Source organism: Candidatus Vagococcus giribetii, assembly GCF_017316185.1.
Taxonomy (GTDB): domain Bacteria; phylum Bacillota; class Bacilli; order Lactobacillales; family Vagococcaceae; genus Vagococcus; species Vagococcus giribetii.
In genome coordinates this window covers 1-54,267 of record NZ_JAFLVX010000031.1, presented here as the reverse complement: position 1 = coordinate 54,267, position 54,267 = coordinate 1, and the positions used below count along the sequence as shown (strand labels likewise).

General features: G+C 34.1%; 35 protein-coding genes and 1 pseudogene. 32 read left to right on the top strand and 4 right to left on the bottom strand.

Translation table 11 applies throughout. From position 1 onward, the window contains the following. Positions 1-49 precede the first annotated feature (49 nt). Entirely contained in the window at positions 50-706 is a 657-nt protein-coding gene (locus tag DOK76_RS11255) for a helix-turn-helix transcriptional regulator (protein ID WP_206967822.1), read from the bottom strand. Between the two features lie 144 nt (positions 707-850). Between DOK76_RS11255 and DOK76_RS11250 the strand changes: the two genes are divergently transcribed. The 7 genes from DOK76_RS11250 (at position 851) to DOK76_RS11220 (ending at position 22,922) form a co-directional block, all read left to right on the top strand. Beyond that, complete coding sequence (locus tag DOK76_RS11250) at positions 851-2,107, top strand: MFS transporter (RefSeq protein ID WP_206967821.1); 1,257 nt, start codon at positions 851-853, stop codon at positions 2,105-2,107. A gap of 1 nt (position 2,108) precedes the next feature. Beyond that, positions 2,109-3,116: a sugar phosphate isomerase/epimerase family protein gene (locus DOK76_RS11245; RefSeq protein ID WP_206967819.1), complete on the top strand. Its 1,008-nt coding sequence runs from the start codon at positions 2,109-2,111 to the stop codon at positions 3,114-3,116. A gap of 1 nt (position 3,117) precedes the next feature. Next, the gene (locus DOK76_RS11240; protein ID WP_206967817.1) at positions 3,118-3,492 is read left to right on the top strand and encodes a RidA family protein; all 375 of its coding nucleotides are present in this window, start codon (positions 3,118-3,120) and stop codon (positions 3,490-3,492) included. A gap of 91 nt (positions 3,493-3,583) precedes the next feature. Continuing rightward, on the top strand, positions 3,584-5,815 hold the full coding sequence (locus DOK76_RS11235; RefSeq protein ID WP_206967815.1) for a helix-turn-helix transcriptional regulator: 2,232 nt from the start codon (positions 3,584-3,586) through the stop codon (positions 5,813-5,815). A 136-nt stretch (positions 5,816-5,951) separates the two neighbouring features. Continuing rightward, entirely contained in the window at positions 5,952-8,714 is a 2,763-nt protein-coding gene (locus DOK76_RS11230) for a glycoside hydrolase family 3 protein (protein WP_206967813.1), read from the top strand. Positions 8,715-8,781: 67 nt separating this feature from the next. Continuing rightward, positions 8,782-11,139, top strand: a complete 2,358-nt coding sequence (locus DOK76_RS11225; protein WP_206967811.1) for a beta-glucosidase family protein — start codon at positions 8,782-8,784, stop codon at positions 11,137-11,139. Positions 11,140-11,513: 374 nt separating this feature from the next. After that, complete coding sequence (locus DOK76_RS11220) at positions 11,514-22,922, top strand: Cna B-type domain-containing protein (protein ID WP_206967809.1); 11,409 nt, start codon at positions 11,514-11,516, stop codon at positions 22,920-22,922. A 47-nt stretch (positions 22,923-22,969) separates the two neighbouring features. On the opposite strand, the gene DOK76_RS11215 is transcribed toward DOK76_RS11220, so the two are convergent. From DOK76_RS11215 to DOK76_RS11205, 3 genes and pseudogenes are all read right to left on the bottom strand, one after another. Continuing rightward, entirely contained in the window at positions 22,970-23,770 is an 801-nt protein-coding gene (locus DOK76_RS11215) for a hypothetical protein (protein WP_206967807.1), read from the bottom strand. Next, positions 23,757-24,089, bottom strand: coding sequence for a PadR family transcriptional regulator (locus tag DOK76_RS11210; RefSeq protein WP_206967805.1), 333 nt, complete (start codon positions 24,087-24,089; stop codon positions 23,757-23,759). Before DOK76_RS11210 ends, DOK76_RS11215 begins: the two co-directional genes overlap by 14 nt. Before the next feature lie 118 nt (positions 24,090-24,207). Then, positions 24,208-25,407, bottom strand: a pseudogene (locus tag DOK76_RS11205) (MFS transporter); the annotation flags it as partial. 155 nt (positions 25,408-25,562) lie between these two features. Between DOK76_RS11205 and DOK76_RS11200 the strand changes: the two are divergent. The 25 genes from DOK76_RS11200 to DOK76_RS11080 all read left to right on the top strand — a co-directional run bounded on the left by DOK76_RS11200 (position 25,563) and on the right by DOK76_RS11080 (position 54,195). Further along, on the top strand, positions 25,563-26,540 hold the full coding sequence (locus DOK76_RS11200; protein ID WP_206967803.1) for a helix-turn-helix domain-containing protein: 978 nt from the start codon (positions 25,563-25,565) through the stop codon (positions 26,538-26,540). A gap of 124 nt (positions 26,541-26,664) precedes the next feature. Further along, on the top strand, positions 26,665-28,155 hold the full coding sequence (locus DOK76_RS11195; RefSeq protein WP_206967801.1) for a DEAD/DEAH box helicase: 1,491 nt from the start codon (positions 26,665-26,667) through the stop codon (positions 28,153-28,155). Positions 28,156-28,237: 82 nt separating this feature from the next. Further along, a complete protein-coding gene (ndk, locus tag DOK76_RS11190; protein WP_206967799.1) occupies positions 28,238-28,639 on the top strand; it encodes a nucleoside-diphosphate kinase in 402 nt (133 codons plus the stop codon). A 153-nt stretch (positions 28,640-28,792) separates the two neighbouring features. Next, positions 28,793-29,482 carry a winged helix-turn-helix domain-containing protein gene (locus DOK76_RS11185; protein ID WP_206967797.1) on the top strand — a complete coding sequence of 230 codons (690 nt, stop codon included), beginning with the start codon at positions 28,793-28,795 and terminating at the stop codon, positions 29,480-29,482. Next, positions 29,463-30,815, top strand: a complete 1,353-nt coding sequence (locus DOK76_RS11180) for a sensor histidine kinase (RefSeq protein WP_206967795.1) — start codon at positions 29,463-29,465, stop codon at positions 30,813-30,815. The genes DOK76_RS11185 and DOK76_RS11180 overlap by 20 nt, the downstream gene beginning before the upstream one ends. 98 nt (positions 30,816-30,913) lie before the next feature. Continuing rightward, positions 30,914-31,528 (top strand): PepSY domain-containing protein, encoded by a 615-nt coding sequence (locus DOK76_RS11175; protein ID WP_242542293.1) that lies wholly within the window; start codon positions 30,914-30,916, stop codon positions 31,526-31,528. Positions 31,529-31,757: 229 nt separating this feature from the next. Beyond that, positions 31,758-32,567 (top strand): TrmB family transcriptional regulator, encoded by an 810-nt coding sequence (locus tag DOK76_RS11170; RefSeq protein WP_206967793.1) that lies wholly within the window; start codon positions 31,758-31,760, stop codon positions 32,565-32,567. Positions 32,568-32,570: 3 nt separating this feature from the next. Continuing rightward, a complete protein-coding gene (locus DOK76_RS11165; protein ID WP_206967791.1) occupies positions 32,571-33,449 on the top strand; it encodes a sulfite exporter TauE/SafE family protein in 879 nt (292 codons plus the stop codon). A gap of 19 nt (positions 33,450-33,468) precedes the next feature. Then, complete coding sequence (locus DOK76_RS11160; RefSeq protein ID WP_206967790.1) at positions 33,469-34,446, top strand: ornithine cyclodeaminase family protein; 978 nt, start codon at positions 33,469-33,471, stop codon at positions 34,444-34,446. Positions 34,447-34,750: 304 nt separating this feature from the next. Beyond that, positions 34,751-36,613: a beta-glucoside-specific PTS transporter subunit IIABC gene (locus tag DOK76_RS11155; protein WP_206967788.1), complete on the top strand. Its 1,863-nt coding sequence runs from the start codon at positions 34,751-34,753 to the stop codon at positions 36,611-36,613. Between the two features lie 106 nt (positions 36,614-36,719). Then, on the top strand, positions 36,720-37,565 hold the full coding sequence (licT, locus tag DOK76_RS11150; protein ID WP_206967785.1) for a BglG family transcription antiterminator LicT: 846 nt from the start codon (positions 36,720-36,722) through the stop codon (positions 37,563-37,565). 199 nt (positions 37,566-37,764) lie between these two features. Further along, a complete protein-coding gene (locus DOK76_RS11145) occupies positions 37,765-38,679 on the top strand; it encodes an ABC transporter permease (protein WP_206967783.1) in 915 nt (304 codons plus the stop codon). 4 nt (positions 38,680-38,683) lie between these two features. Further along, positions 38,684-39,574, top strand: a complete 891-nt coding sequence (locus DOK76_RS11140; RefSeq protein WP_206967781.1) for a carbohydrate ABC transporter permease — start codon at positions 38,684-38,686, stop codon at positions 39,572-39,574. Positions 39,575-39,600: 26 nt separating this feature from the next. Then, the gene (locus DOK76_RS11135; protein WP_206967779.1) at positions 39,601-41,211 is read left to right on the top strand and encodes a type 2 periplasmic-binding domain-containing protein; all 1,611 of its coding nucleotides are present in this window, start codon (positions 39,601-39,603) and stop codon (positions 41,209-41,211) included. Positions 41,212-41,257: 46 nt separating this feature from the next. Further along, entirely contained in the window at positions 41,258-41,851 is a 594-nt protein-coding gene (locus DOK76_RS11130; RefSeq protein WP_206967777.1) for a DUF624 domain-containing protein, read from the top strand. Then, positions 41,841-42,734, top strand: a complete 894-nt coding sequence (locus DOK76_RS11125; RefSeq protein WP_206967776.1) for an acetylxylan esterase — start codon at positions 41,841-41,843, stop codon at positions 42,732-42,734. The genes DOK76_RS11130 and DOK76_RS11125 overlap by 11 nt, the downstream gene beginning before the upstream one ends. A 1-nt stretch (position 42,735) precedes the next feature. Continuing rightward, positions 42,736-43,512 carry an endonuclease/exonuclease/phosphatase family protein gene (locus tag DOK76_RS11120; protein WP_206967774.1) on the top strand — a complete coding sequence of 259 codons (777 nt, stop codon included), beginning with the start codon at positions 42,736-42,738 and terminating at the stop codon, positions 43,510-43,512. A 14-nt stretch (positions 43,513-43,526) separates the two neighbouring features. Further along, positions 43,527-45,680 (top strand): beta-glucosidase BglX, encoded by a 2,154-nt coding sequence (gene bglX, locus DOK76_RS11115; protein ID WP_206967772.1) that lies wholly within the window; start codon positions 43,527-43,529, stop codon positions 45,678-45,680. Between the two features lie 12 nt (positions 45,681-45,692). Further along, the gene (locus DOK76_RS11110) at positions 45,693-49,010 is read left to right on the top strand and encodes a GH36-type glycosyl hydrolase domain-containing protein (protein WP_206967770.1); all 3,318 of its coding nucleotides are present in this window, start codon (positions 45,693-45,695) and stop codon (positions 49,008-49,010) included. Position 49,011: 1 nt separating this feature from the next. Next, a complete protein-coding gene (locus DOK76_RS11105; RefSeq protein ID WP_206967768.1) occupies positions 49,012-49,977 on the top strand; it encodes a LacI family DNA-binding transcriptional regulator in 966 nt (321 codons plus the stop codon). Positions 49,978-50,202: 225 nt separating this feature from the next. Next, positions 50,203-50,769, top strand: a complete 567-nt coding sequence (locus DOK76_RS11100; RefSeq protein ID WP_206967767.1) for a LemA family protein — start codon at positions 50,203-50,205, stop codon at positions 50,767-50,769. 29 nt (positions 50,770-50,798) lie between these two features. Beyond that, positions 50,799-52,322 (top strand): TPM domain-containing protein, encoded by a 1,524-nt coding sequence (locus DOK76_RS11095; protein ID WP_206967765.1) that lies wholly within the window; start codon positions 50,799-50,801, stop codon positions 52,320-52,322. Positions 52,323-52,346: 24 nt separating this feature from the next. After that, a complete protein-coding gene (locus DOK76_RS11090; RefSeq protein ID WP_206967762.1) occupies positions 52,347-52,712 on the top strand; it encodes a DUF2500 family protein in 366 nt (121 codons plus the stop codon). A 124-nt stretch (positions 52,713-52,836) separates the two neighbouring features. Next, positions 52,837-53,715 (top strand): proline iminopeptidase, encoded by an 879-nt coding sequence (pepI, locus tag DOK76_RS11085; RefSeq protein ID WP_206967760.1) that lies wholly within the window; start codon positions 52,837-52,839, stop codon positions 53,713-53,715. A 12-nt stretch (positions 53,716-53,727) separates the two neighbouring features. Then, positions 53,728-54,195 carry a GNAT family N-acetyltransferase gene (locus tag DOK76_RS11080; RefSeq protein ID WP_206967758.1) on the top strand — a complete coding sequence of 156 codons (468 nt, stop codon included), beginning with the start codon at positions 53,728-53,730 and terminating at the stop codon, positions 54,193-54,195. Positions 54,196-54,267: the final 72 nt, after the last annotated feature.

Here is a 54,267-nt window from a genome sequence, read left to right as displayed (position 1 = left end):
AGTTTGTCTTCAATCTGAGATCAGGAAATATTTTATTTCCTGATCTTTTTTATTTGATTTTAGATAAGTAACGATAAACACTTGGTTCTGACATTTCAATGCGATGAGCCACCTCAGCGACCCCACCTTTAAGTAAGAAGACACCTTTTTCATTGAGTTCAGTAATAATAGATACTTTATTATCAATTGAGAGTTCTTTTGAAAAATCATACTTTATCAAGACACTGTCTATTAAAGAAGTTAATAACTCTTCTATACTTTGACCTAAATTTTCATGATCTTCACCTAATTTCGCATCATGATTCTCCTCGTGTTGCTCTTTAGGCAGACCAATCAATTGATTAAGTGTTTCTTGAATATCGATTAAATCAGATACAAGAATATTGATACAAAGCATACCTAATAATTTATTATTATCATCTTTGATAAAATAACTAGAAGAACGACAGGCTTTGCCATCTATTGTAAAAGATTTGTAGGTACCAGAGTTATCCTGAATTAAATATTTTTTTTCTTGAATTTGTTTTAAAGCCATATTTGTTAACGGGCCACCAATTTTTCGATTGCTTAGATTACCTGCTACAGCCACAATAGAACTATCAGGTGAACTCACGTCATGTAGCAATACTTCACTATTTGGTCCTAGAATATTATGAAGAAAGGGTACTAGATTTTCATAATAAGTAAGGATTGATTTATCTGTCATTTCTATCACCTCCTTTATTATTATATCAAAAATATATTTTTTTTAAATAGTGTTGACTTCTAAACTGAGACCGTTTACAATGATAATAAATTATTATTAGAATTCGATAACAATTTATTATCAAGTGATTTAGGGGGCTTCGTCATGAAAAAAGATTTTAAAAAATGGGGAACATTTGGTGTATTAGTATTAGCAGGTGGTACAATTTATAAGCTATCTTCACTAAAAGATGCATTCTATGTACCTATGCAAGAATATTTTGGTTTGACCCATACACAAATTGGTATGGCAATGTCAGTTTATGCAATTGTACAAACATTAGGTTATTTTGTATCAATGTATGTGGCTGACCGTTTTTCAAGAAGAGTGTTAATGCCTTTAGGTTTAATTGGTACTGGAGCTGTAGGTCTTTACTTAGCAACGTTTCCAAGTTATGTGGGGATTTTAGCCTCATGGGCAGCTATGGCATTTTTTGCGGATTTACTTTTCTGGCCGGTGTTAGTCAAGTCGGTACGACTTTTAGGCGATTCTAGTGAACAAGGTCGTTTGTTTGGTTTCTTAGAAGCAGGTCGTGGTGTAGTTGATACGATAGTTGCTTTCACAGCTTTAGGATTGTTTATTAATTTAGGTAGTAATGCGGCAAGTTTTAGAATTGCGATTTTATTCTTTGCAATTGTCACTATTGTTACTGGTATTATTGTGTTCTTTACTGTTGGTGATGATGAAAAAGAAGAAAAAGCAGAAGAATCTAGTCAAGAAAAAAACAAAAAAGCAATGGCTGGTGCGAAACAAGTACTTAAAATGCCAGAACTTTGGATTGCTTCATTTATGATTTTCTGTGTGTACGGTACTTATGCAGGGTTAACTTATTTTATTCCATTCCTAAAAGATATTTATGGTATGCCAGTAGCTCTTGTTGGAGCGTATGGAATTATTAATCAATACGGACTTAAAATGGTCGGAGGTCCAGTTGGTGGGATTGTAACAGATAAAGTGTTTAAATCGCCAACGAAATATTTAAGATTTACGTTCCTTTTATCAGCTATTATGATTGCTATTTTTGCCTTTTTACCTCATACATCAATGAACATTTATTTAGGAATGGCTTGTACCTTATTAATTGGTAGTATTGTGTTTACACAAAGAGCTATTTTCTTTGCGCCAATTGATGAAATCAACATTCCAAAAGAAGTCAGTGGTGCTGCGATTTCTCTAGCTTGTTTAATTGGTTATGCACCTTCGATCTTCTCTTTTGCCTTATACGGAGCAGTGATTGATGCTTTTGGTGGTATGGCTGGTTACCGCGTTGTCTTTTTAATCATGAGTGGGTTTGCCGTAGTTGGATTTATTATCAGTAACTACTTAACACACCGTTTGAACAAACAAAAAGGAGCTAATTAAGATGAAACTTGGATTAGAAACAGAAACATTTCATATGTATTTTCAAAATGGTCGCATGGATGCTTTTGGTTTTATTGATCAAGTCGTGGCTTATGGGTTAGATGGGGCGCAATTTAATATTGTGGAGTATTCAGAAGAAGAGGTTTCAACAGAAAAATGCAAGGAATATCAGATTGATCCTGTATGGGGAAGTTTGTGTTCAAATGACAAAGCTCATTTACAAGCGATTCGAGAAAAATTAGATGAACACGGCTTGTATTGTGAGTTAGACATGAAGGGTGTGGAGACAAAACGCCTAGAAGAAGTGATTGAAGTAGCAGAAATCTTAGGTGCTGATGTAATCCGTACTTATATTAATAAAGGAAATTATGATCCTGAAAAAGTAAAAGCTGGGATTGAGAAAATCAGAATAATTGAACCTTTATTAAAAGAAAAAAATATTCAATTGGCTATTGAAAATCATGAAGAAGAAGTCGCAACAGAAGTTGTAAAATTAATTAAGGAAATTGGCTCTACTCATGTGGGCTGTCTGTGTGATATTGGAAATGGCATGATGGCTTGGGAAGATCCTAAAACTACAGTTGATACGTTAGCGCCGTACGCTAAATCAACTCACTTTAAAGACCATATTGTGATTCGAGATGGGAAGTATTTACGTGTTAGCGGTTGTCCAGTTGGATATGGTAATATAGATACTGACTATTGTTATAAAACGTTAGTTATGAATTCTTCTTTAGAAAGAATCAATATTGAGATGTGTCATCCTTATGTGTCTACGTTTAAACGTCCGCTAGGCACAGGTGGTGTTGAATACTTAGGAGAAGGAGCTTTTCAAATTGAAAATCCTTATATTGATCCTGAGATTGCTGCACCATTACATACTTATAAACCGAGTCCTGAAAATTTGGAATACTTGTTAGAGGTACAAAAAAGAGATGCTGATGCAAGTGTTGCTTATGTTAAAGGACTTAGAGAAAAATACAAAGATTTAGAAAGAGGTAACAAGTAAAATGAAAAAACAAATTAACACAACAAAAGCACCCCAAGCGATTGGACCATACTCACAAGGAGTTGCTACTGAAGGATTAGTATTTGTTTCAGGTCAATTACCAATTAACGGAGAAACAGGAGTTATGCCAGAAGATGTAGCTGAGCAAGCGAAAGAAAGCTTAAATAACATTAAATCAATCTTAGCTGAATCAGGCCTAACAATGGATGATGTTGTTAAAACAACTATCTTTTTAGCCGATATGAATGATTTTGCTATTGCTAATGAGGTTTACGGGAGCTACTTTAGCGAGCCGTTCCCAAGCCGTAGCACAGTAGAAATTTCTAAGCTACCAAAGGATGCAAAAATTGAAATTGAAGCAATCGCTGTTAAATAATAATTAAGGACAAGATACTGAGGATAACACCTTAGTATCTTGTCCTTTTCTTATGAAGAATATGCTATCATAAGAAAAAAGGGGTGGTGTGATGGAGTCGCAAACAGGAGCTGTATTAATGCGTCAACGATTGTCCATGGAAGTTATTTCCATAGTAGATAAAGCGTTGGAAGCTAATTTATCAACAACGATTTTTTTTGTTTTATCTGGAAATTTTGAGGTGTTACACAATGGTCGTGTGATTTATTTGAAAGAAGGAGACATCTACTTAATCAATCGTTATGATTTATTTGGCTTTGTTGGAGATGGAAGTAATCATGTTTTAGTGACCCAAGTGAACTCCACTGCACGCTATCAATTAAGAAATCCTTTATCACCTAGCTACATGAAAGAAGCTTATGATAAAATATCCCATGCCTTAGCAACTATTTTTATTGAGACGCAAACGAAACAACAAGGTTTTGAAGATATAATAGAAGGATATGTCTATCGGTTGAGAGGACTATTTCAACGCTATTTGCCTCATTCTAATCGAAATCGAACAGATAATAAGTTAAAAGAATTGAGTCAAAAATCAAGAGAGATAATCGATTACATTAACTTAAATTATGCTGAAGATATTTCCCTAGATAGCCTATCTGAAACTTTTTTCTTAAGTAAGTATTACCTAGCTCATAGTTTTAAAGAGCAAGTAGGGCTTACTGTAGGAAACTACATAAAAGAAATTCGTTTGATTCATAGTCATGCTTTAGTAGAAAAGACAACTCGGTCTATGATCGATATTGCTAATGAGACAGGTTTTCCAAACGTCAGATCTTTTAGTGAGGGCTTTAAACAAAAATATGGTCTAACACCTTTAGCCTATAGGCAAGAAAGACAATTAATCGAGGTTGACCTAAAAGAAGATGTCCTGATTAAAGAGCTAGCGGCCATTCAAATTTTAAATGATTATGCTGGAATAGACGGTGTGTCTCAATTAAATAAGAAGCATACAAAAGAAATAGAAGTTAATATTTACCCAAATACAGATAATAAACCAATGCCTCAGTCTAATTTGTTTGTTAGAGTTAATGAGGAAAACTTTGTTGAACAACTGGATAAGATTCAAAAGATGTCCCTGACTCGTTATGTATCTGTGACTAACTTATTAGGGCTGATTAAGCTAAAAGTCAATCGAGGTAAATTCTCCTATGATGAAACCTGTTTATTTAATCATCTTCATGCTTTGTTAGATAGAGGGCTGCTTCCATATTTTCAAATTAGTTTTCTTGACTATGACTATTTAGAAGAATTAGGAGGTTCTGGTGACACGTTTTCTGACATCTATCGTTGTCTTGTCAATGATTTACATCGTGAATTTAGGTGCATGTTGGAGTGGCGAGTCGAATTTCGTTGTTTCTATGAATTTGAGAATTCTGGTAAATTATGTCATCCTGTAAAAAACGTCATTTCTCATTTTAGAGGTATCGGATGCACACTTATTCATTTGCCTGTGCAACCAGATTTGGAAGTGGAACAAGTAGGTGAAGATGTTGCGTATATTATAGATGATTTAGCACGAGTAAAGGGCTATTCTTATGAAGCGATTATTGAATTACTAACAGAAACGAAGTATCTAGATATTATTAGTGAGAATAAAAATATTGAGTTACAGAGTGATTTAGTTAAAAGAATGAGTCGATTAGAAGAAGATACCTACTATCAAGGATTTATGGATTTAGTCTATGCTAATCAAATGCTTTGGCCTTTTATGCACCGCTTAAATCAATCATACACCTCGTTTGAGCCACTTTCTTTAAAAGGAAAACCATTGTTTACCTATTTTCCAAAAAGTATGGCAAGTAGTTTGTCACTTCTAAATGAAAACAATATTAGACGTGATATGTGGTACGCGTATCAGTTTAGAAGTAAATTATTTAGTGGCATTATTTTTAATAATGAATTCTGCGTGATAACTAAGCAAGGCGATAATTACCGGCTACTGGCTATCTATCCAGAAAATGAAGTCCTTGAAAACCTTTTTGGTAACACAGTGTCTGACGAGCAAGAAGCGACAATGAGTTTGAAAATCAAACTCCAAGAGTTAAAAGGGACCTATCAAATTGTCGAACAAAAAATAACACCTGATCAAAAAATGAGTCAAAAAGATTACTATAATATAGCCAATAGTGAAAAATTGTCATCAGATTTAATTCGTTATATTGATGAAGTGACACAACCTACTCTTAAAATGAAGGTAGAAAAGATTAGTAACGGCATAGATATTGTTCTTAAATTACCAATTTTTGGTATTTCTTATTGTGAGATTAGTAAAATAGATTGACTGTAAAATATTGCTATTAGAGTTATTTTAATAACTAACTAATAGCAATATTTTTTTATAATAATAACAATTTTTTTCACGAACAAATGGAAACGTTTTACTAAAATGAATGTATAAAGAACAAGGGGGAATTGTGTTGAAAGAGTGGAACAATAAACGTTCAGTTAGGAAAAAGAGAATTGTTGAGCAAGTTAAACAAGATAAAAATGAGATGAAGCAAAGAAAAGAAGCTATCAATCAGCTGCCTGAAGGAGAGCGAAAAGAAGCTAAAGCGCAATTAAAAGCAACTGAAAAAGAAAAGAAACAAGCGCGAAAAAAAGAAATTGCTTCCTTAGATAAAACAGAGAAAAAAATGGCTAAAAAAGAGCAAAAAATCTATAAAAAAATTAAAAGACGTCCTCAAAGAGCCATTGGTTGGTCAATTGCTGCCCTTTTAGTTGGGACAGTGGTTGTGAAATTTGGTCCAACTGTTATGGATATGGCAGATACTATGTCAGGAAAAGGAATTGAGCTAAAAACTGGAACTAAAGAAGGAAAATTAGCTCGAGAAGAAGGAGAAGCTTTATCAGAAAAAATTGCTGATGAAGGAATTGTTCTCTTAAAAAATGAAGGAGACTCTTTGCCATTAAAAGATAAGAAAACAAATGTCTTTGGTGTGTCATCATTTAACTTCCGTTATGGTGGCGGTGGTTCAGGTGGTTCAGATACTTCAAGAGCAATTAATTTATACCAAGGATTAGAAGATGCAGGTATTTCTTATAACAAAGAACTTAAGAGTTTTTATGAAGGGTTACCAGAAGTCAAAGAACAAGATACAGGTGCTTTTGGTTTAATGCAAATTGTTAAATCAATGACATCAAAAGGGGATCATGATGAGCCTGAAGTAGCTTATTTAACAGATGAAGCAATGAAACAAGCAAAAGATTACTCTGACAATGCTTTGATTGTGATTGCCAGCTCAGGAGTTGAAAGTAGTGATATGTCTTCTGAAGATTTAAAAATCACTAAAAATATGGAAGCATTGATTAAAAAAGTAACTAAGGAATTTGAGAATGTTACTGTAGTGGTTAATGCTGGTAATACATTAGAATTAGGTCTTTTAGAAGAATACCCACAAATCAAGTCAATTGTTTGGACAGGGACACCTGGTCCTTATGGGGCTCGTTCATTAGGAAATGTCTTAGCAGGTAAAACAAATCCGTCGGGTCGTTTAGTGGATACCTATGCTTATGATGTTGATTCAGCGCCAGCAACAGAAAACTTTGGTAGCTATGCTTATGATAACTTGGATAAAAACTTTATTAACTATGAAGAGGGGATTTATATCGGTTATCGCTTCTATGAAACTTATTACGAAGGTCAAGAAGAGGCGTATCAAAAAGCCGTTCAATACCCATATGGTTATGGTCTAAGTTACACTGATTTTGATTGGAAAATAGTGAAAAAAGATTTTAATCAAGAAACGATTTCTATGGATGTCGAAGTAACTAATACAGGTAATGTTGAAGGGAAAGATGTGGTTCAACTTTACTACTCAGCTCCTTATTACCCAGGAGAAATTGAGAAAGCAGCGATTGAATTAGGCGCTTACCAAAAAACAAAATCTCTTAAACCAGGTGAAAAAGAAGTTGTTACCTTGACTTATAGTACAAACGATATGTCTTCTTATGACATGAATAAAGAGCAGGCTTTTGTGTTAGATCAAGGAGATTATCAAATTAAGTTAGGTAAAAATGTCCATGATATTGTCGCAACAGAAACGTTTAATCAAAAAGAAAAATTAGTCATTAAACAAGATAGTGCAACAGGAACTGAGATTAAGAACCTATTTGAAAATAGTGACACAGAAGATATGACATATTTATCACGTCAAGATTGGGATAAGACTTATCCAAGCGATAAAGACATCAATCATACCGCGCCAGACTTTGTTTTAGAAGAGTCTAATAAGAAGACGACTGATTCAAAATTAGATATGCCAGAAGTGGGTGTAGATAAAGAAATTAAGTTAGCTGATTTAAAAGGTGTTGCTTATGACGATCCTAAGTGGCAAACGTTTATGTCTCAATTTACTATCGAAGAATTAATGAATTTCTATACACAAGGAGCATATAAAACAAATCCTGTTGACCGTTTAGGTGTTCCTTCAACAGTCCTTTTAGATGGCCCAGCAGGCATTAACTTCTTCTTCAAACCAGTAGAGGCTGCTTCTTATCCAACAGAAGTTGTCTTATCTTCTACTTGGAATGATGAGTTAGCTTACGACATGGGAGCAGCTGTAGGTAAAGAAGCAAAAGCCATGGGAGTAAACGGTTGGTACGCACCAGCGATGAATATTCACCGAACTGCTAAAGGCGGAAGAAACTTCGAGTACTTCTCAGAGGATCCTTTACTATCAGGTAAAATGGCTTCAGCTGTTACAAGAGGAACACAAGATCAAGGTGTCATGGTCTTCATGAAACATTTTGCGATGAATGATCAAGAAACACATGCACGAAGTGGTCTTTATGTCTGGTCAAACGAACAAGCGATGCGTGAAGTTCACTTAAGACCTTTTGAAATTAGTGTAAAAGAAGGTCAAAACATTGCAACTATGTCTAGTTTTAGTTACATCAATGGTCAGTGGGCTGGAGCTAACTCAATTCTTTTAAATGACTTATTGAGAGATGAGTGGGGATTTGAAGGAATGGTTTCAAGTGATGCGGTCTTTGGTTTCATGCATGCCGATAAAGCCGTTGTCTCTGGTAATGACTTAATGCTTGATATTATGTCAAAATCAGCTAATAAAAAACGTTTAGAAAAAGCCTATAAAGTGGATCCATCAGGTATTACAGTAGGTCTACAAACAAGTGTTAAAAATGTGATGTATTCAATTTTACAAACGTATTTATTTGACTAATTAAGAATAGAAACAAGGTTGGCTAAAGCAGTCAACCTTGTTTCTGACTAGAATAAGAGGTGGAAAGATGAAGCATATAAAATTAATTAACCAAATGACCTTAGAGGAAAAAGCGTCTCTTATGTCGGGTGAGAATTTTTGGAACACAAAAGCTATAGAGCGTTTAGGTATTCCATCTATTATGATGACAGATGGTCCTCATGGGGTAAGGAAGCAAGCGGGAAAAGCAGACCATTTAGGACTGAATAAAAGTATTCCTGCAACGTGTTTTCCAACTGCCGCAACAATTGCAAATAGTTGGGATAGAGAGCTTATTTACTCTATGGGAGAAGCTCTAGGTCAAGAATGTGTCAAAGAAAATGTGAGTGTGTTACTTGGACCAGGTATCAATATCAAGCGTAATCCTTTATGTGGACGTAACTTTGAGTATTTTTCAGAAGATCCTTATTTAACGGGTGAACTGGGAGTTGCCATGGTGAAAGGTATGCAGTCTCAAGGTATATCAGCTTGTCCCAAGCACTATGCTGTGAACAGTCAAGAACATATGCGTATGACAATAGATGAAATTGTAGATGAAAGAAGTCTACGAGAAATTTATTTACCAGCTTTTGAAAAGGTTGTTAAAGAAGGCCATACAAAGACATTGATGTCCTCTTATAATCAAGTAAACGGAGAATTTGCCAACGAGCATACTCATTTAATGAATGAGATTTTATTTGATGAATGGGGATATGAGGGAGTAGTGGTTACAGACTGGGGTGGCAATAATGACCGAGTAGCTGGACTTAAAGCTCATAATCAATTAGAAATGCCAGCCACAAATGGTATTACAGATTTGGAAATTGTTAAGGCTGTTAAAGAAGGTTTCTTAGAAGAAAGAGTGTTAGATGAAGCGGTGTCTCAATTGTTAACACTTATTTTTGATACCTCACAAGTTGTAGAGAAACAAATAGAAGTTGATTTAGAAGAGCAACATCAAAAGGCTGTGGCAGTTGCTAGTGAGTCATTGGTATTACTAAAAAATGGCAACAAGCTACTACCAATCAAAGATAAGCAATCTATTGGAATTATAGGTGACTTTGCCAAAGAACCAAGATATCAAGGAGCGGGTAGCTCATTAATTAACCCAACGAAATTACCTAATGCTTTAGAGGTATTGTCTAATTCAGAGTTAGCTATTTCAGGTTATGCCAAAGGATTTTTAAGAAGAGGGAAAACAAAAGAAAAATTAGTGAAGGAAGCAGTCGAATTAAGTCAACAGGTTGAAACAGTTCTATTATTCGTTGGATTAGATGAAAGTGCTGAGGCAGAAGGGATAGACCGAGCTCATCTGTCCTTACCAGAAAATCAACTACATTTGATTGATGCGATTAGTCAAGTTAATCCAAATATTGTTTTGATCATTGCTGGTGGTGGCGTGATTGAGATGCCATTTATTAACCAGGTGCGAAGTGTACTTCACACGTATTTAGCAGGACAAGGTGGAGCTGAGGCTATTTGCAACGTCTTACTAGGTAAAACAAACCCAAGTGGTAAATTGTCAGAAACTTATCCTATCACTTATGAAGATACACCGTCTGCTCCATTCTATCCTGGAAAAGAAGTTACCGCAGAGCATCGAGAAGGTTTATTTATTGGTTATCGTTACTTTGATACCTTTAAGAAAGAAGTTCTCTTTCCTTTTGGTTTTGGCTTATCTTACACAACTTTTGCTTATGAAAACTTAATGATTTCTGGTCAGTCCGTTTCTTTAACTGTGACAAATACAGGAGAGGTTGCTGGAAGTGAAATTGTTCAATTATATGTTGAAAAAGAGGACTCTCAGATTTTTAGAGCAAAACGAGAATTAAAAGGCTTTGAGAAAATTCATCTAGAAGTAGGTGAAAGCAAACGTGTCCAGTTTGATTTATCTGAAAGAGATTTTAGTTTCTATAGTATCCATGAGAAAAAATGGTTAGTTGAAGCTGGTACTTACGGCATTCATATCGGAGCTTCACTTCTTGATACGCGTTTATTTGGAACGATTGAGATTGAAGGCGAAGAAAAACTGTATGAGTACTCAGAAAAACAATTTCCACATTACTATTCTGGTGAATTAGAGAAAATTTCAGATGTTGAGTACACGCGTTTACTTGGCCACAAGCCGCCTGCTCCTCTTTGGGATAGAGATAAGTCTTTAGGAATGAATGATACGATTGCTCAAGCACGTTCGAAACACTGGCTAGGTAAGACAACTTATGGTGTTGTAGCAGGTGTTAAAAATGGCTTTATGTTAATAGACAACCCGATTTGGTCGAATAATATGTATTTTGTTATTAACATGCCATTTAGACAAATTGAACGGTTTACAGGTGGTAAAATTAGTAACAAGATGGTAAAAGGTTATTTAAATGTGTTAAACAAAAATAAAAAGAAAAAAGGTTAATCTAACTTGCTTCGTAACAGTCACTTATAAAGTGTTTGTTGCTAAGCAAGTTTTTTTGTTTTTGTTTAATAAAGTTAAAATGAATTTCTTTTGATCTTAATTCAGTCATTAAATAACTATGTAAGAGACAACCTATTCTTTTAGTTTGTGTTATGTATCACTAAAAAAAGAGCTTTCAATTCGAAATTTGAACTAGTATCAATTAAAGAGTGTTGTGATGGGGTTTAAACAGTAACGAGCGCTATTTATTTAATTATAATTAAAATTAATAACATTATATTGTACCTTTTATGAACAAATGGTATCATTTGTGAGGTTTTTAATAAACAGTAGATTAAAAGTAAATGGAAAATAAAAATAATGGGGGAAAAGAGATGAAAAACAAAAAACCGGTTTTTATGCTAACTGTTATGTTAATGGGGATTTTAACTCAGTTTATGACTTCAGTTAGCACGATTCAAGCCTTTGCAGCAACAGGAGAGAGTATCATTGAAAAGCCAAGTGCTTATCTTCTTGAGAAAGACAAATATGGTAACCCAACTATTTTTACAAGTGTGAAGATGGTTGTAAAGGATAAGGATGGAAATAATGAGGATATCACTGAATCAAGACCTTTAAAAGTCGGTGAAGCCTTTAATATTGAATACGTATTTCGAATTCCAGATCAATTAGGAAAAGAAGTTGAAGCAGGTGATTACTTTGAATTTGATCTACCTGATTCTGAAGACATTCAATTAACAAGTGTTCAAACTGGTCCTTTAGTTGACCCAGATAACGGTGCAATTTATGGTGATTTTATCGCTGAAAAAAATGGACACGTGATTATGACGTTTAATGAAAATGTTAAGACTCATGATGACGTCGATGGTAAACTTGCTTTTACAGTTAAATTTGAAGAAAAAACGATTCATATTCCAGGTGGTTATGAGATTGATTTTCCTTATGTAGTTGATGGTGGAGACACGATTATTTATGTGAAAGGGGAACATGATTCCTATATCCAAAAAGAGTACTTAGGAAATGAAGGGTTTACCTATCGATGGAAAGCATTGATTAATCCTAAGTATCAGAAAATGAGACAACTTGAATTATGGGAAGAAACGAAAGAAATCGGTGGTGGAACTGCCATCGCTGAAAGTATTAATATTGAAAAGATGGTTAAAGCTGATGTGAAATTAAATGGTGATGTTTTTGAGCACGATGAAGAAGTGTCATTAAAAAATAAAACCTTTGACTCAAATGGAAATATTGATTTAGGTTTTGATTCAATCGATGAGCCTTATGTGATTTACTTGAATACCCCTTTTGAATTTGGTATTTCAAATACAGTTAGAAATACCATTCGCTTAAAAGCCACAATTGATGGGCAAGATATTGGTGAAAGTGCTTCTGCTGAAACCAATAGTGGAAGTCATTCAATAATTGATAAAAAAGTAGAACACTATGATCGTGACAATCAAACTATTTCTTGGTTAGTTACTTATAATCCAGGTGGTTTTCATATTAAAGAGGAAGATGCTTATTTCCATGATGAGATTACAAATGGGACCCTAGTGGATAACTCGATGACAGTAGAACCAAGTTTAAAACACCGTGTAGATGTTGCTACTAATAAGCAGTCTTTTGATTTTCAATTTGAAACTGATGTAAAAGAACCTGTTTATATTAGATATGAAACAAAAGTTATTGATACAACACCTATTCCAAATCCTCCAAATGCACCAATCAAAAACTCTGTTAAAAATAAAGTCATTGCTAAAGAGCAAGAAAAAGAAGTGATTCAACCAGTCACACCAGGTGGTGACGGAGAAGATGGAGAAGGTGGCGAAGGTGGTGGAGATGAGACAAGTAGTATCATTAAAAAAGTTAGAGAAGCCGATCAAAATGGTGCTATTTGGACCCTACATATTAACCCAGAAAACAAGAGCTTAGATAGATGGTGGGTCACTGATAGAGTTGACTCTGGTTCGATTAGACAAAGTACATTAAATGTTAAGAATAAATACACAGGAGCAACAGTCCATCCTTCTGAGTATGAACTTGACTGGGACAAAAATGAAAAAGGAGAAGTTGTTGGATTTACGCTTGAGTACAATCACAAAACAAGTGATGATTTTGAAATCACGTATCAAACAAATGTCGACCGAAACACAACTCAACGTAATAAAGCTGTTTATCACTACACAATTAAAGGTAGCGAAAAAGAAGACGAAGCGAGCACTTCTTATGACCCAATACAAGTTGGAGAAATTGGTTTATCTAAATCAGGTAGATACATTCCTGAATCAAAAGAAATTGAATGGACTGTTTTAATTAACAACTCAACTAAGGTACCTGTTGCACCAAATAATTTATTAAGAGATCCCATTTTAGATAATCAAACCTTTGTTGAAGGTTCTGTTAAGTATGACTTTATGGATGGGGCATGGCAAAGTCATTACAAACCAGAGATTACATTTAATGAAGAAGAGAATCAATTAGAAGTCAGAAAACTAAAAGAAGCAAACAATAAACAAAGAATTATTTTTAGAACGCAGTTAAAAGATAAGATGGAAATACTAGAGCAACCTATTTACAATACGGCGTACTATAGTGATGATTACACAGATGAAAAAGAAGCAACAGCCAGTCTAACAATTGATAATGCTAATGACTATGTGTTGAGAAAACAAGGAAAGCAAAATGAGCAAAATGATAAATTAATCGATTGGACGATTGATATTAATCCGTATGGTCACAAACTAGATAATTTAGTTATTTATGATGAAAGCTGGGAAAATCAGAAAGTTATTAAAGAAACAATTGAAATAAAAGATGCCTTTACACAGACTCCTTTACTTGAAGGCGTGGATTATGATTTAGAGTATACAGAACGTTCATTTACCATAAGGATGCGTGATCGAGTAGATCAACATCTAATTTTAACGTATCAAGGATTCCTATTTTTCCCAGACGGAACAGCTTTAGGAAGTGATCAAACTGTTAGTAATAGCGTGAGAATTACAGCGGACCGTGTAATAAAGACAGACAAGCCAATTACTAAAACAGTAAAAGTAAAGGTTTCTGAGAGTTCAGGGATTATTGAGGGTAAAGTGAGAGACTTAAATGTCATTAAAGTTTCAGAAGAAGACAACAGTCGTGTTTTACCAGGTGCTGAATTTACTCTTTATAGAGGAACTGAAAAAGATGAGAGTAAAATAGTTGATAAACAAGTCACATCTCATGAAGGTGAAGCTTTATTTACTAGATTGACTAAAGGCGATTATTTACTAGTTGAAACAAAAGCGCCTGAAGGATATGACATTAGTAGTGAGATGGCTAATGGTCGCGTGATTACAGTGACGACAGAAGAAACAACAACTATTGAAGAGTTAGTTAGTAATCCTAAAGTAGGATCTGAAAATTTTGTTGAATTCCCTGTTGAGAAAAAATGGAAAAATGTTCCAAATTATATGGAAACACCAGAAATCACTGTATGGTTATTAGCTAATGGTGATCGAAAAGAATCAATGGTATTAAATGAAGCTAATCACTACCAAGGAACTTTTAGGCAGTTACCTGAAAAAGAAAATGGCACCACTATTGACTATTCTATTGAGGAAGTAGCCGTTGAAGGTTATGAGTCTCATATCAGTGGTGGAACAATTACCAATACCTTTATAACTAAAACAACTCATCTAACGGGTAAAAAAATCTGGCGAAATGATGAAGCTAGTGATCGACCAGAAAAAGTTGAGATTCAATTACTTCAAGATGGCAATGACTTTGGAGAGTCGATTACAGTAACAAAAGGCGATTCTTGGGAGTATGAGTTTAACGATTTACCTAAAGTGAATGACCAAACAGGAATTGACTATGAGTATAGTGTGAAAGAACTTAATGTTTCGGATAAGTATGAGTCTATTGTTGAGGGAACTGATGTCATTAATACAAAGATTGATGAACCAGTAGACTTTGAAAAAATCAATATTAAGGGTCAGAAGAGATGGGTTGGAGATAATGAATATCTTCGTCCTGAAAGTATCACAATTGAATTAAAACAAAATGGTGCCTACTATGACCATCAAATAATTACAGCTGATGATTCTTGGGCCTATGAGTTTAATGATTTAGATAAACAAGATGAGTTTGGCAATGACTACACATATACAGTAGAAGAAAAAAATGTACCATCAGTTTATGACGTAAGTTATTCCGAGTTTGATATAACGAATACTTATAAAAAAGAAGAGCTAGTTAGTGTTTCGGGAGAGAAGAAATGGATTGGTGACAATAACGAAGTTCGCCCTGATAGTATTCGCGTTAGATTAATCAAAAATAGTGAGGAAACAGAATTAACACAAGAAGTAAAGGGTCCAAATTGGACTTATTCATTTACAGAATTACCAAAGTATCAAGAAAATTCTTCTGAGGAAAATGTGTATACCGTAAAAGAAGAAAATGTCCCAGAAGGCTATGTACCCGAAGTAGATGCAGAAAATAACATTATCAATACATGGACAGAAGAACCTCTTGTCAATATTCCTGTTGTTAAATTGTGGGATGACTCGCAAAATATATTTGATACGCGACCAGAGTACATTTATGTGTTCCTTTATCGTGTTAATTATGAAAATGTTGAAAATCCAATTTTAGTTGATGAAGCAGATATCAGTGGAGATGCTCATGCTGATGAGTGGGAGTACGTTTTTGAAGACCTACCTAAATTTGATGAAAAGGGCAGAGAAAATCATTACTATGTTAAAGAAATCTTAATGTCAGATAGCCTATATGAACAAACATCAAAGGGAACAACAATCACTAATACTTTACCTAAACTTAAAACAGAAATTAAAGGTAAAAAGACGTGGAAAAAAGATACCGAGTATGATCGTCCAGATGAAATCACAGTGGAACTGTATGGAACAGATAAAAATAAAGTACTACAATCCGTTACGACATCGGCAAGAAACGATTGGGAGTATGAATTTGTTGACTTAGATAAGTATGACGATCAAAATAACGAGATTGATTACACTGTTAAAGAAGTAAATGTTCCAGGTTATGAGTCTGAAGTTGATAGCAACAATAACATCACTAATACGAAAAAAGAACCTGATAAAACAACGATTAGTGGAGAGAAGAGATGGGAGAACGACACAGAAGGTGTTCGTCCAGAAAAAATTGAAGTCACTTTATTACAAAACAGTGCAGTAAAAGAAACAATCACAGTGACACCAGATAATAACGGTCATTGGAAGTATGAGTTTACAGACTTACCTGTAACAGATAGTAAAGGCGACGACTATATCTATGAAGTAAAAGAAAAAACAGCTATACCAGGATATGAATCCATTGTTGATGGTTATGATATTACTAATATATATGATTCAAGTTTACTAGTTACTATTAAAGGAAAGAAACATTGGAAAGATCAAACAGAAAGTACAAGACCAGATGCAATTTATGTCATCTTAGAGCAAGCTATTCAAGAAAGTGGTGTTAACGAATCTGATCTTGATTGGAAACAACTAGGCGACAAACAAAAAGTAACTAAAGATGAAAATTGGTCTTATGAATTTACTGATTTACCTGTTCAAGATGAAAATGGGGAATCTTTTGTTTATCGTGTTATTGAAGATCGAGAGTCGATTGATTGGAAGGCTGATTACGAAACAGTATCTGTTGGCTATGATTTATACAATGTTCTCCAAACAGGAACAATTGATTTAGAAGGTGAGAAAACCTGGGTTGAACCTGAAGGAAATGCTCAATTCAGACCAGAATCTATTCGCATTCATTTATATCAAGACAACGTAGAACTAAAAGATAAAGCACAAACAGTTAAGTCAGATAAAGATCAACCCGTGTGGACGTATCGTTTTGAGGAGTTAGAAAAGACGAATCCTGAAACGATGAAAGATTATGTCTACACAGTGAGAGAAGAACCCGTTCCTAATTACGATACAAGTTATGATGGTATGAATATTACAAATACGCTGAATCAAACTGAAACAGTAGCTATTAAAGGTGAAAAAATGTGGGACGATTTAGGTTTTGAGAGCCATCGACCAGATAAAGTAACTATTGAACTGTACAGAAAAACAGCAACAAAACCATTAGAAAAAGTAACTAGTGTTGAAACAAGCGAGTTGAAAAATTGGGAATACGAGTTTTTAAATCAACCTAAATATGACGAAGAAACCCTTGAAGAGTATACTTATTCTGTTAAAGAAGTTCCTGTTCCGGGCTATAACTCAGTTGTTCTAGGTTATGATATTTCAAATGAGTATATTAATGACTCAAAAATAAATGTTAGTGGTAAAAAGATTTGGAAAGATAATGATTTTCCGGGTCGTCCTAAATCTGTAGAAGTTGTTTTATATCAAGGAACAAAAGAATACGATAGAAAAGGGATTTCAGGAGACACAGACGAGTGGCATTATAGCTTTAAGGAGTTGCCTGAATTTGATAACAAAGGGAATGCCTATGTCTATACGGTGAAAGAGATTAATGTACCGAGTGGTTATACATCTAAGGTAGAAGGAACAACGATTACTAATACGTATGAAAATAAAGATACAGTAGATGTTTCGGGTGAAAAAATTTGGATTGATTACAACGATAAGTTTGAAACAAGACCTGAAACAATTACAGTAAAACTACTACAAAACAATAAAGAATATACGGAACAGGAAGTTTCTGAAGGGTCAGACAAACGTTGGCAGTATGCTTTCAATGATTTACCAAAATATGATAGTGATCATAAAGAGTATGACTATACTATTAAAGAAGTCCCTGTGGAAAATTACACCACTAAAATAAAAGGTCATACAATTGAAAATACGTATGTCAATGATAAGAGAATCAAGTTCTCTGGTAAAAAAACATGGCAAGACTACGATGATAAGTTTGATACTCGTCCTGATGAAGTAACGATCTATCTCCTTAGAGGAAATGAAAAAATCGAAGAAACCACAGCAAAAAAAGAAACTGGTTGGACTTATTCATTTACTAATGAAGGTAAAGGATACCCGGTTTATGATGATGAGGGTGAAGTGATTGATTACCGTGTTCTAGAAAAAGATGTTCAAGGATACGAAACAACTATCACAAAGCCAACTGAGAGTATTGAAGATGTGGCAGAAATTACAGGGTATGATATTAATAACACCTATGTAAATACTGAAAAAACACAACTCTCTGGAAGCAAAGAGTGGGATGATTTTGATAATAAATACGACTCACGTCCAGAAAAAATTAAAGTGACCCTTTACAAAGGCTCTGAAAAAACAGATATGACTCAAGAAATGTCTGAAAAAACTGGTTGGACATATGCGTTTAAAGAGTTACCTGTCTACGATAAAGATGGCAACCCGATTGAGTACAGTGTAAAAGAAGAAGTCGTTAAAGACTATGAAGAAGTTCAAGGTGAGCCGAACTTTATCAATAAATGGATTCATAAAGATGATACAACTTTTATTGAAGGTATCAAAGATTGGGAAGATGAACAAAATAAATTAGGTAAGCGTCCAAATGAAGTAACGATTATTCTTTATCAAAATGGGCAACCAATGCTTGATGAAAATGATCAAATCGTGACGCAAGAAGTGAGTGTTACTACTTTCTGGAAATATCGTTTTGATAACTTACCAAAATACGATGAAAACGGAGATGAGTTTGTTTACTCAGTTAAAGAGGAACAAGTCCCAGGTTATGTGACAGAAATTGTTAATAATGATGTGGTAAACACGTATAACAATTCTAAGACGACTTGGGTGTCAGGCAAAAAAGTGTGGAATGACCAAGGTAACAAAGTTAACTCACGACCTGAAAGTATCACTGTTGAACTGTATCAAAATGAAGGTAAAAAACCTTATAAGACTAAAGTTGTTAAACCTGACATTAGAGGAAATTGGAACTACTTGTTTACTAATTTACCAAAATATGATGAACATTTAAATGAATATCAATATACAGTTAAAGAAGTAAACGTCCCTCATTATGACTCAACTGTTAATGGATTTGTTATTGAAAATACCTATAAAAATGATGAAGTAACAGAGATTAGTGGAGATAAAGAGTGGCTTGACCAAAATAACAAATTAAACACTCGCCCTGACTCAATTGATGTTGAATTGTATCAAAACGAGAACGAGAAACCATTCAAGACAGAAACATTTAAAGCTGACGAAAATGGCAACTGGAGTTATGCCTTTACTAATCTACCAAAATATGATGAGAACTTAGATGAGTACCATTATTCAGTTAAAGAAGTTCCTGTAAAAGATTATGATTCCAAAGTGCTTGATAATCATACAATTGTTAACACGTACCAAAACAAAAGTATGGTGAATGTTCAAGGGGATAAGATTTGGGATGATCACCAAGATATTCTTCACTCTAGACCTGAGAGTATTGTAGTAAATCTACATCGTAACAATAAATTGATTCCAATTAAGTATCAAAAAGTAATGTCTGATGAAAATGGTCAATGGCATTATGAGTTTAATGAGTTACCTAAATACGATAAAAACTTAAATGAATATGATTACAAAGTAAAAGAGATGAAGGTTCCTCATTATAATTCTCAAGTAGAGATTGATCCTATTACTGGTCAGATGAATATTACTAATACATATGACAATACGGATTTGACAGAAGTGATTGGTCAAAAAATTTGGAAGAATGATGTTAATGATAAATTAAACACACGCCCAGAAAGTATTAGACTTGATTTGTATCAGATTGACCCAAGCGATGCTAGCAGAGAAGAAATTTTTGTAGCAAGTCAGATAGTAACACCTGATGCTGAAGGCGATTGGCACTATTCATTTGAAGACTTGCCAAAGTTCAATGATGAGTTAATCGCTTATGAATACGTTGTTAAAGAGCAACCTGTTGAGCATTATGAAACGACTGTTGATGGTACAACGGTAACTAATACTTATCAAAATTTAACTCTGATTGATTTAAGTGGCGTTAAATTTTGGGATGATGAAAATAATAAGCTAGAGACTCGTCCAAATGAGCTATTCATAGAGTTGTATCAAACAACAAAAAAAGCTCCTGAAGTTATTGAAGGTCAAAGTCCTTATCGCATCACCAAAGTAGAAGCCAATCATGAAGGTAATTGGTTCTATGAATTTAAGGATTTACCAAAATACGATGATAATCTAGATGATTATGTATACACTATTCGTGAGCAGGAAGTAATTGATTACGATAATAGCATTAACGGCATGAACGTTCATAATAAGTACCGAAATGAAGAGTTAACTCAACTAACAGGTAAGAAGATCTGGGTTGATTTTGATAACAAATTAAACACACGTCCTAAATCTATTGAAGTTGAGTTGTATCAAAACGGTCAATTGATGCATGGAAAAAAACAAATAGTAGAGCCGGATGCTAAAGGTGACTGGTCGTACGAATTTAAAGAGTTACCAAAATACGATGATAAATTAGAGAAGTATCAATACACTGTTAAGGAAAAAGAAGTTGCTCATTATACAAGTGAAGTGATAGATCATAATATTGTAAACACGTATGAAAATACAGAGTTGACTCAGTTAACAGGTAAGAAAATCTGGGTCGATGAAAAGAATAAATTAGACACCCGCCCAGAATCTATTACTGTGGAACTTTATCAAAATGGCAACTTAATGGCAGATAAGACACAAATTGTTAAACCAAATAAATTAGGTCAATGGTCGTATGAATTTAAAGAGTTACCAAAATACGATAGTGAACTCAATTTATATGACTATACGGTCAAAGAGCAAACTGTACCTCATTACACGAGTGAGGTAACGGATCAAGGAATTACAAATACCTATAACAACACAGAAGTCACTCAAGTTATTGGTAAGAAAACTTGGGTAGATCATGATAACAAGCTCAAAACAAGACCAAAAGAAATCAAAGTAGACTTGTATCAAAATGACAAGTTAATGGAAGAAAAAACACAAACGGTTAAGCCAACTAAAGAAGGCGATTGGTCATATGAGTTTACTGATTTACCGAAATATGATAAAGAATTAAATGAATACAGCTACTCAGTAAAAGAACAACCAGTATCAGATTATACTAGTAGTGTAGACGGCTTTGATATTACGAATACGTACCAAAATAAAGAAGTGGTCAAACGTCATGTGAAGAAAAAATGGGTTGATGAAGATAACAAAATCGAATCAAGGCCAGAAAAAATCAAAGTGAATCTTTATCAAAATCAAGGGAAAAAACCTTATAAAACTAAAATAATTAAACCAGATGCTGAAGGTAACTGGGAACATACTTTTGAAACTCTACCTAAATATGATGATAATTATGATGAGTATACTTACACAGTAGAGGAAGAAGCTGTTGCTCATTATAAAGGGAAAGTCGAGATATCTGAAGGTAACGTTGTCATCACCAATACTTATAACAACACAGATGTTGTTACGGTAAATGGAGAAAAACAATGGAATGATTTAGATGATAAATTAGGTAAACGTCCTGAAAAAATCATAGTAGATTTATATCAAAACAAAGCTAAAGAGCCGTTTGCTACTCAGGAAGTAACGCCCGATAAAGAAGGAAACTGGTCTTATGAATTTAAGGATTTACCTAAATATGATAAAGAACTAAATGAATATGACTACACGGTAAAAGAGCATCAAGTAGCTGATTATGATACTTATGTCGAAGGAACAACGATTGTTAACACGTATAAAAACGTTGAAACAACAAAAGTTAAAGGCAAAAAGAAATGGGACGACTTTGGTAATAAACTATCTAGTCGACCTGAATCAATTAAAGTTGATTTGTATCAAAATGGTGGAGACAAACCATTTAGAACGCAAGAAGTAACACCAAATAAATTCGGTAATTGGAAATACACATTTAAAAACCTTCCAAAACATGATAAAGATCTTAATGAATATACCTATACGGTGAAAGAACAACCTGTTTCTCATTATGAAAGTCATGTAGAAGGAACAACTATTACAAATACATATCAAAATACGGATATCACGCAAGTTGAAGGTGTTAAAACGTGGGATGATGAGAATGACAAATTAGGTAAACGTCCTGATTTCATTTTAGTCGAATTGTATCAATTAGCTCCTAATGACAATGTGATTCAAGCAGACCAAAAACCATTTAAGATTCAAAAGGTTGAAGCTGATGAAACAGGCGCTTGGAGTTATGCCTTTGAGGACTTACCGAAATATGATGAGAAATTGAATGAATTTAACTACGTGATACAAGAACATCAAGTGATTGATTATCAGGGAGAAGTAACGGATAATAACATTCATAATACGTACCAAAACACTGAAAAAACCAACATTAAGGGAGAAAAAATCTGGGTTGATGAAGATGATAAGTATCATACACGTCCAAAGTCAATTCAAATTGAGTTATACCAAAATGGTGAATTATTGAAAGATCACACACAGAAAATCAAGGCTGATAAAGAAGGTGACTGGTCTTATGAGTTTACAGATTTACCAAAATACGATGACGAGTTAACAGAATATACGTATACTGTAAATGAAGTGCCTGTTAAAGGTTATACAACTAGTGTACAAGGCACAACTATTACGAATACTTTAGAGAAAGACCCAACAGATCCAGATAAGCCAGAACCAGGAAAACCTGGACCTAATACGCCAGTAAATCCATCTACTACTGGGAAAGGTCAATTTTTACCGAAAACTGGAGAAGAAGTGACAACTCATTTCATGACTTCTCTTATAGGATTAGCAGTTATTACCTTAGTTGGTTTCTTAGGATACCGTAGAAGAGAGCAGTAAAACAAAAGCTAGATTGAAGACACTAACTGTCTCAATCTAGCTTTTTTTTACAATCTAAAGCCGAATAAATCAGCAGGAGTACTAATAGATATAGACTCGCGAGGAATCCCTAAAAATTCACTAATGTCCGTTTTGACTTCTTCTCGTCCTAAACTAGTCTTGAGTTTAAAAAAGTATTCCTGTTTGTTTTGATTGTCATTCACAAAGCTCCAGTTGCCTAAGTACGATAGCTTAGTTATATCTGGTTTTTTAGGTATGTTTCTAATGGCAATATTTAAGGTAAGGAAGATCATTTCTGTCGGTTTACCTAATTTTATTTCCAATTGGTCTTTCTTTTTTGACAAATAGATATTATTAGCCAAGTTAATAAACCATAAGAGAATCAGACCAAGCATTGTAAATGTAAAGGCGTTGCCAGACCAATCCTTAAGAAGCCACTCAATAAAAAACCAAGCCAAGATACCTAAAAGGATGATGCTTAAACCTATTTTTTTCGATTGATTGTCTCGATAGTTGAGATAATCAAGTTGAATATCATCAGAAACCTCATTGGAGTAGTTTGCAAAATTTTCACCTTGTAAGTAAGTATAGCAGACGAAAAAAGGCGCTAAAAATAATTTTTTATAGCTAGTAGTCTGATTTTCAAAAGAAGATCGTAAGTCACTATCTCGTATAAAACTCTCTTTATCAATAAACTCAATGACTAAATCTTTAGAAGAACTACTATCCTGTATGAAGGAATAAACACACCCAGTTTTCTTTGTTAGCAAAAAGTGTTGATTTAACATGTTTTTTAAAAAATGAGCTTCTTTGTCACTTCCAGTTCTAAACAATCTAATGGCTTTCATCAAAATTACCTCCTTCTAAAGCAAGTTGATTGATGAGTTGTATGAAAGCAATTTGCTCCTTTAGTAGTTGGCTTCCTTTTTCAGTAATAATATATTCTTTTTTGGACTCTTGGTCAGAAACTAGCTCGATATAGTCCTTGTTTAAAAAATCGGCAATGGTTCGATACATTGTAGCTGGTCCAATTGTAATGAGTCCCTTTGTTGCGTTGTTAACGTATTTCATGATTTCATACCCATGGGATTTTGTTCTTAAGGAAAGTAAAATTAAAAAAGCGGAGTAATTCATGGGAGAATCTAGTAATGGTGTGGCTGGTTTCATGTCAACTACCTCCTTTTCTTTATATTGTATCCAAATTGGATATATGTCAATTGGATATATACCCGTTTCGGATATAAAAAACCTGAGGCATCAATTTGTGAGTTGAGCCTCAGGTTTTTCAGTGTTTAGTAATAACAGGATCGCTTAATTTACTGGCATATGAGAGAGAAACAAGTAAAAAGAGGATAGAGAAGTCACCAAAGAGAAGCCAACTTAAGGAATCATTAAACACATTAGCAGTTCCTAAAAAGATGAATTGACCAATTGGTGTGCCAGCCATGACTAAAATACTAAAAATACCACTTGTGAGTCCAAGCTTTTCTTGAGGGACTTCACTAATAATATAAGCCGAAATCCGAGGATTAATTTTACCTAGTAAGTAACCTAAAGTGAATAGTGAGAGGATTAAGAGTAGCTTGGATTGAATGACCAACAAAATAATAGGTAAGAGAGTGGTATTAAGCAATATAAGACTGATAATTCGTAGGCTCGACACTTTTTTGAAAAAATCTTTAGTTAGTAAAGAACCAAGGAGTAAGCCTAATGAGGTACTGATTCCAACTAAAGCGATGGTATTAGGTAGATTAGTGAACCATAAGTTCTCACGATTCAATAAGGAAACATTGAGTAACCCATCAGAAGAAGAGCCTAAGAGATTAATCAACACAGCAAAAATGATAATCATTTTTAAGAATGGGTTATTTAGGAAAAGATGCATGGTTTCTTTGAAATCATTCTTAAAGGAATTACCTTCTTTAAGAGGTGGAACAGGAGTGAGAGTTAATTGGTTTAAGAATTTATAATGGCTAAGGATAACAAAGGCTGCTGCTAAAAAAGTTGCGGCGTTGATAATAGCAAATAAGGAAAAATTATAGTTGAGTTGAACAATTAAGAATGCTCCAAATCCTTGGAAAATAAGTTGCATCAATGTAGCACAGGCATTTTGAAATCCCATTGCCTCCATTAAATTCTCTTCAGGGACAACATGCTTGATGTAGGGAAGCTGCAGAGCACTACTATAAAATCCAAAACAATCTGAGATCACGTTAATAAGTAGTAGGGCTAGAAAAAGAGGAAAGCTTGGTTCAAGAAGGATTAATCCTGCTAGTAAGAGAAATAAAGAAAATTGAATGAGTCGTGATAGGATATTCCACTTAAGCTTTTGTTTAGTTCTATCAGCAATGTGTCCAACGAAAGGTTGAAAGAAACTAGGGATAAAAATAGCCACAGAAGCTAATGAAACGGCTAAAGTATTGAATGATAATGTGCTAGCGTAAACGATAAAAACGATGTTATAAAGACTATTACCAATCCCATTTAGTAAAGAAGCATTTGTTAAGGTACGGTAGCCCTTATTTTTTTAATAGATATGCATGTTAATCACCTCGTCAATTTATTTTGTATCTTTAGTATAGTTGAGGTACACTGTCTATAATAAGAAATTCTACTATAGTGGAAAAAAGGTGAGAATAAATGGATGAGGGCCAATTATTTAGAAAATTAAGGAAAGATCGTGGTTTAAGTTTAGAACAAGTGTCTGATGAACTAAACAGTGTCTCTTTTATTAGTAAATTTGAAAAAGGAAACTCCAATATAAGTATGCATCGTTTGGAGAGACTTCTTGAAAATGTGAACGTCTCTTTTGAAGAATTCTTGTATTTAAGACAGCTAAATCAGAACCCAAATTTAAATGAGGAGTTAAAAGTATTACGAGGTTACTTAACGAGTGATTTTTATTTCTTGTTAGCAGATTTAATGCGAGTTGTTAGTGACATTAATAAAAGTGGTTTTAAGAAAGGCATTGAGGAGATGACTGAAATCAGAGAAAAACTGAATCCTAAAGTCAGTTGGCAAAACTATTTAATCATCTACTGTGATGTCTGTCTATTCACCTATGAATCTAACCTAGATGAGAGTAAGAGAAAAACAGTTGAAAGCATTATGGAGAACATTAATTTGATTACAAAACCTATTGTTTCCTATTTATATAAAGTAGAAGACTGGGGACTTTTTGAAGTGTTATTATTTAGACTGTTTTTATTTTCTTTTAAAGAAAGTCAAATTAAGCAATTACTTACAATTGCCTTGTCTCGAACTAAAAAAGAGAGCCAATTACCTGTGATGGCAACTTATAAATTAGATATTGTTTTTTCAAGTTTTTCTCATTTTGTTAATTTTAGAAATAAAGAGTGGGCGAAAGAAACGCTTATTCTAGCAAGAAACTTATTAAAAGACGAAAAAGATTTGATGAATAGTACCTTTTTATTATTTTATGAAGGTTGGTATACGATTATTTTTGAAGAGAAAGAAAAAGGACTTCAGTCATGCCATCAGGCCCTATCTATTTTTCGTATTTTAGATCAGCCTTCACTAGAAAATAAGTTTCAAACAATTCTAAAAAGTGTACTCAAAAATAAAGAAGAACCAAGCCAATACTTGCTGTTTGTGTGATTTTAGTGATAGTTAGGGGTTTAAGGTGTCTTATTTAGGCAAGGCATGTTAAACTATGAAAGCCAAAAATAAACAATTAATGGAGACAAGTTTGCTTTTCTTCATTGAAGTAAGGATGTCGATTATGAGTCAAACTAATTTTGAAGACTTTCATTTAGATAAACATATTATTAAAGCTTTATCCGTATTAAACTACACGTCACCAACTAAGGTACAAAAAGAAGTTATTCCTTTGTTACTTAACAAGAAAGATTGTTTGGTGAAATCTCAAACAGGGAGTGGTAAAACCGCTGCTTTTGGGATTCCGTTATGTCAACGATTAACTTGGGAAGAACGTGCCCCTCAAGCTCTTGTACTAACACCTACAAGAGAGTTAGCTACTCAAATTAAAGAAGAAATTTTTAATATAGGTCGTTACAAGCGAATCAAGGTAGAAGCTGTCTTTGGTAAGAGTTCTTATCAATCACAAGTCAAAACATTAAAACAGCGTACACATATTGTTGTGGCGACACCAGGACGTCTTTTGGACCATATTGAACGAGGGACTATAGATTTAAGTAAGATTAGAACTGTCATTATTGATGAAGCAGATGAAATGCTTGCGATGGGATTCATTGAACAAGTAGAACAAATATTAACTGTCTTACCATCAAGTAGAACAACAGCCCTTTTCTCTGCAACAATGCCAAAAGAGATTATGAAATTGCAACACAAGATGTTGAAAAAACCTCATTATATTGAGATTGAAACGACAGAAGCTTCAAAAAGAAAAATTGCTCAAGAGTATATTCGAGTAAGTGATGACGAAAAATCTGGTGCTTTAAAGGATTTATTTGTAGTGAAAAATCCTGATAGTAGTATTATTTTCTGTAACACTAAACTGATGGTAGATCGTTTAACAGAAACGCTAAAACACTTAGGCGTTCATGTGAATTGCCTTCATGGTGGTATGGAACAAAAGGATAGAAGTCAAACAATCCAAGATTTTAAGCGAGGTTACTTTAGACATTTAGTCGCAACAGATGTGGCTGCTAGAGGAATTGATGTATCGGATATTTCTTTAGTGGTTAACTATGATATTCCAGATAAAGTAGAAACTTATACGCACCGAATCGGAAGAACCGCTCGTTTTGAAAATAGTGGTCAGGCGTTAAGTTTAGTAAATGCTAAAGATAGTCATTTATTTGAAACTATTTATGAAGCTAAAGAAGGACAAATTAAAGAAATAGCAAGACCTGATAGTAAAGAAGTTAAAGGACATTTAGAAGCTTTTTACGATAAACAAAATCAAAAAGCTGAACTTAAAAAAGACAAAGGTTATGAATTTAAAGATGATATTATGAAAATTCATATCAATGCTGGTAAGAAAACAAAAATGCGACCAGGGGATGTAGTGGGAGCATTGTGTAATATTGAAGGCATGACAGCCGATGATATTGGTGTGATTAATTTAATGGATATTTCTACTTTTGTTGAGATTTTAAATGGTAAAGGTGAAATGGTCTTAAAACAATTACAACGTATGCCTATTAAAGGACGCGTTAGACGAGTGAGCCGTTCAAATGAAACAACCTATGATAGAGATATAAAACGAATGAATCATTACAAAGGGTAGACGAAAAGTCTTCCCTTTTTTTATTGAAACTATTAGAGATAACGCTTACAATAAAGGCAGGTAATATTAAGGAGGAAGATACATGGAAGAAACATTAGTTATCATCAAACCAGATGGCGTCAAAAAACAGTTAGTGGGAGAGATTATTACTCGCTTTGAAAAACGAGGCTTTAAAATTAAAAAGCTTAAAATGGAGCAACTACGAGAACAGACCGTTAAAGAACACTATGCTCATTTAAAGGAGCAAGTCTTTTTCATGGATGTTGTTAATTTTATGACATCGGGTCCTGTTGTGGTATTAATTTTAGAAGGTCCAAACGGAGTGGCATCTGTCAGACAGATGGTTGGAGCGACTAACCCCCAAGACGCTTTGCCTGGAACGATTCGAGCAGATTATGCTTTTGTTTCAGGATCAAATATTATTCATGCATCAGATTCCTTAGAGTCAGCTAAAATAGAAATTGAACGCTTCTTTGGAGAATAATAAATTAAAAGGTTGAAAGAGGCTGTGAACTAAGTCTTTTTCAATCTTTTTTAGTTAAAAAATGAAGAAATCTTCATCTTAATTTTCTTTTTATAAGTAGTTCTATAGAGTTCTTTTTAGTAAACTAATAATAAAAGATAAGGGGGAGTTATCATGAGTAAACCTCGAATACTATTAGTAGAAGATGAAGAAAGTTTAGCTAACTTTATTCAATTAGAACTTGAGTTTGAAGGATATGACTGCTTATGGGCAAAGGATGGCGAAGAAGCCTTAAGATTATTTGAAGAACAAGGAGATCATTTACTGTTAATTCTATTAGATTGGATGCTGCCGATTTATGATGGTATTACAGTGGCTAGGAGAATTAGAAAGAAAAGTGATATACCTATTATTATGATGACAGCAAGAAATCAAACAACTGATATTGTGATTGGACTGGATACAGGTCTAGATGATTATATGACCAAGCCTTTTGAAATCGAAGAGCTTTTTGCAAGAATTCGTGTGATTGAAAGACGTCTTGAAAAAGAAAATAAAAACCTTGAGATGATGTCTTATGGTGGAATCAACATAGATGTCAGCAAACACCAAGTTTATATTGGCGAAGAAAAGATATCTCTAACACCAAAGGAATTCGGTATTCTTTATGAGTTGATGAAAGAACCAGAAGTCGTCAAAACACGTGATGAACTACTTAATGAAGTTTGGGATTATAGTTACTTTGGACAAACCAATGTGGTTGATGTGTACATGAGAACCTTGCGAAACAAGTTGGGTGCTGATACTTATGGGAAGTTGATTCAAACGATTCGAGGTATAGGTTATGTTCTTCGAAAAGATTAAATCAGTCAATCAAACTGCCCAGTATCAACTGACTAAAAAATTTATTGGTATTTTTTTAGGTATCTTATTAGTGATGAATGTTTTTTATTTAATAGCTGCATCTGGTTTTGTCTACGAATACGTAGCAAGACGTGGAAACGACGTGTTATACGCTTTAGCAAATGAAAAAGGAAAAGACCTTAATTGGCCTGTTAGAATTGATTCCTTTGTTTCTGAAAAAGAAGAAGATGCGTTGATTATTGAAACGACTCAGGGAGATGTCTATTACTCTGAAGAAAGTAAAGATGTGTTTGAGGCTCTTTATACAGGAAAAACACTTCCTTTTATTGATAACTTGATTTTTAGTCATGAAGGTCTTTATTATGTTACAACAAAAGACTATGGTGATTTTAAAGCTCAACTAGCCATTAATACAGAAACGGCAGCGGAGCTTGTTTCTGGTATGTTTGTCATTAGTATTGTATTAAATCTAGTCGCTATCATTCTAGGAAGCTGGGTTATACATAAGAGTGTCGGCAAATGGAGCCGAAAACTGACTGAAATGGCAAAAGAAATTACAGAAGTTGACGTGTTAGAAGATACAAGTATTACAGTGCCAACAGATCCAATCGAAATAACTAAAGTAGCTCAGGCTTTTAATGAATTGTTAGAGAAACAACAAAACATTATCAAAAGAGAGAGACAGTTTATTACAGATGCCTCTCATGATTTGAAAACACCTGTTGCAGGCATTAGAGGTCATGTAAATCTAATTAAACGAAGAGGAGAAAGTCATCCGGAAATTATTCCTACTTCTCTTGATTTTATTGATAAAGAATCTGCTCGTTTAGAACGACTAACCCATCAACTCCTTGATCTAGATCAAGAAAGAGCAAGTCAGTCTAAGATGCAGCTTGATATATCTAGTTTAATCATTGAAGTAGTGGAGAGTAGTCATGTGTTGGCGACTCATGAATTAGCTATAAATGTTCCAGATAACCTTGAGTACTATGGAAGAAAAAGTGATATGGAGCAGATTATTCAAAATGTATTACAAAACGCCATGAAGTATTCGGATGATAAATCCTTAATTGAGGTAACTCTAGAAGAAACTAATAAGTCACTACTTCTGAAGGTTTCAGACCAAGGAATCGGGATAAATAAGGAAGAGAAACAACATATTTTTGAGCGTTTTTACCGAGTAGATAATTCAAGAACTAGTACAGTTGAAGGATCTGGGATAGGGTTAGCCATTGTTAAAAAAATCGTTGATTCATATGGTGGTAGTATCAAGATTGAAGATAATCATCCTAAAGGAACTATTTTTTCTATTAGTTTGCCCAAAAAAAGATGAAGAAATCTTCATGTAGTCTTTAAGGAAAGTTGATTTTATTAGACCTATCTCTTGCTACAATAAAGGTACAAACAAAGATGAATGGGAGAGAAAAAATCATGAAAAAAACAATGATAATTGGAATTAGTAGTCTAGCATTAGCTTTAATGGCGGGCTGTACGCAAAAAACAATCGAAACACCAAAAACAGAAAGTAGTAGTTCAAGCAGTGTTACAACACAGTCTTCAGTGACAAAAACAACAGATTCAAAAGAAAAACTGAATGATGCCAAGATTGCCTCAGTAGATGAAGTGATTGCTATGTATCAAAAAGAATACCCGGACACAGATATTACCTCTATTGAACTTGAAAATGAGAACAATTCATTTATCTACAAAGTTGAAGGTGTAGATGATCAAAATGAGTACAAGGTAAAAATTGATGGTAATAAAAAAGAAGTGACAAAAAGTAAACAGGAAAAATTAGATCGAGATGAAAAAGATGGTAAAAAAAGAGAAGCTGAAAAACTTAATTTAGAAGGTGTTATCTCGGTTGATAAAGCGACTGAAATTGCTGAAAAAGAAGCTGGAGCTGGACAAGCAGTTGAGTGGGATCTTGACCGCGAGTTAAATGTGACTTATTGGAAAGTCAAAGTGAAAGACGGTCACAAGAAAGTTCAAGTTAAACTAGATTCAAAAACAGGAGACGTTTTACAAACAGAGCAAGATGATTAATTAGTAAGGATCAACATACATGAAAATCTCGTTTAGAAACTAAAATTATTAGTTTTCTAAACGAGATTTTTTATGTGCGTTAAATCACTATTTAGAGTTTTTTTATGAGTATGTATTATTTAAAAAGGTGTTTTAATTGTAAAAAATATCACAATGTATTGCTAAAAGTTATATAAACCGTTATAGTAGTTACTGTAGTAGCTACTAATTAATTAAGGGACTGAAGTGAATGGAAACGATTGTACAAATAATGAAGAAATATGATTTTTCTGAAATGGAAACACTGGTGTATACGACCCTTTTAGAAAAAGGTGTTATGACAGGATATGAAGTAAGTAAACAATCTGGTGTCGCGCGCTCTAAAGTGTATAACGTGTTAGAAAAACTAATCAAAAAACATTTGGTTGTCGTTAATAAATCAGAACCTAAACTTTATTATGCCGTCTCTGCTGAAGAATTTTTAGAGAGATTGGAAAAAAGTGTTAAACAAGACTTAAACGTCTTAGAAAATCAATTAGGGAATATAAAAGTTCAAGAAGAAGAAGAGCTTTTATGGAAACTAGAGAGTTATGCCAATGTAATGGATAAAACAGAGCATCTCATTAGACATGCGAAAACAAGTTTGTTGATTCAAATTTGGGAAAATGATCTATCAAAAGAACTAGTTGATTTATTGCAACAGATGGAGAAAAAAGTTGAACACTTTGTTTTAATTTTATTTAGCAATGAGCATCACTATGATATGCCATTAGCAAATTATTACATTCATGGATTTGAAGAAGAGAAATTAAAAGATTTTGGTTCTAGATGGATTAATGTAGTCGCTGATGAAAATGAAGTTGTCTTTGGAACAATGGATGAAAAAAATCAGTTGATAGATGTTACTTGGACTCAAAATCGTGCAATGGTTAACTTGTCGAAAGAGTATATTAAACATGATGCTTATACATTAAAAATTATTCAAGAAAATCCTGACACGCTACAAAAAGTGTATGGAAAGGAATTTGAGAAGATACGCTTAATTTATAAGGAGGACTAGACAATGGTCACAAAAATATTATTGGGTTTAATTATTATTGTAAATGGTTATTTTTTAGTTATATTTGTGAAAGATTTATTAAGTCATAAAGAAGAGTTTAAAGCTGAAAAAGGAGATAGTCGTTTCTTACCTTTTACGTCATTTATTATGTTTTTCCTATCAGCTTTTGGGATTTCTGATTTCGCAATAGGAACAGTTCTTTATCCTAAGCTTGGTTGGACTTCAATGAAAAAATTACCAGGAACCTTAAACACTCAGTGTGTAATTCCTGTTGCAGTAATGGCATTATCTTATATATCTTCTGTTAATGTAGGGATAAAAACCTTATCTGTTTGTATTGTAGCTCAAGTTATTGGAGCTTATATTGGCCCTAAATTTGTGGTGAAACTTCCTGAAAAAACCATTAAAAAATTTGTTGGAGTTGGATTAATTATTGCGGCATTTCTGATTTTTGCAGGTCAAGTTAACTGGATTCCTTCAAATGGAACTGCAACAGAACTTTACGGAGCAAAATTAGTTTTAGCAGCAGCGTTACTGTTTTTATATGGCGCATTAAACAACATTGGAATTGGTTCTTATGCTCTAACAATGGTAACAGTTTACTTATTAGGTATGGATCCAATTGCAGCTTTCCCAATTATGATGGGAGCTTGTACGTTCTCAGTTCCAGTTGGAAGTGTTCAATTTATCAAACTAGATGAGTATAGCCGTAAAATCACATTCTATGCAGCAACATGTGGTGTTCTAGGTGTGTTGGTAGCTGTATTCTTTGTTAAATCATTGGATACCTATATGTTGAAATGGCTAGTAATTTTTGTTTTACTATATAGTTCATACACTATGCTAAGTGGTGAACTAAAAAGAGTAAGACAACAAGCATAATAAGAGAGGATTGATAGATATGTTATTTTTAACTAAAAATCATATTGTTGATAGTTTTTCAATGAGAGAAGCAATGGATGCCTGTAAAGAGGCATTGAGACTATATTCTGAAAATAAAGCGAGTGTTCCTTTGAGAACAAATATTGATGTTCCAAAACAAGAAGGACAAAGTTTATATATGCCCGCTTATGTCGAATCAGATGAAGATGCTCTAGGGGTAAAAATTGTATCTGTTTATCCAAATAACATAAAAAAAGATATACCTAGTGTACCAGCTACTATGATTACCTTGGATCCAGAAACTGGTATGGTAGATGCTATTTTAGATGGCACTTATTTGACTCAATTAAGAACTGGAGCTGTCCAAGGGGCTGCGACTGAATTACTAGCTAGAAAAGACGCTAAAATCGGTGCATTAATTGGAACTGGTGGACAAGCAGAGTGTCAATTATGGGCAATGCTAACGGCTAGGGAATTAGAAGAAATTAGAATTTTTGATATTGATTTTGAGCGAGCGACTGAGTTTGCTAAACACATGGAAACTGTATACAACGTAAAAATGATTCCATGTGAAACCGCTCAAAAATGTGTTGAAGGAGCGGATGTGATTACTAGTGTCACAACATCTAAACAGCCAACTTTCTCAGCTGAATGGGTAAAAGAAGGTGCTCATATAAACGGAGTGGGTGCGTATACACCGGAGATGTGCGAGATTCCAAAAGAAATCATTAAAGAAGCTGAAACAGTTATTTTTGACACAATGGATGGTGTGATGCAAGAAGCTGGAGATTTTATCCAACCAGTTGAATCAGGTTATTTAACAGCAAATCACTATAGAGGTGAATTAGGACAACTTGTTTTAGGTGATATTAAGGGACGAGCTTCTGAAGAAGAAATAACTATATTTAAAACAGTTGGGTCTGCAGTTCTTGATGTATTTGTGGCAAGTCAAATCGTCAAAAAAGCAAAAGCCAAAGATTTAGGACAAAAAATATAAGCAAACGAATCAAAAATAAACTCTTGAAATTTAGTTGATAAGACTAGGTTTTAAGAGCTTTTTTGTGAAATAATCAAAAGAGAAAACATGTTTTTTAAAAGTAAGTGTTTACATTTTTTTGAAATGATGCTATTATCCAATTAGACATTTAAGGATTGTGACTGTTCGGCAGGCAAAACCTAGATTGAAAGAAAATATATTAAAGATTAACAGCCCATGCTGTAGCCTTTTTAGTATATTTCTCTCAGTTTAGGTTTTTTTTGTTGTTACAAAACATGCAAATAAAACTAAGGAGGAATAGCAAATGTCAAAACAATCAAATCAAGAGTTAGCCAAAGATGTCTTAGGACTAGTTGGTGGGAAGAAAAATGTAAACAGTGTTGTTCACTGTGCGACTCGTTTAAGATTTAAATTAAAAGATGAGTCAGTAGCAAAAACAGAAGAAATTCAAAAACATCCAGGTGTGATTCAAGTCGTTCAAAGTGGTGGCCAATACCAAGTGGTTATCGGAAGTCACGTAAAAGATGTCTATGCCGAATTATTAGAGATTTCAGGTTTAGGAGACGCTTCATCTGAAGAAAGTGGACCAAAAGGAAATTTATTTAATCAGTTTATTGATATTATTTCAGGTATTTTTACTCCTTTCTTAGGTGCCATGGCAGGTGTTGGGGTTCTTAAAGGACTTTTAACTCTATTAGTTGTTGGTGGTTTGTTATCTGATAAATCAGGAACGTACCAAATTTTATTTGCTGCTTCTGATGGTTTCATGCAATTTTTACCATTTGCAATCAGTTTTACTGCAGCTAAGAAATTCAAAACAGATCCATTTATTGCTTTAGCTATTACAGCTGCTTTACTTCACCCAAGTATTTCAGCTATTGCGGGAGCTCAATCTGGATTAGACTTCTTAGGTATTCCTGCAATTATGGGACCTACAGGTTATATGCAAACAGTTATTCCAATTATTATGTTTATTTGGTTACAAAAATACATTGAAAAATTCGCTAAAAAAATCTCACCAGATTTTCTACAAATCATTTTAGTTCCATTGATTACAGTAGTGGTAATGGTTCCATTAACATTTGTAGCTATTGGACCATTAGGAACAATTATTGGTGCTCTTTTAGGTAAAGGTTATAGTGCGGTATTTGGATTCAGTCCAATCGTAGCGGGAGCTGTGATGGGTGGTTTATGGCAAGTATTTGTTATGTTCGGTATGCATTGGGGATTCATTCCAATTATCATGTTAAACTTAACAACAAATGGTTACGATACAATGGCACCAATGTTACTTGGAGCAGTTATCGCTCAAGCTGGTGCGGCATTAGCAGTTGCTATTAAAACAAAGAGTCAAAAGAGAAAAGCATTGGCTATTTCTGGTACATTAACAGCCGTTTTTGGTATTACAGAACCAACAGTATACGGGGTAACGTTACCTCTTAAAAAACCATTTTACGCAGCATGTATTGGTGGAGCTGTAGGTGGAGCAATCATTGGTGCAGCAGGTGTTAAAACATTTGCAATGGGCTTAATTAGTTTATTAAGTATTCCAGGATTCATTAGTACAATTGATGGTGTTGAATCAAATGTTGTTATGGCAATCATCGGTGTTATCGCTTCATTTGTCATTGCATTTGCTTTAACATTAGTTTTAGGATTTGATACAGAAGCAGAAGCTTCAACAGATGTAGAAGGTACAAAAGAAGTAAAAGATAGAGAAACATTACAATCACCATTAACAGGTAAAGTTGTTCCAATGACTGACGTTCAAGATGAAGTATTTGCTTCAGGAGCTTTAGGTAAAGGGATTGCTATTGAACCAACTATTGGTGAATTAAGAGCACCAGCATCAGGTGTGATTTCAACTATTTTCCCTACAGGACATGCAGTAGGTTTAACAACAGACAATGGGGCAGAAATTTTAATGCATATCGGTATGGATACAGTGGAATTAAATGGCGAAGGATTTGAAAAATTAGTCGCTCAAGGGGATAAAGTAAAAGCTGGAGACTTATTAGTTAAGTTTGATATTGAAGCAATCAAAGCAGCAGGAAAACCTGTTATTACACCGATTGTTGTCACAAACTCAGTGGATTACCTAGACGTGTTAGATTTAAATCAAGATGAGTTGATTGAAGGGGAAGACTTTTTAACCTTAGTTAAATAATTTATCGTTACATTAAGATTGATTTGGGTTACTATTGTAATAAGTAGTAACCCAAATTAGTCATTTTTAAAGGGTTATTTAACAGTTGGGAGAGGAAGAATAACACGTGATTATTAAGAAAATATTGAATAATAATGTTGTTATCTCTGAAAATGAACAGTTGGAAGAGATTGTTGTCATGGGGAAGGGATTAGCTTTTCAACAAAAGATAGGGGATGAGCTTGAAGCTGAAAGAATCGATAAGATTTTTGTATCAAGTTCGCCGACTGATGTTCGTGAAATTGAAAAGTTAATGATGACAGTTGATCCTGCTGTGATTGATGTAGCTAAAGAAATCATTCTTTACGCTGAAAAAACCACCAATCAAGAGTACTCTGATGAAGCTTATTTAACGTTAACGGACCATTTGAATTATGCGGTTGAACGTGGTAGAAAAGGAATTTTTATCCCAAATCCATTGTTATTTGAGATTAAAAAATTCTTTCCAGAAGAGTATAGTGTAGCAACAAAAGGGATTGAAGCGATTAACAAAAAATTACACACTGATTTTCCAGTAGATGAGGCAGGATTTATTGCCCTTCATCTTGCAAATAGCCGAAAAAACGCAAGTGAATTACCTGTTACAATGGAAAGTACAGAAATGGTTAGAGATATATTAAATATTATTAGTCGCTATTTTGGTATTATGTTTGATGAATCATCACTTAGTTACAATCGAATGGTGACTCATATACAATACTTCGTTAAACGAATTTTGGAAAAAGAAATGCTAGAAGAAACTGATGAATTTTTATATGCTTTAGTTCAAAGTAAGTACCCAGAAGCTTTTAATTGTAGTCAACGTATCAAAGACTATTTATTAAAAGTAAAACACATAAAAATACAAGAGCCTGAGATGATCTACTTAGTGATTCACATCAATCGTGTGGTTGAGGATGCTAAGAAAGCTTAAATTAGGTGAAAACCCGTAGAAACAGTGAGTTTCTACGGGTTTTTTATTAAATAGATAGAAGGAACGTAATCGTGTTATAGAAACGGTTCTATAATAAAAGTCGAAAAAACATAAAAAAACATGTTGAAAACGGTTTATTATTGTGATAATATCTGTTTATCGAAACGTTTCACCAAAACTGAAGGGAGGATTTACATTGATGAAATCAAAGTTTCATCGATTTTTATCTCAAAAGCAATTGCAATGGATGGTACTTCCGGGTATTGCTTTTATGATTGTTTTTAACTATATACCGATTTATGGTATTGTCATCGCATTTAAAAACTATACTGTTGTCGACAACATCTCAACAGCAGATTGGGTAGGTCTTGAAAATTTCCGTATTATTTTTGAAGACTCTTTTTTTTGGGAGGCAGTAAGGAATACATTAGCTATTAGTTTATTAAAGTTAGCTTTAGGTTTCTTTATCCCGATTGCGTTAGCTATTATGATTTTTGAGATGAAAGACGGCAAGCTGAAAAAAACAATTCAAACGATATCTTATATTCCTCATTTCTTTTCTTGGATTGTCCTTGGTGGGATGTTAATTAGTTGGCTCTCAACATCTGGTTTTTTAAATCAGATTTTAATGTCTTTAGGGTTAATGGATACAGGAGTCAATCATTTATTAGAAGCCGATAAGTATTGGTGGATTGCTGTATTCTCAGATTTATGGAAAGAAGTCGGTTGGGGAACCATTCTTTATTTAGCAGGAATGTCCAAAATTGACCCGACCTATTATGAAGCAGCTCGAATGGACGGAGCTAGCAAGTTAACCCAAATTCGAAAAATCACACTACCCTTACTAACACCTATTATCTCGTTAAACTTGATCTTGGCAGTAAGTGGTATCTTAGGCTCCAATTTAGATCAGACATTGGTATTAATGAATACTCAAAACCAAAATCGTTCAGAAGTAATCAACTCATTTGTTTACCGTATGGGTATTACCCAAGGGGACTTCTCTTATGCAACAGCAGTTGGTTTAGGTGTTTCTATTATCTCAATCATTCTTCTTTTAATTACAAACCAAGTAACGAAAAAAATGAATGATGGTAAATCAGTGATTCTGTAAAAAAATGGAGGTGAAAGTCGTGAAAAAAAGAAATAGTGAAAACAGAGTATTTAACATTGTAAATACCATTTTATTAGTTCTATTTGCTTTAATTATTGTGGTTCCGATTTGGAACATTTTAGTTTCTTCAGTGAGTGGCTCATCAGCAGGAAGTTCTGGTTTGGTATTGATTCCTCAAGACTTCACCTTAGAAAACTATAAAAAAGTATTATCTGATGAAAGTATTCCAAGAGCATTACTTATTTCTATTTTAAAAACTGTGATTGGTGCATTTACCCACGTAGCTTTTTGTTCGGTAGTAGCTTACGGTTTAAGTAAAACCAATCTTATGGGACGAAGTGTTTACACGATGATGGGTGTTATCACTATGTACTTTAGTGGTGGTATGATTCCAACTTACCTATTAATTAAATCATTAGGTTTACTTGATACGTTTTGGGTCTACATTATCCCAGCATTATTTAGCTATTATGATGTGGTTATCCTGATGAACTTCTTTAGAGATGTGCCTGTTTCTTTAGAAGAATCTGCAAAAATTGACGGAGCATCAGAATTTACCATCTTTAGAAAAATATATGTTCCTTTATCTAAGCCAGCCCTTGCAACCATTCTTCTATTTAATGGAGTTGCACAATGGAATGACTTTATGACAACTAAGTTATACATAACAAACGAGAAATTGTATCCACTTCAAATGAAAATCTATGAAATCATTGTTCAATCGAATATGAATTCAATGGCTAATAGCGGAAGTACTGACGTGATTGTTGAATCAAGTACGAAAGGGATTCAATTAGCGACAATCGTTATTACAACGATTCCGATTCTAATGATTTACCCATTGTTACAAAAACATTTTATTGGTGGCATGATGGCGGGAGCCGTAAAAGAGTAGTTTAAAAAAGAAAGGTGAAAAAGTAAATGAAAAAAGTAGTTTTAGGTCTTTTAACAGCAAGTTTAGCGTTTGGTTTAGCAGCATGTGGTAATGGAGACAAAAAAGATGATAACAAAGATTTTAGTATTAAAGGTCGTTACGAGCTAGATGAAAAAACACCAGCTTGGAAGTTAGATAAGAAAAAAGAAACAACTGAGTTAACTTGGTACATCAATGCAGATTGGAAAATGAATCCATTTGGTGATGACGTAACAACTAAAAAAATCAAAGAAGATTTGAACATCGATGTTAAATTCATTACAGGTGATGATGCCAAATTAAATGCGTTAATTTCTAGTGGAGATATGCCTGATATTGTAACGTTAATGCAAAAAGATACTCCTGCAGGTAACAAAGCAGATAAATGGGCATATTCATTAAATGACTTAGCAGAAAAATATGATCCTTATTTAAATAGTGTGGTAACAAAAGATACGTTTAACTGGTTTGCTTTAGCAGACGGTAAAACATATGGTTACCCAAACTACTCTAATACACAAAAAGATTACGACAACAATGTGATTCCAGCGAATGATGCGTTTATTATTCGTGAAGATGTTTACAACAAATTAGGTAAACCATCTATTTCATCACCAGAAGATTTTGAAAAAGTGATGAATGATATTAAGAAAGAGTTTCCTGAGTTGACACCATTTGGCTTCCCACCAGTAAAAGACGATAGCACTTCTTTCCAACGTATTTTACAAGACTTTATTGGTGTTCCTTTAGCAAATGAAAAAGGTGAATTCAATGATCGTAATTTAGATCCAGAATATAAAGCATGGTTAAAAACACTTAACAATGTTTATCAAGATGGCAACATCAACGATGATAGCTTTACTGATGATGGCGATACTTACAAAGGTAAACTTAAAAAAGGTGACTTTGGTGTAATATTTGCTAGTGGATTCAATGGATCTGTTGGAGAATTACAAGAGTTCAAAAACAATAGTGGCACACAATACATCGCTATTGATGGACCTCAAAGTCAATCAGGTAGAGAGATTATGTTAAATCAAACAGGAATCTCAGGTTGGTTAGTTAACTACATTTCAAAAGATGCTAAAGACCCTGCAAAAGCAACTCAATTATTCACTTACTTAATTAGTGAAGAAGGTCAAATGTTAACTAAGTTTGGTGTTGAAGGTGAAACATACAAATTCAACGAGAACAAAAAAGTTGAAATCTTACCAGAAGTAAAAGAATTAGAAAAAACAAATCCTGAAGAATACCGTAAAAAATATGGTTTAAGTGCCTTTAACTTCTTTAACAATGACCGTATGAACCTTTACAAACAACCAGAAGAAAGTTCTGTGACTCAATTACAAGCTTGGGGTAAAGGCAAATTAGTGCCACACTTTGTGATTGAAAACATTGCTCCTGAAACAGGAACAAAAGAAGCTCGTTCTGAAGAAGCAATGAAAACTAAGTTTGATACTGCAGTTATCTCATTAATCCGTGCAAAATCTGATAATGAGTTTGAAAAAACATATACAGAATATGTTGACTTTACTAAGAAAAATAACGCAGAAGATGTTTACAAAATCAAAACTGAAAAAATGAAAGAAAACAAAGAAAAATTAGGCATAAAAGACTAGAAAGGAGAGGTGGGAAAGTCTAAGCTTTCCCACCTTTTATCATATTATGAAAAATATATTATCAATTGATGGCTGGTACTTTAGAGTATTCTCAAGATTAGCCAATTTAATCATTTTAAATTTATTATTTATTGTTTCTATTTTACCAATTGTAACGATTGGTATTGGTGGAGTGGCGCTTATCAAGTCTCTTAATGAGTTAAAGAGTGATGGAACGTTATCAGCATTTAAAGTGTATACCAACTATTTTAGACTTAATTTTAAAAAAGGCATGATTTTATTAGGGGTTGAATTGATTGGTTGGTTAGTCCCAACGAGTTTGATTTATGTCAGCTTAAAGTATATTCCGCTACTAAGTACATTATTGATGATTTTATTTTCATTTTTCTTACTATTACTAATTGTATTTCCTCTTGTATTTGCTTTAAATGACTTAAGAGTAAAAGAAGCTATAAGAGGAACGCTTGAATTTGTAACGATTCGTTTACCATATGCGATTGCTATGTTTTTAGTACTAATTGGTATTAGTTTTTTAAGTTTAAAGTATTCGATTATTTTTATGTTTTTAGTAGGAGTTGCTTTAGTAGTTAACCTACAAATTAGCTTGATGAAAAAGGGGCTAGCGTCTTATGGAAGTTAAAGCGTATTGGGAAAAAGAGCGAGAGGTCTCTAATCAACTACCTCTGAATCTGACAATGACACAAAAAGAATTTCCAAGTCAACTAGCAACTGTTTATGAGATTAGTTATGAAAGTTTGTATGAAGAAAGAATCTATGGTTGGTTCATTGAACCTAAAAATCAAACCAATTATCCATTAGTCATTGAATATATTGGCTACATGAATCACTTAGTGTCACCTCTTCAATTTATGGAATGGCTAAGTGTAGGGTGTGGTGTCTTGGTTACTGACTCAAGAGGTCAAGGTGGAAAAACTTTAGACAGTCATCCTTATAACTCTTACGAGGGTAACTCTTTAATGGCGAAAGGTTTTTTAGAGCGAGATGATTTTTATTTAAGACGCTTGTACTGGGATGCCTTGCGTTTGATTGATGTGGCCCAAGAGCTGTCTTTAGTTGATAAGAAGCGTGTGTTTATTCACGGGACAAGTCAAGGTGGGGGAGTCGGGTTGTTTGCTAATAGTTGGACAACACACGACATTAGGTATTCATTTTTTGATGTACCAAGTCACAGTGATTTAAAGAGTCGAATAGCAGCTGGTACAGGCTCTTATAAAGAGATTCATGAGTACTTATTAGCCAATAAAGATCAAGTAGAGCAAGTTCATGAAGTGATGTCCTACTTTGATGTGAAGGACATGGTTGATCAAATTAGTAATCCAGTCCTAGCTTCTGTAGGTGAGAGTGACCCAATTTGTCCAAAAGAAGATTTTTACAAAGCTTATGACAAGTTAACGGGATTTAAAGAATTAGATTGTTATAAAGAGCCAGGTCACGGTGGTGGCGGGCTAAAACATACAGAGAAACTATTAAGATATGTGTTGAAAGAGATGGATGGTGACTAAGATGAGACAATTAGAGGTTGCAACTTATAACGTACGTGTTGATACCGAAGCTGATAAAGAGTGGGCTTGGGATTACCGAAAAGAACAAGTGATTGATTTGATTAAGTATCATGACTGGGATGTGTTTGGCGTTCAAGAAATTAGACCTAATCAAGTTGAAGATTTAAGTGTCTTAACCGCCTATGAGGGTTTTACTCAGGAACGTGAAGGAGACCAAACAGGTGAGGGGCTAGGTATTTACTACAAAAAGGACCTCTTTACTTGTGTGGAAAAAGGGTATTTCTGGTTATCTGACACACCTGATATTCCTAGTATTCATGAAGAGGCAGGTTGCAAACGACTTTGTTTGTGGCAAGTTCTACACTGTCCCACAAGTAATCACACTTTTTTAGTGATTAATACTCATTTAGACCATATCTCAGACGTTGCAAGAAAAGAAGGAATGTTGGTTTTACTTAATCGTTTGAAAGAAAAAATCTCACTGTATCCAACTTTATTATTAGGGGATTTTAATTGTGAACGAGAAGAAGTTATTCACAAAGAATTAGAAAAAACATTTCTATATCCAGAAGATCAAACAGATGTGTTTCTTTACGGACCTAAAGGAACGTTTCAAGACTTTGAATATTTCAGGGAATGGAAAGACTTAGAACATATTGATTATATTTTATACAAGGAAATGTCTTGTTTGAAACAAGGGGTGTTAACAGATTCTTGTAATCTAAAATACCCGTCAGATCATTTTCCAGTTGTTGCCACATTTAATTTTTTATCATAAGGGAGAACTTAACCATGCAAAAAGCCGAATTATTAACGATTATTGAAAAAATGTCACCAAAAGAAAAAGTAGATCAGTTATTACAATTGTCAGCTGATTTTTACACAGATGATGCAGAAGATAGAACAGGACCTATGGAAACATTAGATATTAATGAAACAACGATTGCCAATGCTGGAACTATTTTAGGCGTTTCTGGTGCTGAAAAAGCTATGGGAATTCAAAAAAATTATATTGAGAATAACTCTCATAAGATTCCAACAATGTTTATGGCAGATATTATCCACGGGTTTAGAACCATCTTCCCAATTCCATTAGCATTAGGTTGTACATGGAGTAAAGAAGCTGTCGAAGAAATGGCATCTATCTCAGCTCTTGAATCATCTGTATCAGGACTACATTTAACTTTTTCACCTATGCTTGATTTAGTAAGAGACCCAAGATGGGGACGTGTGATGGAGTCAACAGGGGAGGATCCTTATTTAAATAGTGAATTCGCTAAAGCGATGGTAACTGGTTATCAAGGAGATGACTTAAAAGAAGATATGAGTAAAGTAGCAGCATGTGTGAAGCATTTTGCCGCTTATGGTGGAGCGATTGGTGGTCGTGATTATAACACAGTAGATGTTTCTGAAACGACTCTTCGTGAAAAATATTTACCAAGTTATCAAGCTGCTATTGATGCTGGAGCTAAATTAGTGATGACTGCTTTTAATACCATTGAAGGTATTCCAGCTAGTGGTAATAAAAAATTATTTAGAGATGTGTTAAGAGATGAATTTAACTTTAAAGGTCCTGTTATTTCTGACTGGGCAGCTATTAAAGAAATGATCAATCACGGAGTAGCAGCTGATGAAAAAGAAGCTGCTCGCTTAGCTATTGAAGCAGGTGTTGACATTGAAATGATGACAACTTGCTATGATAAACATTTACTAGAATTAATCGATGAAGATCCAAAATACATGGACTTACTAGATGAAGCTGTTTTAAGAATCTTAGAATTAAAAAATGATCTAGGCCTATTTGAAAATCCTTATCGTGGTGCTGATCCAGTTAAAGAAAAAGAAGTTATTTTATCAGCAAGTCACCGCGAATCAGCACGGAAAATTGCTGAAAAATCAATGGTACTTTTAGAGAACAATGGTATTTTACCTTTAAGTCAAGAAACAGCAATTGCCTTAGTTGGACCAAAAGCCACAACTGGAGATTTAATGGGTGCTTGGTCATGGCAAGGTAAATTTGATGAAGTAGTTACAATTGCTAAAGGATTGTCAGCAAAAGGTAAAAACGTAACAGTTGCTTCTGTAGAAAGTGATTTGTTTGAAAATACGACTGAAAGTCTAGAAGAAGCCAAACAATTAGCTAAAGAAAACGAAGTAGTTGTCTTAGCTTTAGGAGAAGCAGATTGGATGAGTGGTGAAGCGGCAAGTCGTAGCGATATTAGACTACCTCAAAGCCAAATTGACTTATTTAATGAAGTAAGAGCAATTGCTAAAAAAGTCATTGTTGTTTTAATCAATGGTCGACCTTTAGATTTAACAGCTATCTCAGAAGCTGATGGTATTTTAGAAGCTTGGTTCCCAGGAACTGAAGGTGGTAATGCTGTTGCTAATATTCTTTTTGGAGACGTGAATCCAAGTGGCCGCTTAAGTATGTCATTCCCTGAAAATGTAGGACAAGTGCCAGTTTATTACAACACAGAAAATACAGGACGTCCTTATGAATCAGCACCAGATGAAAAATATGTTTCTAAATACTTAGATGTATCAAATTACGCTAAATACCCATTTGGTTACGGATTATCTTTTGCTAAAGTGGCATACGAAGGAATAGCTTTAAATAAAGAAACAATTGATTCGTCTGATGAAACAGTTGAAGTAACTGTGACACTACACAATCAATCTGAAGAAACAACTATTGAGACAGTTCAACTTTATGTAAGAGATTTAGTTGGAAAAACAGCTCGTCCACTAAAAGAATTAAAAGGCTTTACACAAGTAGCATTAGCTGGAAATGAACGAAAAGAAATAACTTTAAGTTTAGCAGTGAAAGACTTAGCTTATGTTCATCCAGATTTAACATGGTCTGTTGATCCAGGGGAATTCCACATTATGGTTGGACCAAATAGTCGCGAATTAGATCTAGTTAAGACATTAGTTCTTAAATAATGGAGTGAGATAATGAAAAAAAATAATTTTAATAGTAAACAAGTAACGTTTTCTTTTTTACCTCATGGAGATATCAAAGAAGTATCAACAACTAATATCTTAATTAATCAATTCATTGGCAATGAATTTAATGGTAGCTTAAATAATCTTTTCCTTCGTGTCTTTAAAGAAAAGTCTTGTCAGGTTTATCCTTTAATTGGAAAAGCGTCAAATAGTATTTGTGAAACCTTTGAGGAAGGTATTACTTGGTCAGGAGAAGTTGAAGGCATTACTTATCAAGTGAGCTTTAGATTATCTGATCAAGATATGTGGTTCTGGCAAGTGAATTTAACAGGTAACTCTGAACAAGTTGATGTGATCTATGGTCAGGATTTAGGACTAGCTGCAAGAGGGGTTATCTTATCAAATGAGGCCTATAATTCTCAATATGTGGATCACTTTATTGATTCTGTAGATGGTGATTTTGTGGTTTGTTCAAGACAAAATATGCCTCAAGGTAGCGACTTTCCGTATTTACAACAAGGTAGCTTAACACCTAATACCCATTATTCAACAGATGGCTATCAATTCTTTGAAAAAAATAACGCTAATAGTATGTTTTCTAAATTAGCTAATACAAGAGATTTAGAAAGTCAGGTTTACCAGTATGAGATGGCTTATACTGGTCTACAATCTGAAACAATAACTCTATCAGGTGAAAGCCAACAAGTTATTTTTTACGGTGCATTTTTACCGTCTCATAGCGAGGCAATTGCTAAGGCAAAAATAGACAAGAAAGATATTATGGTGTGTTTCAATAACCTTCCAAGTTTAGGTGCTTCTCTTGGAAAAGAATTACCTGTAGCTGAATTAATCAGCGACGTGTCAGGTGAGGTGTTAACACCAGCTGAAGTTGATAGTTTATTCCCAAGTAGACGTGTGGAAGAGACGAGCAAAGAGGGAGAGTTATTATCATTCTTTGACGAAAATGACTACCATGTCGTTCTGAAAGAAAAAGAATTATTAATGGAAAGATCTCATGGTCATATTATTATTAGTGGTGAAGAGAGTACGATAGAAAATCCTGTATTAGCTAGTACTTTGTACATGAATGGACTATTCAACTCGCAAATTGTTTTAGGGAATACGACTGTTAATAAATTTATTAGTAACTCTCGAAATGCCTTGAATCTACTTAAAAAATCAGGTCAACGCTTATTTGTAAAACAGGAAGGAAAATGGCAACGATTAGGTTTACCTTCAGCCTTTAAAATGGGCTTTAACTTTGGTACTTGGTATTATAAATTGAATGACGATTTAATTGAAATTTCTAGTTATACAGTTAGTGATTCTAGAAGTGTTCAGTTTGAAATTATCAGTCACAGTCAAAAACAATACGAATGGTTAACAAGTTTTGATGTGGTAATGAACGATAACGAAAGTAGCCATGATTATGAGATGGTTAGACAAGAACAACAGCTACTCTTTACACCAACAGCAGAGTCAAGTATTTTCCCTAAATACCCTGATTTAAGATACGGTATTGAAGTAAAACAAGCATTTGACTTAGTTTCAGCAGTTGACTATTTCCAAATGTCAACTAATGAAAATCTAGTTATGATTCACTTACCAGCTACTGAACAAGTGTCATTAACTATTCAAGGTACGCTTTCAGCTGAGCCTTTTAAGGAAGTGAGTTCAACTCTTGAAGAAGCTAGTCAAAGCTATAATGATTACTTAGCTAATTTAAGCAATCATTTCCATTTAAATCATACAGCCCAAGAACGTGTTGATAAAATGAATGTCTTGGTAAAATGGTATAGCCACAACATGCTGGTGCATTATTTATCACCACATGGTTTAGAGCAATACGGTGGAGCTGCTTGGGGAACGCGTGACGTTTGTCAGGGACCTGTTGAGTACTTCTTTGCAATGAATAAACCAGAAATGGTGCGCTCAATCATTCTAACAATTTATGCTAATCAGTTTAGTGATGATGGTAACTGGCCACAATGGTTTATGTTTGATAAATTTGAAGAGATTAAAGCTGATGAGAGTCATGGAGATATTATTGTTTGGCCGCTTAAAGTAGTTAGTGATTACTTACATGTAACAAAAGACTACTCAGTGTTAGACGAGATGATTCCTTATTCTAGTCGAGTTGATTTCAAGAAAACAACAGAAGAAGAAACGCTTATACAACACATTAACAAACAAATTACTTACATTGAAGATAACTTTTTAGAGGATACTTTCTTGTCTTGTTATGGTGATGGTGACTGGGATGATACACTTCAACCAGCTGATCAAACCTTGAAGAAAAACATGGCAAGTAGTTGGACAGTTGCCTTAACGTATCAAACATTCAAATTATTCTCAGAAGTGATGAGTGAGTACAATGAGGCCTTTAGTGTAAGAGCTAAAGACTTATCAGTGGGTATCTACAAAGATTTCCATACTTATATGTTATCAGATGAGGTTATTCCAGGTTTCTTGTATATGGACGAAGCGGGAAAATCAGAGCTCATTATTCATCCAAGTGATAAAAAGACAGGGATTACGTACCGTTTATTACCGATGACAAGAAGTATGATTTCTGAGTTAATTGACGAAGAAGAAGTGGCTAAGCATGTTGAGATTATTGAAAAGAACCTTGTCTTCCCAGATGCAGTTCGTTTAATGAATCAACCAGCTCATTACAAGGGTGGCGTTAGTCAAATCTTTAAACGTGCTGAGCAAGCAGCTAACTTAGGTCGAGAAGTTGGGTTAGCCTATATTCATGCCCACATTCGTTATGTCGAGGCCATGGCTAAGATTGGTAAACGAAATGAAACGTGGTCAAACTTAGAAAAAATTAATCCGATTGGTATCCAAGAAGTTGTTTCTAATAGTGAGTTGCGACAAGCTAATGCTTATTTCAGTAGTTCAGATGGTGACTTTAAAACACGTTATGACGCACAAGACAACTTTAACGAGTTAAAAACAAAAGACCGTGGTGTGAAAGGCGGTTGGAGAATTTACTCAAGTGGTCCTGGTATTTATATAAACCAATTAATCAGTAATGTTTTAGGAATCAGAAAAAACAGTGAGCAGTTATTGTTTGACCCTGTTTTACCAGAAGAATTGACTGATTTGGTGCTGACATACCAATTTGAAGACCGATTATTAAAAATTAAATTCAATTTAACTGAACCCGTGAAAGGGCTAAAAATTAATGGTAAACTAATAGAGACTGAAGACAAACAAAATAGGTATCGAAATGAAGGATTAGTCATTTCGTTAGATACATTTTATTCAAATACCATGAATGAAGGGGTTAACGAAATAGAATTATTTATTGGAGAGATGTAGAGTGGTTGGAATAAGAGATATCGCTAAAGTAGCAGGAGTTTCTATCTCAACGGTTTCATACGCACTAAACGGAAGTGATAAAGTAACAGAAGAAACACGTCAAAGAATAGAAAAAATAGCCAGTGAGATGAATTATGTTCCTAATATGGCAGCTAAAGCTTTAAAAAGACAAGAAACAAAAATTATTGCTGTTTATTTATCTGATTACATGGGTAGTTTTTATGGCGAGTTGTTAGATGGTATTAAGCACGGCTTACAATCATATGATTATGAAATGATTGTTTGTAGTGGTAAAAGATCTCATTTATTTATTCCAGAGCGAATGGTAGATGGGGTGATTATTTTAGATTGGACCTTTGAAACAGAGGAAATCGAAAAATATGGCAAGCTTGGTTATAAGTTGGTGACCTTAGATCGTGAAGTTGAAGGGGACAATTTGTGTCATGTGTTGTTAGATAACATTGGTGGTGCTACTTTAGCCATCGAAAAAATTGTTGAGCAACCTACAGCAGAAATACATGTTGTGACAGGACCAGAAAATTCATTTGATAGCATGCGCCGACTAGAAGCAACTGAAAGAGAGTTAAAACGCTATGGTAAGGAGTATCATCTCCATCAAGGGTCATTTGACGCTAAGTCAGGAAAGCGAATAGCTGAGGAAATTTATTTGAGAATGACTTCAAAACCTATTTCCATTTTTTCTTTCAATGATGAGATGGTAATTGGGATGTATGACTTCTTTAGACGCACCGAATTAAAAATAGGGAAAGATATTCAAATTATTGGATTTGATAACACTTATTACGGCAATATTATTTCACCAACTATTGCAACGATTGGTTTTTCAAAAAAACGTTGGGGAATGGTAGCTGTTGAGAAGTTAATGCAACTAATCAAAAATGAGCCTACCTCTAATGGCTTGATTTACACAAGTTTTATTCCAGGAGAATCATTTGGAGAACAATAAAGAAAAGATTGTCACTTAGGTGGCAGTCTTTTTTTATGACGTCAAAGAAAAAATAGTTCTGACTTAATACAACGACGGTTATGTTTTTTTTATTTAGTAAAAGCATGTTAGAATATTAGGTAAGGATGGTTTCTTTCATCAGTCCTAGGTCTGATGAAAGTTATGGTTGATAACCATATAATGAATTTATTAACAAAAATCGTCAAATATTAGGAGGAAAAAGAAATGAAAAAAAATACACCCTTATTAGTTATTGTAGGAATTATTGCTGTATTAGTTATTTATGTGTTTACAGCGTATAACAGCCTAGTGTCAAAAGAAGCAGAGGTTGATAGTCAGTGGGCGACAGTGGAGTCTAAATTGCAACGACGTTATGATTTAATTCCTAACTTAGTTAATTCAGTAGAAGGAAGTATGAAACAAGAAAAAGAAGTATTTGGTAACATTGCTGATGCGAGAAGTAAAATGGCTGGTGCCAATACAGTAAAAGAAACATCAGAAGCTTCAGCTCAAATGGAAACAGCTTTATCTCGTTTATTAGTTGTAATGGAAAACTATCCAGAGCTTAAATCAAATGAAAACGTGAATACTTTAATGACTCAATTAGAAGGAACTGAAAATAGAATCTCAGTTGAACGTGACCGTTATAACAAAGCTGTTAAAGAATATAACGTGTCAATCAAGAAATTCCCTAAATCTTTAGTAGCTAATATGACTGGATTTAATCAAAAAGATTACTTTGAAGCAGCAGATGGTGCTGAAAAAGCACCTGAGGTAAAATTTAACAATTAAGAGATGAGTTGTTGTAGGAGGTGGAAGAAATGAAAAAGAGAGTAAGTCAGGGAGTTAAAACATTTCTTGCTGTAGCTTTTGTCACCTTATTTGGTATAATCATTGCCTTTCCCCAAGTTGCTGCAGCAGATGCTAATAATATCTTTGTTGAAGATAACGCAGGGATTTTAACGGCTCAGGATAAAGAGTCTATTAAGCAAATGAATGAAGAGAGATTTGCTAATTTACCCGGTAAGCCTCAATATGCTGTTGTTACCTTAAAAAACTTAGATGGTTATGATTCAATAGAAGACTATGCAACAAAAAAGTTTGAACAAATGGGAATAGGTGACAAAGAGTTAGATAATGGTTTTTTATTTGTTATTGCTGTTGATGATCATAAATATCGGTTAGAAACAGGTTATGGTGTGGAAGATGTCATAACAGATAGCATGAAAGAAAAAATTGTAACAGATAAAGCGACTGAGTTACTTCAAGATGATCAATATGGTCAGGCTGTTATGCTAGTTTCTAAAAATATTGAATCACTTGTCACTGAAAAATACAGTGACATAGATGCGGCTAAAGAAATTGTTACTAAGGAAAAAGAACGAGAAGCCAAAATGATGAAAACCATCTTTAATATTATTTTAGGTGCTATCGGGCTTGTAGTGTTACTTTTCTTGATTTACCGTGCAGGTCTTTCTAAGATGAGAGCAACGATTAGTAAAAAATATCTTAATAGAAACGTAGATGGTTATGTCTATGTGGACAATACGTCAAGTCTTATCAATTTCGGAAATGTTCAAGGCATTAGACAAGTCAACCTATCAAAATATTTAGCGAAGACTTTGTATTATTCACCTAGCAAAAAACGTATTTTATCTAGTGATGAACAGATGATTAATTGGCTAAGTCAATACCTACTAGAAGATAGCTTAATCCAGTATTGGCGAAATTCAAAAGAAGAGGCACCCTATGATATTTCTGTATATTTAGAAGATAAATATTTTAAAGACTTGAAACAGGAATTGTTACCTAGAGCAAGTAGTTTCTCATATCCACTCTCATCTAATCCATACTTAGAGAGTGATGCGATGTTTGAAATAACTCAATATGTTGTAACAACTCGTGAGAAACATAAAGAGAATTTGAGAATTTCTAAAGAAAATAAACGCTATGTAGAAACACTAAGTGAACGCTATTTAGAGGAAAACAACGTTCGTTTGAGAAAACTTGATTATGAACTTGAAGTAGCTCTAATGGTGTATTACTTCTTACAAGAGCAAGATTTATCAGATCCGCTGTTACTCCAAAAAATTCAAATCACACCCCAGTCTTTAAGAAGCGCGTATCGTTTTGCTGAAAAACGCCGAAGACAGATGGCGAATGAACAAAAACGTCAAGCTTTGAATGATCTAACTAATATGACTTTAGGTAGTTACTATATGCAAGCGATGATTTGGTCTAGCTACCACAATAATAACAACAGTGGTTCAGGCTTTGGTGGCGGTGGAGGTTCTTCCTTTGGCGGAGGCTCATCAGGCGGAGGCGGTTTTTCTGGTGGTTGGTAGTTAGGTAAAAAGGAGTGGTGAGGAATGGAAGTATTTGAAACATCTTCAGGTTTTAGTTCACTTTTTTCAATTGCTTTTTGGCTTATTGTGGGCGGATTTGTCCTCGTTTTAGGTTATCATTTAGTCAATTTGATTCTAAACCTAACAGCTGATCAAGTCACAGTAGAAGCCAAACTCATTAGTAAAGACGCAAGCACTCAACAACATGGAAATAGTGATGGAACAAGATCTAGTAGCACCAGACACAGTTTTACTTTTGAAACAGAGTATGGTGGGAGAGTCATTCTAGATGTGTCTTACAAAAAGTTTAGACAATATGCTGTTGGTGATACAGGAGAATTAGTCTATCAACGAAAATGGTTAAAAGAATTTCGTTTAAATCAACTCTAATTAAAAGCGTTGTGATACAGGTTTCATACTTGTATCACAACCTTTTTTTATTGTTATAGGATAGACAGATAGAGGTTTCTTTCTTATAATCATGTCAAGACAAAAAAATGAAAGTTGGGGTTGTATGAAAGTTATTGAAGGCTATATGCCTTTTCGGGAATATCAAACTTACTACCGAATAGTAGGAGAACCATCAGAGAAAGCACCTTTATTATTACTTCACGGAGGACCAGGTTCAACTCATAATTATTTTGAACTTTTTGAGGAATGGGATTTAGACGGACGCCAACTGATTATGTATGATCAGCTAGGCTGTGGTTTATCTTCTATACCAAATGATCCCGACTTGTGGCAAGCAGATACGTGGTTAGAAGAACTAACGACTCTTAGAGATTACTTGGAACTAGATGAACTACACTTACTAGGGCAATCTTGGGGTGGGATGCTTCTTATAATGTATATGTGTGATAAACAACCAAAAGGAATCAAAAGTCTTATTTTATCAAGCACGTTATCTTCAGCTAATCTATGGAAAGAGGAACAACATCGCCTGATTAAATTAATGAGTTTAGAGGATCAACAGAGTATTCTAGCTGCTGAAACCAGTCATGATTTTACTCAACCAGATTATTTAGCGGCAAATGAACGGTTTATGAAGCGACATGCAGCAGATATGCCAACTGATGATTCAAAAGAACCTCTTAGACGTAAGAAGAACCAAGGAAAGCAGTCTTATGAAGTGGCTTGGGGACCAAATGAATTCTTCCCATTAGGTACACTAAAAGAATTTGATTACACGGACCAGTTAGGAACAATAACAACCTCAACGCTAATTACAAGCGGTGCAGATGATTTAAGTACTCCTGTGATTGCTAAAACCATGTATGACCGACTTCCAAATGCTACGTGGGAATTATTTGCAAATAGTCGCCATATGCCTTTTGTAGATGAAGAAAAAGCCTATCAATGTGTCCTAAAAACTTGGTTAAATCAACATGATTAGGAGGCGAGTAAAATGATTTTAAGAGAAATGACATTTTCTGATAACAAACAAGTCAAAGATTTAATCCAAACCTCCTTAAAGTCTTTAGGTTTAGATAAACCAGGAACTGCTTATTTTGATCCTGAACTCAATAATTTGTTTGCCTATTATGAAAAAAGGGGTTCTAATTATTGGGTGATTGAAGAATCTCGTATTATTGTTGGAGGCGTGGGAATCGCTCCTTTCAAGGATGGAGTTTGCGAGTTGCAAAAGCTTTATTTAGATCAAAGCTTTCAAGGAAAAGGGTTAAGCAGACAATTAATGGATGCAGCACTTGATTTTGCGGGGCTTCATTATGAGTATTGCTACTTAGAAACTCATAGTGACTTAGAGTCTGCTTGTTATTTATATGACAAATATGGCTTCGAGTTACTGGATAAGCCACTAGAAGGTTCACCTCATTCAGCAATGGATCGATGGTATTTAAAGGCATTAAAGTAAGGATTGTTTAAACTAAAAAAGACTGTGGCATAAACTTAATGAAGCGACCCCAAAAAGTTAGACCAAAAATCT

Coding starts and splice junctions, on each gene's coding strand:
- DOK76_RS11200 (WP_206967803.1), top strand. CDS start 25,563: ATGGATGAGGGCCAATTATTTAGAAAATTAAGGAAAGATCGTGGTTTA.
- DOK76_RS11155 (WP_206967788.1), top strand. CDS start 34,751: ATGTCAAAACAATCAAATCAAGAGTTAGCCAAAGATGTCTTAGGACTA.
- DOK76_RS11125 (WP_206967776.1), top strand. CDS start 41,841: ATGGAAGTTAAAGCGTATTGGGAAAAAGAGCGAGAGGTCTCTAATCAA.
- DOK76_RS11170 (WP_206967793.1), top strand. CDS start 31,758: ATGGAAACGATTGTACAAATAATGAAGAAATATGATTTTTCTGAAATG.
- DOK76_RS11245 (WP_206967819.1), top strand. CDS start 2,109: ATGAAACTTGGATTAGAAACAGAAACATTTCATATGTATTTTCAAAAT.
- DOK76_RS11100 (WP_206967767.1), top strand. CDS start 50,203: ATGAAAAAAAATACACCCTTATTAGTTATTGTAGGAATTATTGCTGTA.
- pepI (WP_206967760.1), top strand. CDS start 52,837: ATGAAAGTTATTGAAGGCTATATGCCTTTTCGGGAATATCAAACTTAC.
- DOK76_RS11110 (WP_206967770.1), top strand. CDS start 45,693: ATGAAAAAAAATAATTTTAATAGTAAACAAGTAACGTTTTCTTTTTTA.
- ndk (WP_206967799.1), top strand. CDS start 28,238: ATGGAAGAAACATTAGTTATCATCAAACCAGATGGCGTCAAAAAACAG.
- DOK76_RS11080 (WP_206967758.1), top strand. CDS start 53,728: ATGATTTTAAGAGAAATGACATTTTCTGATAACAAACAAGTCAAAGAT.
- DOK76_RS11135 (WP_206967779.1), top strand. CDS start 39,601: ATGAAAAAAGTAGTTTTAGGTCTTTTAACAGCAAGTTTAGCGTTTGGT.
- DOK76_RS11175 (WP_242542293.1), top strand. CDS start 30,914: ATGAAAAAAACAATGATAATTGGAATTAGTAGTCTAGCATTAGCTTTA.
- bglX (WP_206967772.1), top strand. CDS start 43,527: ATGCAAAAAGCCGAATTATTAACGATTATTGAAAAAATGTCACCAAAA.
- DOK76_RS11130 (WP_206967777.1), top strand. CDS start 41,258: ATGAAAAATATATTATCAATTGATGGCTGGTACTTTAGAGTATTCTCA.
- DOK76_RS11090 (WP_206967762.1), top strand. CDS start 52,347: ATGGAAGTATTTGAAACATCTTCAGGTTTTAGTTCACTTTTTTCAATT.
- DOK76_RS11145 (WP_206967783.1), top strand. CDS start 37,765: ATGAAATCAAAGTTTCATCGATTTTTATCTCAAAAGCAATTGCAATGG.
- DOK76_RS11220 (WP_206967809.1), top strand. CDS start 11,514: ATGAAAAACAAAAAACCGGTTTTTATGCTAACTGTTATGTTAATGGGG.
- DOK76_RS11185 (WP_206967797.1), top strand. CDS start 28,793: ATGAGTAAACCTCGAATACTATTAGTAGAAGATGAAGAAAGTTTAGCT.
- DOK76_RS11235 (WP_206967815.1), top strand. CDS start 3,584: ATGGAGTCGCAAACAGGAGCTGTATTAATGCGTCAACGATTGTCCATG.
- DOK76_RS11255 (WP_206967822.1), bottom strand. CDS start 706: ATGACAGATAAATCAATCCTTACTTATTATGAAAATCTAGTACCCTTT.
- DOK76_RS11165 (WP_206967791.1), top strand. CDS start 32,571: ATGGTCACAAAAATATTATTGGGTTTAATTATTATTGTAAATGGTTAT.
- DOK76_RS11095 (WP_206967765.1), top strand. CDS start 50,799: ATGAAAAAGAGAGTAAGTCAGGGAGTTAAAACATTTCTTGCTGTAGCT.
- DOK76_RS11120 (WP_206967774.1), top strand. CDS start 42,736: ATGAGACAATTAGAGGTTGCAACTTATAACGTACGTGTTGATACCGAA.
- DOK76_RS11240 (WP_206967817.1), top strand. CDS start 3,118: ATGAAAAAACAAATTAACACAACAAAAGCACCCCAAGCGATTGGACCA.
- DOK76_RS11195 (WP_206967801.1), top strand. CDS start 26,665: ATGAGTCAAACTAATTTTGAAGACTTTCATTTAGATAAACATATTATT.
- DOK76_RS11225 (WP_206967811.1), top strand. CDS start 8,782: ATGAAGCATATAAAATTAATTAACCAAATGACCTTAGAGGAAAAAGCG.
- DOK76_RS11250 (WP_206967821.1), top strand. CDS start 851: ATGAAAAAAGATTTTAAAAAATGGGGAACATTTGGTGTATTAGTATTA.
- DOK76_RS11180 (WP_206967795.1), top strand. CDS start 29,463: ATGTTCTTCGAAAAGATTAAATCAGTCAATCAAACTGCCCAGTATCAA.
- DOK76_RS11160 (WP_206967790.1), top strand. CDS start 33,469: ATGTTATTTTTAACTAAAAATCATATTGTTGATAGTTTTTCAATGAGA.
- DOK76_RS11210 (WP_206967805.1), bottom strand. CDS start 24,089: ATGAAACCAGCCACACCATTACTAGATTCTCCCATGAATTACTCCGCT.
- DOK76_RS11140 (WP_206967781.1), top strand. CDS start 38,684: ATGGAGGTGAAAGTCGTGAAAAAAAGAAATAGTGAAAACAGAGTATTT.
- DOK76_RS11215 (WP_206967807.1), bottom strand. CDS start 23,770: ATGAAAGCCATTAGATTGTTTAGAACTGGAAGTGACAAAGAAGCTCAT.